The 57,671-nt window shown below is 47.2% G+C and carries 49 protein-coding genes, 1 tRNA gene, 3 rRNA genes, 1 pseudogene and 1 riboswitch (1 of these 55 only partly in view); of the genes and pseudogenes, 34 read left to right on the forward strand and 20 right to left on the reverse strand.

Annotated elements, in window-relative coordinates; genetic code table 11:
- Nucleotides 1–1,349, forward strand: the 3' portion of a protein-coding gene (locus tag JOE49_RS06240; protein WP_209940746.1) for a non-ribosomal peptide synthase/polyketide synthase. 22,378 nt of this gene lie to the left of the window's left edge; 1,349 of the gene's 23,727 nt are visible here — the last part of the coding sequence; its start codon lies off the left edge, out of view; it ends in the stop codon at nt 1,347–1,349.
- Between the two features lie 108 nt (nt 1,350–1,457).
- On the opposite strand, the gene JOE49_RS06245 is transcribed toward JOE49_RS06240, so the two are convergent.
- Nucleotides 1,458–2,492 (reverse strand): alpha/beta hydrolase, encoded by a 1,035-nt coding sequence (locus tag JOE49_RS06245; RefSeq protein ID WP_071559521.1) that lies wholly within the window; start codon nt 2,490–2,492, stop codon nt 1,458–1,460.
- A 610-nt stretch (nt 2,493–3,102) separates the two neighbouring features.
- Here JOE49_RS06245 and JOE49_RS06250 point away from each other — a divergent pair.
- From JOE49_RS06250 to JOE49_RS06310, 13 genes are all read left to right on the forward strand, one after another.
- Nucleotides 3,103–4,658: ribosomal RNA gene (locus JOE49_RS06250) — 16S ribosomal RNA — on the forward strand.
- 362 nt (nt 4,659–5,020) lie between these two features.
- Nucleotides 5,021–7,947 (forward strand): 23S ribosomal RNA (locus JOE49_RS06255).
- A 146-nt stretch (nt 7,948–8,093) separates the two neighbouring features.
- A 5S ribosomal RNA gene (gene rrf, locus JOE49_RS06260) occupies nt 8,094–8,210 on the forward strand.
- The 16S, 23S and 5S rRNA genes sit together here, the layout of an rRNA operon.
- Nucleotides 8,211–8,555: 345 nt before the next feature.
- On the forward strand, nt 8,556–10,013 hold the full coding sequence (guaB, locus tag JOE49_RS06265) for an IMP dehydrogenase (protein WP_013308172.1): 1,458 nt from the start codon (nt 8,556–8,558) through the stop codon (nt 10,011–10,013).
- 328 nt (nt 10,014–10,341) lie between these two features.
- On the forward strand, nt 10,342–11,730 hold the full coding sequence (locus JOE49_RS06270) for a D-alanyl-D-alanine carboxypeptidase family protein (RefSeq protein WP_071639034.1): 1,389 nt from the start codon (nt 10,342–10,344) through the stop codon (nt 11,728–11,730).
- Between the two features lie 130 nt (nt 11,731–11,860).
- Nucleotides 11,861–12,742: a pyridoxal 5'-phosphate synthase lyase subunit PdxS gene (pdxS, locus tag JOE49_RS06275; RefSeq protein WP_025720037.1), complete on the forward strand. Its 882-nt coding sequence runs from the start codon at nt 11,861–11,863 to the stop codon at nt 12,740–12,742.
- Between the two features lie 16 nt (nt 12,743–12,758).
- Nucleotides 12,759–13,325 carry a pyridoxal 5'-phosphate synthase glutaminase subunit PdxT gene (gene pdxT / locus JOE49_RS06280; protein ID WP_053324339.1) on the forward strand — a complete coding sequence of 189 codons (567 nt, stop codon included), beginning with the start codon at nt 12,759–12,761 and terminating at the stop codon, nt 13,323–13,325.
- 36 nt (nt 13,326–13,361) lie between these two features.
- Entirely contained in the window at nt 13,362–14,645 is a 1,284-nt protein-coding gene (gene serS / locus JOE49_RS06285; RefSeq protein ID WP_025720034.1) for a serine--tRNA ligase, read from the forward strand.
- A gap of 88 nt (nt 14,646–14,733) precedes the next feature.
- Nucleotides 14,734–14,822, forward strand: a tRNA-Ser gene (locus tag JOE49_RS06290).
- Nucleotides 14,823–14,966: 144 nt separating this feature from the next.
- Nucleotides 14,967–15,308 (forward strand): hypothetical protein, encoded by a 342-nt coding sequence (locus tag JOE49_RS06295; protein WP_013308177.1) that lies wholly within the window; start codon nt 14,967–14,969, stop codon nt 15,306–15,308.
- Nucleotides 15,309–15,336: 28 nt separating this feature from the next.
- Nucleotides 15,337–15,507, forward strand: a complete 171-nt coding sequence (locus JOE49_RS06300) for a hypothetical protein (RefSeq protein ID WP_209940747.1) — start codon at nt 15,337–15,339, stop codon at nt 15,505–15,507.
- A gap of 72 nt (nt 15,508–15,579) precedes the next feature.
- Entirely contained in the window at nt 15,580–15,735 is a 156-nt protein-coding gene (locus JOE49_RS06305) for a small acid-soluble spore protein P (protein ID WP_025720032.1), read from the forward strand.
- A gap of 198 nt (nt 15,736–15,933) precedes the next feature.
- Complete coding sequence (locus tag JOE49_RS06310; RefSeq protein ID WP_028542606.1) at nt 15,934–17,010, forward strand: hypothetical protein; 1,077 nt, start codon at nt 15,934–15,936, stop codon at nt 17,008–17,010.
- A 115-nt stretch (nt 17,011–17,125) separates the two neighbouring features.
- Here the strand turns inward: JOE49_RS06310 and JOE49_RS06315 are convergent, their stop codons facing one another.
- Both JOE49_RS06315 and tadA read right to left on the reverse strand, forming a co-directional pair.
- A complete protein-coding gene (locus JOE49_RS06315) occupies nt 17,126–17,692 on the reverse strand; it encodes a GNAT family N-acetyltransferase (protein ID WP_160788737.1) in 567 nt (188 codons plus the stop codon).
- Nucleotides 17,693–17,752: 60 nt separating this feature from the next.
- Nucleotides 17,753–18,253, reverse strand: a complete 501-nt coding sequence (gene tadA, locus JOE49_RS06320) for a tRNA adenosine(34) deaminase TadA (protein WP_053324343.1) — start codon at nt 18,251–18,253, stop codon at nt 17,753–17,755.
- A gap of 328 nt (nt 18,254–18,581) precedes the next feature.
- Between tadA and JOE49_RS06325 the strand changes: the two genes are divergently transcribed.
- Together JOE49_RS06325 and rluF are read left to right on the forward strand one after the other, a co-directional pair.
- On the forward strand, nt 18,582–20,858 hold the full coding sequence (locus tag JOE49_RS06325) for a PAS domain S-box protein (protein WP_160788738.1): 2,277 nt from the start codon (nt 18,582–18,584) through the stop codon (nt 20,856–20,858).
- 51 nt (nt 20,859–20,909) lie between these two features.
- Nucleotides 20,910–21,611, forward strand: coding sequence for a 23S rRNA pseudouridine(2604) synthase RluF (gene rluF / locus JOE49_RS06330; RefSeq protein ID WP_028542602.1), 702 nt, complete (start codon nt 20,910–20,912; stop codon nt 21,609–21,611).
- A 135-nt stretch (nt 21,612–21,746) separates the two neighbouring features.
- Here the strand turns inward: rluF and motB are convergent, their stop codons facing one another.
- Together motB and motA are read right to left on the reverse strand one after the other, a co-directional pair.
- Nucleotides 21,747–22,574, reverse strand: coding sequence for a flagellar motor protein MotB (gene motB, locus JOE49_RS06335; RefSeq protein WP_025723781.1), 828 nt, complete (start codon nt 22,572–22,574; stop codon nt 21,747–21,749).
- Nucleotides 22,567–23,361 carry a flagellar motor stator protein MotA gene (gene motA, locus JOE49_RS06340; protein ID WP_025723780.1) on the reverse strand — a complete coding sequence of 265 codons (795 nt, stop codon included), beginning with the start codon at nt 23,359–23,361 and terminating at the stop codon, nt 22,567–22,569. Before motA ends, motB begins: the two co-directional genes overlap by 8 nt.
- 187 nt (nt 23,362–23,548) lie before the next feature.
- Here motA and JOE49_RS06345 point away from each other — a divergent pair, with 187 nt between their 5' ends.
- Complete coding sequence (locus tag JOE49_RS06345) at nt 23,549–23,842, forward strand: hypothetical protein (protein WP_028542600.1); 294 nt, start codon at nt 23,549–23,551, stop codon at nt 23,840–23,842.
- 117 nt (nt 23,843–23,959) lie between these two features.
- Nucleotides 23,960–24,259, forward strand: coding sequence for a 4a-hydroxytetrahydrobiopterin dehydratase (locus JOE49_RS06350; protein WP_007428083.1), 300 nt, complete (start codon nt 23,960–23,962; stop codon nt 24,257–24,259).
- 78 nt (nt 24,260–24,337) lie between these two features.
- On the opposite strand, the gene JOE49_RS06355 is transcribed toward JOE49_RS06350, so the two are convergent.
- The 4 genes from JOE49_RS06355 to JOE49_RS06370 all read right to left on the reverse strand — a co-directional run bounded on the left by JOE49_RS06355 (nt 24,338) and on the right by JOE49_RS06370 (nt 28,919).
- Nucleotides 24,338–24,844: a GNAT family N-acetyltransferase gene (locus JOE49_RS06355; protein WP_068939352.1), complete on the reverse strand. Its 507-nt coding sequence runs from the start codon at nt 24,842–24,844 to the stop codon at nt 24,338–24,340.
- A 303-nt stretch (nt 24,845–25,147) separates the two neighbouring features.
- Nucleotides 25,148–25,648 carry a C40 family peptidase gene (locus JOE49_RS06360; protein WP_025723776.1) on the reverse strand — a complete coding sequence of 167 codons (501 nt, stop codon included), beginning with the start codon at nt 25,646–25,648 and terminating at the stop codon, nt 25,148–25,150.
- A gap of 5 nt (nt 25,649–25,653) precedes the next feature.
- A riboswitch (cyclic di-AMP (ydaO/yuaA leader) is annotated at nt 25,654–25,791 on the reverse strand.
- Nucleotides 25,792–26,067: 276 nt separating this feature from the next.
- On the reverse strand, nt 26,068–26,895 hold the full coding sequence (locus JOE49_RS06365) for a hypothetical protein (protein ID WP_160788739.1): 828 nt from the start codon (nt 26,893–26,895) through the stop codon (nt 26,068–26,070).
- A gap of 11 nt (nt 26,896–26,906) precedes the next feature.
- The gene (locus JOE49_RS06370; RefSeq protein WP_209940748.1) at nt 26,907–28,919 is read right to left on the reverse strand and encodes a M1 family metallopeptidase; all 2,013 of its coding nucleotides are present in this window, start codon (nt 28,917–28,919) and stop codon (nt 26,907–26,909) included.
- Between the two features lie 124 nt (nt 28,920–29,043).
- On the opposite strand from JOE49_RS06370, the gene JOE49_RS06375 reads away from it, so the two are divergent.
- From JOE49_RS06375 to JOE49_RS06385, 3 genes and pseudogenes are all read left to right on the forward strand, one after another.
- Nucleotides 29,044–29,550 carry a YwhD family protein gene (locus tag JOE49_RS06375; RefSeq protein ID WP_028542596.1) on the forward strand — a complete coding sequence of 169 codons (507 nt, stop codon included), beginning with the start codon at nt 29,044–29,046 and terminating at the stop codon, nt 29,548–29,550.
- A gap of 170 nt (nt 29,551–29,720) precedes the next feature.
- Nucleotides 29,721–29,876: pseudogene (locus tag JOE49_RS06380) on the forward strand (NAD(P)H-dependent oxidoreductase); the annotation flags it as partial.
- Between the two features lie 352 nt (nt 29,877–30,228).
- On the forward strand, nt 30,229–30,735 hold the full coding sequence (locus JOE49_RS06385) for a PTS sugar transporter subunit IIA (RefSeq protein WP_025723771.1): 507 nt from the start codon (nt 30,229–30,231) through the stop codon (nt 30,733–30,735).
- 99 nt (nt 30,736–30,834) lie between these two features.
- Here the strand turns inward: JOE49_RS06385 and JOE49_RS06390 are convergent, their stop codons facing one another.
- Nucleotides 30,835–31,584: an MBL fold metallo-hydrolase gene (locus JOE49_RS06390; protein ID WP_160788741.1), complete on the reverse strand. Its 750-nt coding sequence runs from the start codon at nt 31,582–31,584 to the stop codon at nt 30,835–30,837.
- A 141-nt stretch (nt 31,585–31,725) separates the two neighbouring features.
- Between JOE49_RS06390 and JOE49_RS06395 the strand changes: the two genes are divergently transcribed.
- Both JOE49_RS06395 and JOE49_RS06400 read left to right on the forward strand, forming a co-directional pair.
- Complete coding sequence (locus tag JOE49_RS06395) at nt 31,726–32,271, forward strand: histidine phosphatase family protein (protein ID WP_069290786.1); 546 nt, start codon at nt 31,726–31,728, stop codon at nt 32,269–32,271.
- Nucleotides 32,272–32,328: 57 nt separating this feature from the next.
- A complete protein-coding gene (locus tag JOE49_RS06400) occupies nt 32,329–32,682 on the forward strand; it encodes a YunG family protein (protein WP_209943549.1) in 354 nt (117 codons plus the stop codon).
- A 315-nt stretch (nt 32,683–32,997) separates the two neighbouring features.
- On the opposite strand, the gene JOE49_RS06405 is transcribed toward JOE49_RS06400, so the two are convergent.
- Together JOE49_RS06405 and JOE49_RS06410 are read right to left on the reverse strand one after the other, a co-directional pair.
- Nucleotides 32,998–33,810 (reverse strand): pentapeptide repeat-containing protein, encoded by an 813-nt coding sequence (locus tag JOE49_RS06405; protein WP_209940749.1) that lies wholly within the window; start codon nt 33,808–33,810, stop codon nt 32,998–33,000.
- A 118-nt stretch (nt 33,811–33,928) separates the two neighbouring features.
- Nucleotides 33,929–34,321, reverse strand: a complete 393-nt coding sequence (locus JOE49_RS06410; RefSeq protein WP_160788742.1) for a VOC family protein — start codon at nt 34,319–34,321, stop codon at nt 33,929–33,931.
- A gap of 124 nt (nt 34,322–34,445) precedes the next feature.
- On the opposite strand from JOE49_RS06410, the gene JOE49_RS06415 reads away from it, so the two are divergent.
- Together JOE49_RS06415 and JOE49_RS06420 are read left to right on the forward strand one after the other, a co-directional pair.
- Nucleotides 34,446–35,495, forward strand: coding sequence for a hypothetical protein (locus tag JOE49_RS06415; RefSeq protein ID WP_160788743.1), 1,050 nt, complete (start codon nt 34,446–34,448; stop codon nt 35,493–35,495).
- Nucleotides 35,496–35,630: 135 nt separating this feature from the next.
- On the forward strand, nt 35,631–36,092 hold the full coding sequence (locus JOE49_RS06420) for a transporter (RefSeq protein ID WP_209940750.1): 462 nt from the start codon (nt 35,631–35,633) through the stop codon (nt 36,090–36,092).
- Between the two features lie 146 nt (nt 36,093–36,238).
- Here the strand turns inward: JOE49_RS06420 and JOE49_RS06425 are convergent, their stop codons facing one another.
- On the reverse strand, nt 36,239–38,296 hold the full coding sequence (locus JOE49_RS06425; RefSeq protein ID WP_209943550.1) for a transglycosylase domain-containing protein: 2,058 nt from the start codon (nt 38,294–38,296) through the stop codon (nt 36,239–36,241).
- Between the two features lie 282 nt (nt 38,297–38,578).
- On the opposite strand from JOE49_RS06425, the gene speE reads away from it, so the two are divergent.
- On the forward strand, nt 38,579–39,406 hold the full coding sequence (gene speE, locus JOE49_RS06430) for a polyamine aminopropyltransferase (protein ID WP_053324352.1): 828 nt from the start codon (nt 38,579–38,581) through the stop codon (nt 39,404–39,406).
- 268 nt (nt 39,407–39,674) lie between these two features.
- Nucleotides 39,675–40,967 (forward strand): MFS transporter, encoded by a 1,293-nt coding sequence (locus JOE49_RS06435; protein ID WP_209940751.1) that lies wholly within the window; start codon nt 39,675–39,677, stop codon nt 40,965–40,967.
- Nucleotides 40,968–41,181: 214 nt separating this feature from the next.
- Here the strand turns inward: JOE49_RS06435 and JOE49_RS06440 are convergent, their stop codons facing one another.
- The 4 genes from JOE49_RS06440 to JOE49_RS06455 all read right to left on the reverse strand — a co-directional run bounded on the left by JOE49_RS06440 (nt 41,182) and on the right by JOE49_RS06455 (nt 45,792).
- The gene (locus JOE49_RS06440; RefSeq protein WP_209940752.1) at nt 41,182–41,763 is read right to left on the reverse strand and encodes an LOG family protein; all 582 of its coding nucleotides are present in this window, start codon (nt 41,761–41,763) and stop codon (nt 41,182–41,184) included.
- A gap of 13 nt (nt 41,764–41,776) precedes the next feature.
- The gene (locus tag JOE49_RS06445) at nt 41,777–42,091 is read right to left on the reverse strand and encodes a MazG nucleotide pyrophosphohydrolase domain-containing protein (RefSeq protein ID WP_076295925.1); all 315 of its coding nucleotides are present in this window, start codon (nt 42,089–42,091) and stop codon (nt 41,777–41,779) included.
- A 210-nt stretch (nt 42,092–42,301) separates the two neighbouring features.
- Nucleotides 42,302–44,041 carry an ABC transporter ATP-binding protein gene (locus JOE49_RS06450; RefSeq protein ID WP_160788746.1) on the reverse strand — a complete coding sequence of 580 codons (1,740 nt, stop codon included), beginning with the start codon at nt 44,039–44,041 and terminating at the stop codon, nt 42,302–42,304.
- The gene (locus JOE49_RS06455) at nt 44,038–45,792 is read right to left on the reverse strand and encodes an ABC transporter ATP-binding protein (protein WP_209940753.1); all 1,755 of its coding nucleotides are present in this window, start codon (nt 45,790–45,792) and stop codon (nt 44,038–44,040) included. The genes JOE49_RS06450 and JOE49_RS06455 overlap by 4 nt, the downstream gene beginning before the upstream one ends.
- Before the next feature lie 153 nt (nt 45,793–45,945).
- On the opposite strand from JOE49_RS06455, the gene JOE49_RS06460 reads away from it, so the two are divergent.
- From JOE49_RS06460 to argS, 3 genes are all read left to right on the forward strand, one after another.
- Nucleotides 45,946–46,836, forward strand: coding sequence for a LysR family transcriptional regulator (locus JOE49_RS06460; protein ID WP_209940754.1), 891 nt, complete (start codon nt 45,946–45,948; stop codon nt 46,834–46,836).
- Nucleotides 46,837–46,928: 92 nt separating this feature from the next.
- The gene (locus JOE49_RS06465; protein WP_013308207.1) at nt 46,929–47,363 is read left to right on the forward strand and encodes a YwiB family protein; all 435 of its coding nucleotides are present in this window, start codon (nt 46,929–46,931) and stop codon (nt 47,361–47,363) included.
- Between the two features lie 2 nt (nt 47,364–47,365).
- Nucleotides 47,366–49,045, forward strand: coding sequence for an arginine--tRNA ligase (gene argS, locus JOE49_RS06470; protein WP_028542578.1), 1,680 nt, complete (start codon nt 47,366–47,368; stop codon nt 49,043–49,045).
- 111 nt (nt 49,046–49,156) lie between these two features.
- On the opposite strand, the gene JOE49_RS06475 is transcribed toward argS, so the two are convergent.
- Nucleotides 49,157–50,017, reverse strand: coding sequence for a hypothetical protein (locus JOE49_RS06475; RefSeq protein ID WP_209940755.1), 861 nt, complete (start codon nt 50,015–50,017; stop codon nt 49,157–49,159).
- Nucleotides 50,018–50,143: 126 nt separating this feature from the next.
- Nucleotides 50,144–51,037, reverse strand: a complete 894-nt coding sequence (locus JOE49_RS06480) for a LysR family transcriptional regulator (RefSeq protein WP_076295928.1) — start codon at nt 51,035–51,037, stop codon at nt 50,144–50,146.
- A 202-nt stretch (nt 51,038–51,239) separates the two neighbouring features.
- Between JOE49_RS06480 and JOE49_RS06485 the strand changes: the two genes are divergently transcribed.
- Genes JOE49_RS06485 through JOE49_RS06500 form a run of 4 tightly spaced genes read left to right on the forward strand, consistent with a single transcriptional unit; the run spans nt 51,240 to nt 56,386 of the window.
- A complete protein-coding gene (locus JOE49_RS06485; RefSeq protein WP_209940756.1) occupies nt 51,240–52,238 on the forward strand; it encodes an ABC transporter ATP-binding protein in 999 nt (332 codons plus the stop codon).
- Between the two features lie 20 nt (nt 52,239–52,258).
- On the forward strand, nt 52,259–53,329 hold the full coding sequence (locus JOE49_RS06490) for an ABC transporter substrate-binding protein (protein ID WP_209940757.1): 1,071 nt from the start codon (nt 52,259–52,261) through the stop codon (nt 53,327–53,329).
- Nucleotides 53,330–53,333: 4 nt separating this feature from the next.
- A complete protein-coding gene (locus JOE49_RS06495; protein ID WP_209940758.1) occupies nt 53,334–55,004 on the forward strand; it encodes an ABC transporter permease in 1,671 nt (556 codons plus the stop codon).
- Nucleotides 55,001–56,386: an MBL fold metallo-hydrolase gene (locus tag JOE49_RS06500; RefSeq protein ID WP_209940759.1), complete on the forward strand. Its 1,386-nt coding sequence runs from the start codon at nt 55,001–55,003 to the stop codon at nt 56,384–56,386. Before JOE49_RS06495 ends, JOE49_RS06500 begins: the two co-directional genes overlap by 4 nt.
- Before the next feature lie 14 nt (nt 56,387–56,400).
- On the opposite strand, the gene JOE49_RS06505 is transcribed toward JOE49_RS06500, so the two are convergent.
- A complete protein-coding gene (locus tag JOE49_RS06505; protein WP_209940760.1) occupies nt 56,401–57,561 on the reverse strand; it encodes a S8 family peptidase in 1,161 nt (386 codons plus the stop codon).
- Between the last annotated feature and the right edge of the window lie 110 nt (nt 57,562–57,671).

Genomic DNA, 57,671 nt, shown 5'->3' on the forward strand with positions numbered 1-57,671 from the left:
CAGACGGGAATATTGAGTATTTGGGGCGGATCGATCACCAGGTAAAAATCCGCGGTTACCGCATTGAACTGGGAGAAGTGGAGGCACAAATTCTGAAGGTGCCATCGGTGCAGGAAGCGGTTGTTCTAGCACTGGCTGACTCCACCGGAAGTACTCAACTTTGTGCATACTTTGTGGCCGAAGAGGGGCTTGCAGCGGGCGTACTACGCGAGGCACTGGCCAGCGAGCTGCCAAGCTACATGATTCCGACTGCTTTCGTACAGTTGGCACAAATGCCGCTGAATCCGAATGGCAAATTGGATCGCAAAGCGCTACCGGCACCGGAAACACTTCTGCGGAGCACAGCGGAGTATATCGCGCCGCGTACGCAGACAGAAGTAGAGCTCGCTCAGATTTGGTCCGAAGTGCTCGGCGTACAGGAAATCGGGATCAGGGATCATTTCTTCGAACTTGGGGGCCATTCCCTGAAAGTATTGGGCTTGATCCAAAGGATCTCGTCCGGTATGGGCGTCCAGCTCCCACTCCAAGTCGTGTTTAATCTGCCGACTGTGGAAGAAATGGCGCATGAAATTTCCAAGCTGCAGGCAACAACTGCTGCTAATGAAGAGGAAATGGAAATTATCCGCTTCCCAGGGAAAGGAACGCTCAAAGTGTTTTGCTTCCCTCCACGGGTAGGCCACTCTCTGGGGTACTATGAGATGGCCAAGGAGCTGGAAGGGCTTTGCGAGGTGTACGGGATGGAATTTATCGGCGATCGTTTCCAGGGTCAAGATATGCTGGATCGATACATCGATGCCATCGTGGATATTCAAGCAGAGGGCCCATATGTATTCCTGGGATACTCACTTGGAGGAAATCTCGCCTTCGAGGTAGCGAAAGCCATGGAAAGCCGAGGTCACCATGTTAGCGACCTTATTATGGTAGATGCTATGAGAAAGATGTCCAAGGATGAATCGACACCGGAGGAGCTTGAAGAGATTGTCGAGATGGTACTGGACAGCATTAGGGACCAGTACAAAGCATTCCTCGCCGATCCAGTGGACAGGGAGCGAGTCATGGACAAAATGTTGGTTTACTCCGTCTACCGCGATGAGCTTATTAACTCAGGTGAAGTTCATGCGAATATCCATGCTCTAATTGCAGAGGATGATAGTATTGGTCCGGATACATCATTAGATAAATTGTTATGGCAACAGGCGACACTTGGCCAATACAAAGAATACGAAGTCATCGGAACGCATGATGTGCTGCTTGATTCCGGTTTTATTGGGGAAAATGCTAAAGTACTGAGACAGATACTTGGCAAGGTCACAGAGGCCTCATCTAAAAACAAGCCCATTTTGTCCTAAGCTCAATCAAGCATAATAAGTGTTAGGCAGCAAAGACGCCCGAATTCCTTTATATAGAAGGAACTCGGGCGTCTTTTATTTTTTTATGCTGTTTAACATATAAAGTCCCTAATCATCTGTGTATGCTTTAGACATGGTTGACTGAAAGTGTCTTGTGTCGGTGATGAGTTCACGGATGACTTGGATGACAAGCTCCGGTTGATCATGGATGATCATATGCTCGCTCTTCTTGGCAACAATAAATTTGCTGTTTGTAGAGATGTTAAGCATCTCGCGCTGTCCCATTTGCCAGCTTTGTTCGATCTGATCATTTCCGCGTTTACTAATACCGAACTGAGTCAAATCTTGTTGAATGCCCCGGGCAATTACACGTACAGGGAGGTTACCCAGATGCTGTCCCCGTATGGCATCTTCGGTAGTGCTTGCTAGATCACCCTCCTCCGCAACAGATCGAAAGTATTTAGAGGAAGCGACAATATTCACAAAAGATTTTCTATCTTGATATTCGACCCGACCCGTTAGCATTAAATTGGGGAACAGGCGAAAAGCCCCTGACTTTTCTAGGAGAATGGATATTAACGGGGAGGGATTGACCTTAGGCCGTTCCTTGGCATAGATCTCATTTGTCCGGCGAGCGTCATTTTCAGGCCTGGCATCCACCAGAACCAATCCTGCCACTTCGTCTTTGTATGTCTGCGCGTACAGTCTTGAGTACATCCCTCCAAGGGAATGGCCTACCAGAATATAAGGAGCTTGGATGTCTGCGTTTTTTAAGGCGACATGAAGCTCTCGAACGATGTTTTCCCCGGTTCGTGGAGTAGCAGCCTCCTCGCTCCAGGCATAGCCTGCCCGGTCATAGGATACAACAGTGGCGAATGATGACAGTTTTTCGGGAATATCTCTCCATGACAGGCTACTTTCCCCGCTCCCTGATTCAAGCAATATTGTTGGAGAGCCGTTACCGAGTTTACGAATATGGAGTCGATAACCCCCGGCATCGACCAATTCCCCCGGAGGTGGGTATTGTGATTTATCCTTTTTGGATGCAATCCACTCATACACAAATCCTGAGATCACGAAAAGCAGTAAGCAAGAGATGATAAGAAACACAATTCTCGTCCATGTTCGCCTTCGTTGCTTCATTAGTAAATCTACTCCTCTATACAGTTATAATTAATCATTACCTAAAGTTGCGTGAAACAAAGCTGCTATCGCATGGTTTGTTGCTAGCTCCTTATCTTTTTTACCCATCCTTTCTTTGTCAAATCATCAATATTAAAGAAAAAGCAGAATATGCACTTGAGTTGTAATGAGCAACACGCGTATTCGAGATCATTGAATGGATCTCACGTCGTTCTTGGATGCAGATAACTAAGTCCATTTAGCAAAAGTACAGAGTACACAGGATGTCATTACAACAATAATGATAGTAAAAACAATTTATTAAAAAACGGTTGCATTTAAATATGGGGAGTGGTATACTCTAATTCCGGCCAAGAAATACAATATTGCGAGCGAGTGTTACAAAAAAAGATTTAAAAAAAGTGCTTGCAAAGTTGGTTCGGAGATGATATGATATAAGAGTTGATGAAGCGATAAACTGAATCGACCGAAAAAGAATGTTTGATCTTTGAAAACTGAACAACGAGTGAGTAAAACGATTTTGCTTGCAAAATCAAACAAGAGATATTTTTATCTCGTCAGTTTCAAAATGAGCTTATCGCTCTTTCTATAAACCAGCTTCGGTTGGTCTTTAATGGAGAGTTTGATCCTGGCTCAGGACGAACGCTGGCGGCGTGCCTAATACATGCAAGTCGAGCGGGGTTATGTAGAAGCTTGCTTCTACATAACCTAGCGGCGGACGGGTGAGTAACACGTAGGCAACCTGCCCACAAGACAGGGATAACTACCGGAAACGGTAGCTAATACCCGATACATCCTTTTCCTGCATGGGAGAAGGAGGAAAGACGGAGCAATCTGTCACTTGTGGATGGGCCTGCGGCGCATTAGCTAGTTGGTGGGGTAAAGGCCTACCAAGGCGACGATGCGTAGCCGACCTGAGAGGGTGATCGGCCACACTGGGACTGAGACACGGCCCAGACTCCTACGGGAGGCAGCAGTAGGGAATCTTCCGCAATGGGCGAAAGCCTGACGGAGCAACGCCGCGTGAGTGATGAAGGTTTTCGGATCGTAAAGCTCTGTTGCCAGGGAAGAACGTCTTGTAGAGTAACTGCTACAAGAGTGACGGTACCTGAGAAGAAAGCCCCGGCTAACTACGTGCCAGCAGCCGCGGTAATACGTAGGGGGCAAGCGTTGTCCGGAATTATTGGGCGTAAAGCGCGCGCAGGCGGCTCTTTAAGTCTGGTGTTTAATCCCGAGGCTCAACTTCGGGTCGCACTGGAAACTGGGGAGCTTGAGTGCAGAAGAGGAGAGTGGAATTCCACGTGTAGCGGTGAAATGCGTAGATATGTGGAGGAACACCAGTGGCGAAGGCGACTCTCTGGGCTGTAACTGACGCTGAGGCGCGAAAGCGTGGGGAGCAAACAGGATTAGATACCCTGGTAGTCCACGCCGTAAACGATGAATGCTAGGTGTTAGGGGTTTCGATACCCTTGGTGCCGAAGTTAACACATTAAGCATTCCGCCTGGGGAGTACGGTCGCAAGACTGAAACTCAAAGGAATTGACGGGGACCCGCACAAGCAGTGGAGTATGTGGTTTAATTCGAAGCAACGCGAAGAACCTTACCAGGTCTTGACATCCCTCTGATCGGTCTAGAGATAGACCTTTCCTTCGGGACAGAGGAGACAGGTGGTGCATGGTTGTCGTCAGCTCGTGTCGTGAGATGTTGGGTTAAGTCCCGCAACGAGCGCAACCCTTATGCTTAGTTGCCAGCAGGTCAAGCTGGGCACTCTAAGCAGACTGCCGGTGACAAACCGGAGGAAGGTGGGGATGACGTCAAATCATCATGCCCCTTATGACCTGGGCTACACACGTACTACAATGGCCGGTACAACGGGAAGCGAAATCGCGAGGTGGAGCCAATCCTAGAAAAGCCGGTCTCAGTTCGGATTGTAGGCTGCAACTCGCCTACATGAAGTCGGAATTGCTAGTAATCGCGGATCAGCATGCCGCGGTGAATACGTTCCCGGGTCTTGTACACACCGCCCGTCACACCACGAGAGTTTACAACACCCGAAGTCGGTGGGGTAACCCGCAAGGGAGCCAGCCGCCGAAGGTGGGGTAGATGATTGGGGTGAAGTCGTAACAAGGTAGCCGTATCGGAAGGTGCGGCTGGATCACCTCCTTTCTATGGAGAATCGTTTCCTGCAACGGAAACATTCAAATATGAAGCGTAAGCTTCAAAACTCAGGTTTAGGCCTGTTACTCACTCGTTGCTCAGTTTTGAGAGCTCAAACTCTCAAGCTTCGACGAATGTTTCATTCACACATCCGTGTGGAACCGAAATATTCATCGGGTTTCGCTTCGATGAAGCGAATTGCACCTTGAAAACTGGATACCGAAACGAAATTGCGTTTTAGAATATTCCTTTAAGCTGATCTTGTGTAAACAAGTGAAATAAAGGTAGCAGGTAAGGAAAGATCTTTTGCCTTTGGCAAAAATCATTCTTTATCGAACATCGACATTTTCTTTCTTTGAAAGAAAAGTCTAGGTTAAGCTACAAAGAGCACACGGAGGATGCCTAGGCGCCAGGAGCCGACGAAGGACGTGGCGAACAACGATAAGGCCTCGGGGAGCTGTAAGCAAGCTTTGATCCGGGGATGTCCGAATGGGGAAACCCGGCTGTCTTCATCGACAGTCACTTTCTGCTGAATACATAGGCAGAATAGAGGCAGACCAGGGGAACTGAAACATCTAAGTACCCTGAGGAAGAGAAAACAATAGTGATTCCGTCAGTAGCGGCGAGCGAACGCGGATTAGCCCAAACCAAGGAGCTTGCTCCTTGGGGTTGTGGGACGTCTCACATGGAGTTACAAAGGAACCGGTTAGATGAAGAGGTCTGGAAAGGCCCGCCAGAGAAGGTAAAAGCCCTGTAGTTCAAAACTTGTTCTCTCCGAGACGGATCCCGAGTAGTGCGGGGCACGTGAAACCCCGTATGAATCCGGCAGGACCATCTGCCAAGGCTAAATACTCCCTGGCGACCGATAGTGAAGCAGTACCGTGAGGGAAAGGTGAAAAGCACCCCGGAAGGGGAGTGAAATAGATCCTGAAACCGTGTGCTTACAAGAAGTCAGAGCCCTATTTATGGGTGATGGCGTGCCTTTTGTAGAATGAACCGGCGAGTTACGTTCCCGTGCAAGGTTAAGGTGAAGAGCTGAAGCCGCAGCGAAAGCGAGTCTGAATAGGGCGAATGAGTACGTGGACGTAGACCCGAAACCGGGTGATCTACCCCTGTCCAGGGTGAAGGTGCGGTAACACGCACTGGAGGCCCGAACCCACGCATGTTGAAAAATGCGGGGATGAGGTGGGGGTAGCGGAGAAATTCCAATCGAACCCGGAGATAGCTGGTTCTCCCCGAAATAGCTTTAGGGCTAGCCTCGGAAAGAAGAATCGTGGAGGTAGAGCACTGATTGGGTGCGGGGCCCGCAAGGGTTACCAAGCTCAGTCAAACTCCGAATGCCATAGATTTAGTTCCGGGAGTCAGACAGTGAGTGCTAAGATCCATTGTCGAAAGGGAAACAGCCCAGACCATCAGCTAAGGTCCCCAAGTGTGTGTTAAGTGGGAAAGGATGTGGAGTTGCACAGACAACCAGGATGTTGGCTTAGAAGCAGCCACCATTGAAAGAGTGCGTAATAGCTCACTGGTCGAGTGACTCTGCGCCGAAAATGTAACGGGGCTAAACACACCACCGAAGCTATGGCTTGATGCTTGCATCAGGGGTAGGGGAGCGTTGAATGCGGGTTGAAGGTGTACCGTAAGGAGCGCTGGACTGCATTCAAGTGAGAATGCCGGTATGAGTAACGAAAAGATCTGTGAGAATCAGATCCGCCGAAAGCCTAAGGGTTCCTGAGGAAGGTTCGTCCGCTCAGGGTAAGTCGGGACCTAAGGCGAGGCCGATAGGCGTAGTCGAAGGACAACAGGTCGAAATTCCTGTACCACCGTAATCCGTTATGAGCGATGGGGTGACGCAGTAGGGTAGTGACGCGGACTGATGGATGTCCGTCTAAGCAGTGAGGCTGGTGTGTAGGCAAATCCGCACATCGTAAGGCTGGGCTGTGATGGGGAGCGAAAATTATAGTAGCGAAGGTCATGATCTCAGACTGCCAAGAAAAGCCTCTAGCCAGGAGAAGGTGCCCGTACCGCAAACCGACACAGGTAGGCGAGAAGAGAATTCTAAGGCGCGCGGAAGAACTCTCGTTAAGGAACTCGGCAAAATGACCCCGTAACTTCGGGAGAAGGGGTGCCTCGGTAGGGTGAATAGCCCGAGGGGGCCGCAGTGAAAAGGCCCAAGCGACTGTTTAGCAAAAACACAGGTCTGTGCGAAGCCGCAAGGCGAAGTATACGGGCTGACGCCTGCCCGGTGCTGGAAGGTTAAGGGGAGTGGTAAGCCCTTCGGGGCGAAGCTATGAACCGAAGCCCCAGTAAACGGCGGCCGTAACTATAACGGTCCTAAGGTAGCGAAATTCCTTGTCAGGTAAATTCTGACCCGCACGAATGGCGTAACGACTTGGGCGCTGTCTCAACGAGAGATCCGGTGAAATTTTAATACCTGTGAAGATGCAGGTTACCCGCGACAAGACGGAAAGACCCCATGGAGCTTTACTGCAGCTTGATATTGAATTTGGGTACGATCTGTACAGGATAGGTGGGAGCCGTTGAATCTTGAGCGCCAGCTTGAGAGGAGGCATCCTTGGGATACCACCCTGATCGTATCTAGGTTCTAACTTGGTACCGTGATCCGGTGCGAGGACAGTGTCAGGTGGGCAGTTTGACTGGGGCGGTCGCCTCCTAAAGAGTAACGGAGGCGCCCCAAGGTTCCCTCAGAATGGTTGGAAATCATTCGAAGAGTGCAAAGGCAGAAGGGAGCTTGACTGCGAGACCTACAAGTCGAGCAGGGACGAAAGTCGGGCTTAGTGATCCGGTGGTACCGCATGGAAGGGCCATCGCTCAACGGATAAAAGCTACCCTGGGGATAACAGGCTTATCTCCCCCAAGAGTCCACATCGACGGGGAGGTTTGGCACCTCGATGTCGGCTCATCGCATCCTGGGGCTGAAGTAGGTCCCAAGGGTTGGGCTGTTCGCCCATTAAAGCGGTACGCGAGCTGGGTTCAGAACGTCGTGAGACAGTTCGGTCCCTATCTGTCGTGGGCGTAGGAAATTTGAGAGGAGCTGTCCTTAGTACGAGAGGACCGGGATGGACGTACCGCTGGTGTACCAGTTGTTCCGCCAGGAGCACCGCTGGGTAGCTATGTACGGAAGGGATAAGCGCTGAAAGCATCTAAGCGTGAAGCCCCCCTCAAGATGAGATTTCCCAATTAGTAAGACCCCTTGAAGACGACGAGGTAGATAGGTTGGGGGTGGAAGTGCAGTAATGCATGGAGCTGACCAATACTAATCGGTCGAGGGCTTATCCTAAGAATAAAACGCAAATAAGTTTCGGATCCAGTTTTCAGGGTGTAAGTTTTGTATTGTATAAGCTCAAGTAGCTTATATGAAACAAGCAAACACACAGCATTTGGCGATGCTGATTCCTGTTAAAGAATTTACAATGTAAATTCATGTTTGGTGGCGATAGCGGAGGGGTTCCACACGTACCCATCCCGAACACGACCGTTAAGCCCTCCAGCGCCGATGGTACTTGGACCGCAGGGTCCTGGGAGAGTAGGACGTCGCCAAGCAACAAGTAAAGAGAACCATGATCTCAATGAGATCATGGTTCTCTTTGGTATATTACGGTACAAACCACTTATATAATTGCTTCCATGCTGCGACTCAAAGAGGAGATATGCTCTTGTAAATAGTTATTACCTTTGGAAACGCTTATTTTTAAAGGTTGTCCTTCGTAGGAGTACAGTTGTTTGTACAGGGAAATACTAAAGGTTAGGGCTATTGATGAAGGCTTGACACCCCTATACCGCTTTGCTAAGATTGCAATAATATATTTTCAGAGAGCCTTGATTTGTCCATGTCGGACAGACAACAAGACCAATACAGACTAAACAATTTGAAGGAGGATCATCTTGGTGTGGGAAGATAAATTCGGTAAGGAAGGCCTTACCTTTGACGATGTTTTGCTGGTACCTCGCAAGTCGGTGGTTCTGCCCAAAGAAGTAAGCGTAGCGACTCGTTTGAGTGATAACGTAAAGCTGAATATTCCTTTGATGAGTGCTGGTATGGATACTGTTACTGAGGCAGTGTTGGCAATCGCGATGGCTCGTGAGGGCGGTATCGGTATTATTCATAAAAATATGTCGATTGAACAGCAAGCGGTGGAGGTGGATCGGGTTAAACGTTCGGAGAGCGGTGTTATCACCAATCCATTCTCATTGACTCCGGATCATTTGGTATCCGATGCTGAAGCAGTTATGGGTAAATACCGTATTTCTGGTGTACCTGTTGTAAACGAAGAAAACAAACTGGTGGGTATTATTACTAACCGCGATCTTCGCTTTATTCACGATTTTAACCTTAAAATCAGTGAAGTCATGACGAAGGAAGAACTGGTAACTGCACCTGTAGGTACGACTTTACAGGAAGCGGAAGTCATTTTGCAAAAGCATAAAATTGAAAAGCTCCCTTTGGTCGATGATGAAAATTATCTCAAAGGCCTTATCACCATTAAAGATATTGAGAAAGCTATTCAATTTCCGAACGCAGCGAAAGATGCACAAGGCCGTCTTCTGGTCGGTGCGGCTGTCGGCATTTCCAAAGATACATTTGATCGGACTGAAGCACTTGTAAAAGCTGGTGTGGATATGATTGTTGTGGACTCTGCTCACGGGCATCATATTAACATTATTGAAGCAGTCCGCAAGCTGCGTGAAGCTTATCCTGATCTGACGATTGTAGCAGGTAATGTAGCTACTGGTGACGGAACGCGCGAATTGATTGAAGCTGGAGCATCGGTCGTAAAAGTCGGTATTGGTCCAGGCTCCATCTGTACAACACGCGTAATCGCAGGGATTGGTGTTCCACAAGTAACAGCAATTTATGATTGTGCAACAGTAGCACGTGAATATAATATTCCGATTATTGCAGACGGCGGTATTAAATACTCCGGTGAAATTACAAAGGCCATTGCGGCAGGGGCTTCTGCGGTAATGCTGGGAAGTCTTTTTGCAGGTACGGAAGAAAGCCCAGGCGAATCTGAAATTTATCAAGGACGCCGCTTCAAAGTATATCGTGGCATGGGTTCTATGGCTGCGATGAAGCAAGGTAGTAAAGATCGTTATTTCCAAGATGACGACAAGAAATTGGTACCGGAAGGCATCGAAGGACGTGTTGCTTATAAAGGGCCACTTTCCGACACTGTTCATCAGCTGTTGGGCGGTCTTCGTTCTGGTATGGGTTATTGCGGTACAGCTAATATTGAGGAGCTTCGTAACGATACAAGCTTTATCCGTATTACAGGTGCTGGTCTGCGTGAGAGTCATCCGCATGATGTGCAAATTACGAAAGAAGCACCAAACTACTCTCTATAAAGTTCGGCTGTAGTAGACTTGACGACAGGCAGAGCGTATTTCGCTCTGCCTGTCTTTTTTTAGAGATACCCCTGTGATAGAATAGACAAGTGTCCGCCTTTATGACGAAATAAGTGATGAATTAGGGCACGTAGGTCTTTTGGACGATTCCTACCAGTGAAGAAGATTCGAGCAGGAAATGCTCATGACAGGATACAACTAAGAAAACGAAATAAAACTGGATTTTATAACATTAAAACATTAATTACATTGGCCAAGTAGAGGCTGTAACCACCGTCTCGTTATACATAGCGGATCGGGTTGAGGTACGAGAGGAGTTTGTATTCATTTGAAAGCGAACAATTTAAAGCAAAATACAAAACGCAGCATGATTAAAAAGAGTGTGACTGCAGTCATGGTGCTTAATATGATGTATATGTCGGCATTGCCTGTTGTAGGCAATTTCGATCCGAGCGTGGCTACTTTTGCAGCTGGAGCGGCAACACAGGCAACCAATATTACGGGGACAGGTTCTATTAACCCCCCTAGTCTGGCACTACGTTCCGCCATTTTGATCGAGCCTTCCACTGGGCAAGTATTGCTGTCTATGAATCCAGATGAGCCACTTCCACCAGCAAGTATGACTAAAATGATGACAGAGTACATCGTGGCTGAACAGGTTAAGCAAGGTAAACTTAAGTGGACGGATAAGGTTACGGTTAACGAGAATGCTTCTAAGAGCATTGGATCACGTATTTTTTTGGCTCAAGGGGATCAACATACGGTAGAAGAGCTTTATATTGCAATGGCGGTAGGTTCTGCTAATGATGCAACAGTAGCCCTTGCTGAACGCGTATCCGGAACTGAGCAGGACTTTGTAAAACTAATGAATGAAACAGCTCAGAAAATGGGCATGAAAAATACGTATTTTATCAACTCGACTGGTTTGGACCGTGGTGATATGCCGAAGGGCTTCCAGCCGGATACAGACCGGGAAACTGTGATGACAGCGAGAGATGCAGCTACTCTGGCTGGTTACATCATTAAAGATCATCCGGATTACACGCGATTCACCACAATTCAATCTTACAAATTCCGTCCTACCGACAAGGCGCCGATTATTAACTATAACTGGATGCTAGAAGCAAACAAAAATATTACTAACTTTAGAAAGTTTGCTTACCCAGGTTTAGACGGGATGAAAACAGGCCATACGGCTAATGCTGGCAACTGTTTTACAGGAACCGCTGAACGCAACGGAGTGCGTCTCATCAGTGTAGTTATGGGAGCTGATTCAGATGCACACCGTTTTACAGAGACAGCTAAAGTACTGAACTATGGTTTTGATAACTTTGAAGTGAAGCAGGTTGTTGCTCCAAAGACGGTGGTTAAGGGTGTTGAGAATGTGCCTGTGACCAAAGGTACGGAAACAGAAGTACCGATCGTCACCAAGGATGCAGTAAGCTTTATTGTACCTAAGGGCGCGAGCAATCCTAAGGTAACCTTTACAACGAACATTACACCAGCAAGCTCTCTGGTGGCACCTTTGAAGCAAGGGGCCAAAGTCGGAACAATTACGTACACGTACAAGACAGACGGTGTGGATAAAGGGCAGACAAAAACCGTTGATCTGGTTACTACGACGGCAGTAGAAGAGGGCGGCTGGTTCCGAATGCTTTTCCGGGCAATCGGTGATTTCTTCGGAGATCTGTTCCAAGGAATTAAGAACCTCTTCTAAAAAAGCAAGCTAGGCGACCTACCTTGTTTTTCATTACTTATTTTGCAGCTTGAAATGATTGTGTATTTGGCATTCGTGCGGTAAAATATTAAGTTAGAATCTAAACGTAACCCTTACAGGAGGCAACGACATGGAAACGGGAACTTCGCGTGTAAAAAGAGGTATGGCAGAGATGCAAAAAGGCGGCGTAATCATGGATGTCATGAACGCTGAGCAGGCTAAAATTGCAGAGGCAGCAGGAGCTACAGCTGTAATGGCTCTTGAACGGGTGCCTTCGGATATCCGTGCAGCTGGTGGGGTTGCTCGTATGGCTGATCCAACGATTGTGGAAGAAGTTATGAAGGTTGTTTCTATTCCTGTTATGGCTAAGGCTCGCATCGGTCACTTTGTAGAGGCAAAGGTACTGGAATCTCTCGGTGTTGACTATCTCGATGAGAGCGAAGTGCTGACACCTGCGGATGAAGTTTTCCATATTGATAAGCGGGAGTTCACCGTTCCATTTGTTTGTGGAGCCAAGGATCTGGGAGAAGCGCTGCGTCGTATTGGTGAGGGTGCATCTATGATCCGTACGAAGGGCGAACCGGGAACTGGGAATATTGTTGAGGCCGTTCGGCATATGCGTTTTATCAATGGTCAAATTCGCAAGGTGCAAAACTTGTCGAAGGACGAGCTGTATGCAGAAGCGAAAAACCTCGGAGTTGCTTATGAACTGCTGTTGGAAGTGCATGAGCTTGGCAAGCTGCCTGTGGTCAACTTTGCAGCGGGTGGTGTAGCGACACCTGCCGATGCCGCGTTAATGATGCATTTAGGCGCTGATGGCGTCTTTGTAGGTTCTGGTATTTTCAAATCGGATAGCCCTGAGAAGTTTGCACGTGCAATCGTGGAAGCGACCACTCATTATACGGATTACAAGCTAATCGCAGAAGTCTCCAAGAATTTGGGAACTCCTATGAAAGGCATTGAAATTTCCAAACTGGCACCGCATGAGCGCATGCAGGATCGTGGTTGGTAAGAAAGAAGGGACCGGCATGAAAATAGGTGTATTGTCGCTGCAAGGCGCTGTAGCTGAACATATACGAAGCGTTGAACGTGCGGGTGCGGAAGGTATAGCGGTGAAGAAGATCGAACAGCTCGATGAGCTGTCCGGTCTTATCATTCCCGGTGGTGAAAGTACCACTATCGGTAAGCTAATGCGCAAGTATAATTTTATAGAGGCTGTACGTCAGTTTTCCAATCAAGGCAAGCCTGTATTCGGTACTTGCGCGGGATTGATTGTACTGGCTAAAACGATTCAAGGACAGGAAGAAGCACATTTGGGACTCATGGATATTACAGTATCGCGTAATGCATTTGGTCGCCAAAGAGAAAGCTTTGAAACAGACTTGAACATTAAAGGGATTGAGGAACCGGTTCGTGCTGTATTTATACGCGCGCCATTAATACAGTCTGTTGGAACGGGAGTAGATGTGCTGTCTGAGTATAACGGCGAGATCGTGGCAGCCCGTCAGGGTCATTTGCTGGCTTCATCCTTCCATCCGGAGTTAACAGACGATTATCGGTTACATCAGTATTTTGTGGATATGGTCCGCGAATAGGGGAAAGTCAGGTTTGTAGTGTAGGAGGGATTACCTGTGTTAGATATAAAGATTTTACGTAATGAGCTTGGTCGGGTTGAGAAAGCTTTGCAGAACAGGGGGAAATCTCTGGATCTGATTAATGGTTTTACAGATCTGGATGTAAGCCGTCGTGAGTTACTACAAGAAAGCGAAGGACTCAAAAATCGTCGGAACGTGGTATCCGGTGAAGTAGCCAAGTTGAAGAAGAATAAGGAAAATGCGGATGATCTGATTGCAGAAATGCGTCAAGTCTCCGATCGTATTAAAGAATTAGATGAGCAAGTACGCGAACTGGAAGTACAGATCGACGAACTGGTGATGTCTATTCCGAATATTCCTAATGAAACAGTACCTGTAGGTGCATCGGAAGAGGATAATGTAGAAATCCGTCGCTGGTCGGAGCCACGCGAGTTTTCTTTTACACCTAAAGCGCATTGGGAATTGGCTCAGGATCTAGATATTCTTGATTTTGAGGCAGCAGCCAAGGTAACGGGTTCTCGTTTTACGTTCTACAAAGGACTGGGAGCAAGATTAGAGCGTGCGCTGATTAACTTTATGATGGATCTGCACAGCAGTGAGCATGGTTATGAAGAAATGCTTCCTCCATACATTGTAAATCGGGATAGCTTGTACGGAACGGGTCAACTTCCGAAGTTTGAAGAAGATTTGTTTAAGCTGCGTGATACTGAGTATTATCTCATTCCTACGGCTGAAGTTCCGGTAACGAACTACCACCGTGAAGAGATTATGAATGCGGAGCAGCTTCCAAAATATTATGTAGCATACAGCTCTTGCTTTCGCTCGGAGGCAGGATCAGCAGGACGTGATACACGTGGCCTGATCCGTCAGCATCAGTTCAATAAGGTAGAGATGCTTAAGCTAGTTCACCCGGATACCTCCTATGAGGAATTGGAGAAAATGACGAATAATGCTGAGCGTGTTTTACAGCTGCTCGGACTTCCATATCGTGTGCTGGCACTTTGCACTGGAGATATGGGTTTTACGTCTGCCAAAACGTACGATCTGGAAGTATGGTTGCCTGAGAGTGGCATGTACCGCGAGATTTCTTCTTGTTCAAACACAGAAGACTTCCAAGCGCGTCGTGCAAACATTCGTTTCCGTCCAGATTCGAAGGCGAAGCCTGAATTTGTACATACGCTGAACGGTTCAGGATTGGCTGTGGGGCGGACTGTGGCTGCTATTTTGGAGAACTATCAGCAAGAGGACGGAAGCATCGTGATCCCAGAAGTGCTGCGTTCATATATGCGAGGCATTGAGGTTATTGCTCCTAAGCAGTAAGTGTTGCATTCTTAGAAATCCTGTGGTAAAATAATTTTGTTGCGCCTGAGTATGTTAAAAGGGAAGCAGCTTTATCCATTTACCACCTGGAGAGGTACCGAAGCGGTCATAACGGGGCGGTCTTGAAAACCGTTAGAGTGCAAGCTCACATGGGTTCGAATCCCATCCTCTCCGCCATATTTTAAATAAACCAAGTCATTCAAATACGATAGCTGATACATTGGCCTTTATAAGCTAATGATCAGGAATCGTGGAGAATGGCTTTTTTGTTGTATAAAAAGCTCGTTTTTTTCACACGTTATCAGATGTGGAGGTGCTGGCATGAATCGAGAAATGACAGTAGACCAGCAAAAGCTGGTAGAGGCCTGGCAGGAACAACTGCCGATTCTTTTGAATTCAGGGGACAAATCACAGGTACAGGCAGATGAAGCCAATAACCGGGCTATACGAATCCACATCGAGGTTGAAGGCCGACAAATGTACTCCTTTGATTTTGCATGTACTTATGTAGACTCCCGGGAAGTACAGGTTAGCTTAGTCGATGTAGAGCGGGACGGACAGTCTGTGGATGAACGAACAGATATCATTCAGCAGTTAGTGTCCGATTATACTCGGCATATTCACCAATGTGCCCAAACATTACAGTCGTTGACGCATTCGTAGGTCATGAAGGAATGAGGAGGAAGGCTACATGACAAAAGCCAAAGACGGACTGGATAAAAACCTGTCTAACATTGTTGATGATTTGGAGCAACGTCCAGTTAATAGTCATCAGGCACAGCAAGTGCAGCAGGATCGTAATGATCGCCGTCATCAGGATTCACTAAATCACGATAAAACGGAAGATCTACACCATCTATAGTCCTATTTTTAATGGTAATAAACGGATTCGTTGATGTACCAAAAATATAGACTGAGAATGGAGGATGCATAAATGAGCAAGCCTAAAGCCATTCCTGTTCCCGAAGCACAGGATTCTGGTGGAAGTAACGAAAAGCGTGAGCGTAGTCATCAGCAGGAGCCGTTATCCGGTTCCAAGAAGGTGAAACAGCGGAATCACGTGGATCACCATAATAGAGAAGGCTCATAAGCAGGCAGACCTTTCTCCTAAAATATATTGCATAGTGTAAGACACCCTGGTTAGAGAGCCAGGGTGTCTTTGTGCTTATTGTAAGAAAATTTTCCAATAAGTGTTTCGCCGTTTGAGAATATGAGTTAAAATAGAGGGTGTGTATTTTTTTTGTTAGCATAAAAAAGGGGTTAATTACGAGAGGAGAGAATCTACACAATGAGTAAAAAGTTATCCGTCTTGGTACTCACTATGGTGTTACTTTTGACGGTAGCCCTGGTAGGTTGTAGCAAGAAGTTAGAACCGAAGGAAGCTGTTACGACCGGTACAGCTAATGCAATGAAATTGAATTCTTATGAATCCAAAAGTCAATTCACGATTAAGGAACTGACCATTACATCCGCTTCTGTTCCAAGTGAGCAAAGTGCAATGGTAACTAGCATGCTGAAAAATGCTGATATTACGCTGGATGGTGTATACCAAAAAGAACCTTTCCAATCTGAAATGACGCTCGGCATTCATTTGAAAGGTGATCTTTCCACCAGCTTCACGATTCCAATGGTAATGACTAAAGATAAACTGTACGTTAAAATTCCTAATATTCCATTTTACCCGCTTCCACAGGATGTTGTAGGTAAATTCCTGATCATTGATCCACAAGAACTGGCTAAACAATCAGGACAAGAATTTAATCCTGCAGCCATGGATCAGGAAAAATCGCAGAAATTTGCGAATGAAGTGATTGCTGCTATTATGAACGAGTATGATCAAGCTACGTACTTCTTTGATATTGATCCTAAAGACGCTAAATTGCCACAAGGCGTTGAAGCTAAACAAGTAGTTCAGTTCAAAATAACGAACGACAATGTGAAGCAAGCGACCAATACATTTATCACTAAGGCGCTTCCTAAAGTCCTTGATGTGATGTCTAAAGATGAATATGCTGGCATGCTTCAAGTGAAGAAGGAAGAGCTGGCTGAAGCGAAGAAAGAACTGCAATCCAACACCAGCGAAGTTAGCAAAAAGCTGGATGAGTTGAAAAACTATTTGACGGTGAAACAATTTGACATTAACACAGCTTTGAACAAGGATAACATTCCTGTGTATCAAGACCTGAATGCGAATGTAGAGATGAATGATCCGGCTACAAAAGACAATGTGAAATTGTCCGTAACAGGCTACACGCAATACAGCAAAATCAATGCTAAAGCAGCATTTAAAGTGGGTATTCCAACAGGTGATCAAGTCCTGACTATGGAACAACTGCAACAAAAAATGCAAACTGTTGCTCCTTAATTATGGGATGACATGATTGCAAAACATCATTTTTTTCGTATATGATGTAAGAAAACCGCTCGGCATAAGCCGGGCGGTTTTTTGTTTACTGTTAATGTTGTCCCTGTGCAGTCATTTAGCTCTGCCACACGTCATCCTCAGCCAAAAGTCCAAACATCTGGTGATCCTGCCATACGCCCTGAATCTGTATAAGCTTGCGAGCAATGCCTTCTGGCTGGAAGCCGCATTTTTTTAATACACGTTGTGAGGGATCATTATGCAAAAGGGTACCCGCTTGGAGACGATGTAGAGATAAGGCACGAAAGGCATATTGTATGATCAACTTTAAGGCAGCGGTCATATGCCCTTTACCCTGTTCATGATGATCCATCATGTAGCCGATATCAGCGAATTGTCCAACTCCACGTACTAGATTGGAAATAGAGATATAACCGATGAGCCGTTCTTCCTTTAAGAGAAAGATACCGAACACGTAACCTCGATCCTCTTCGGCCTGACGCAATTTCTGACGGATATAATCCTGCTGTTTCTCTAATGTGAAAAATGAATCCTCGTAAAGCGGCTCATAAGGCGCATGGGAATCCCTATTACGGTGCCTAAGGGCGAGAAGGGCTTCGCTATCCGCCAAGCTAAATGGCCGTAAAAAGATACCTTGAGGCGTATTATACAAGCTCATAGGCATGGGTTGGTCTCCTTCCATGGGGAATTAGCAATGAGATGAAGTGTTTTGGACTTTTCCCCCTCAGGATGAGGATGGGGGAGGAGATAATCTGGCTGCCGCTCTTTTTTGCCGGAGATGCCGAAAAAAGCTCGTTAGCAGCGAGGCGCATTCCTCCTGCAGTACACCACTAGTTACTTCTGTACAGTGATTAAACCGAGGCTCCTGTAATAAATTCATCAGCGTGCCTGCGCAGCCTGCCTTGGGATCTGTAGTTCCGTATATCAAATGGGGAACCCGTGATTGAACAATGGCTCCGGCGCACATTGGACACGGCTCCAGAGTGACATACAGCCTACAATCCAGCAGGCGCCAAGCGCCTAAGTGCTCACTGGCCTGACGAATGGCAACCATCTCTGCATGTGCGGTTGGGTCAGCATCCGTCTCGCGCAAATTGTAGCCGCGACCGATGATTTCATTATCTTTTACGATGACAGCCCCAATGGGGACTTCACCTAACGTTTCTGCCTTATATGCTTCCTGAATGGCTTCTTTCATCCAATAGGCGTGATCCATGGTGGTCACTGGGAAAATGCTCCTTTCAAACGCGGAATTATCCAACGAACAAATATTCCGTTGTTAACATGATGTGAATAAAATTGTGGATAACATGGCACTTGTCCACAGGTTTATCCACAGTTTATAATAAAATCTGTGTATTTGTGGACTACCTGTGGATGATTATCTTATTATATTGTAGGCAAACGCCCGTCTATTGACAATACTGTACACAAGGTGTGTATTTATGTATATCCGGTAAATGTAAATGCTGGTATCAGAGGCGCTATTACGGTATCATTGAGTTAGCAATTGCCAGTAATCGCCAGCATACGGCAAGAGGTGAGAAATCAGTGTGTCGATAAAAATCAGAATAACGATCATTTTGTCGGGGTCCGTCTTGTTTATCCTGTTGTTAAACATCGCACTCAATTATTACACGACCCACGAAAATCTAAGAAGTGACAGTGAAACTAAAATGGTTCTGACCGCTAAAATTATCGGAGGAGCTATCGAACAAACCCAACATAGCTGGGAGGCCGTTGACAAACAGCTCGGATATAATCTGTGGCTTTCTGCCACGTTGGCTGCCAATCAGCTCGATCCTGACATCCGAAATATTCAGCAGGAACAGCTTCAACAGATAGCCACACTCCACAGGGATATTAATATTTCTTTGATGATTCGAGACGGGCAGGGGTATAAGGTTGTCAAATCCTCCGATCCTAAAGAAGTAACGCCATCCGATCCATTGACCGGGCATTGGAAAAATGCAGTTGACCAATTATATGAGCATGGACAGGCTGCAATGGCGCAAGGTCAGAAACTGAATCATTTTTGGACCGGATCATTTGACTACACGGGTTCAGACTCCTCACATATTAATAAATGGGGATTTTATTATGACCAAAAACGTAACTACTTAATTCGAATTTCCTTTCAGGATACTTCAGTACAAAATTTCATAACCATCCTGAGTCCCGATGAGATCGTAAAGCAAACCCAACAAGTGGATTATCGCATCATGGAGATTACAGGAATTAACCCTGCAACCTTTGGTGGCGCTACGATGGACAAGAACGGGAACGACTGGAAATACTATTACATGTACAACAAACCGATCCAATTCGGCACGTATCAACTAACGAGAGTGCAGGAGGATCGTTTGGCCGTGTCCAGGGCTATCATCTCGGGGGAGAGTATTGTACAAGACTGCTATATTAAAGGCGAACGGGTTCTCGTCAGTTACATACCTTTTTATCCGGCTAACCGTGATGCCTATGTTATCCGTATTGTTATGAATTATGATACGATCACTTCTGTTATTTCCAAGCAATTGATTAGTTTAATTGCCATTTCTATTGTCCTTTTAGAGGTTGTGATCATTGGAAGCTATGTGCTTGCCAGTCTGTTTGTCCGTCCAATTCAGTCGATTCTGGGCAAAGTGAACGAGATGGCTGATGGTCATTTTGATACACGGCTAGAAATCAAGGGTGGTCATGAGCTTGCACAGTTGGGTGAGCGCATCAATGCGATGGCCTACAATTTGGGGGTGTATACGAGAAGACTCGAACAAATGTATGAAGAGAACCGTTCTGTAAAGGAGCATCTGGAATCGGTTATTAATCAGACAGCAGATGCGATTCATGTGACTGATGAAGAGGATCGTGTCGTTCGGGTCAATCATGCCTTCGAAGCTTTGTACGGCTGGACCAAGAAAGAGTTGGTTGGTCGTAAGCTGGAGTTTGTACCTCCGCAGCAACAGGAGGAGTATGAATTTCAGAAGAAGAGCCTGCTTCAGGGAGAGAGCATCGTATCAAGTGAGTCCCTTAGAATGCGTAAGGATGGAAGTACGGTAGAGATTAGTATGAGCACGTCTCCTATTCTGGATGAAGAAGGCCAGATTTTGGGGTTTATCTGCGTGTCGCGTGATATCACGGGTCGCAACCGGATGGAGGAGCTGTTGCGCAGATCAGAGAAACTGACAACCGTCGGACAACTAGCGGCAGGCGTAGCGCATGAGATTCGTAATCCGCTAACCACGCTACGTGGTTTTCTCCAACTACAGCAGCAAAATCAAGTGTTGAATATGAAACACAACGATATTATGATGTCTGAGCTGGATCGCATTAATTTGATCGTAAGCGAGTTTTTAATTCTGGCGAAGCCACAGGCGGTGCATTTTCAGAAAAAAGATGTTCGCTATATTGTGAGCGATGTGATTTCTTTACTAGATAGTCAGGCGCATCTGCTGGGCATTGTATTCAATCTTCAGGTCACGGACGAGCCTGCCCTGGTATACGCCGAAGAAAATCAGTTAAAACAGGTATTCATTAATTTACTTAAAAATAGCATGGAGGCTATGAGTAAAGGTGGTATCATCACGATTCATTTGTTCTTGGAGGGAGAAAGCGTTAAAATCTTCATACGGGACCAGGGAACGGGTATTCCTGCAGAAATGCTGTCCAAGCTAGGAGAACCTTTTTTCACAAACAAAGAAACAGGGACAGGACTAGGACTTATGGTCAGCCAGCGTATTATACAGAGTCATAAAGGCACACTGGATATTGAAAGCACAGAGGGAGAGGGAACGACAGCCCTGGTGCAGCTTCCGATTGCCAAGCCGGAGTAACGGGCAGGGGCGCAGGAGGAAGTGTGTTAGTAGAAATGGAGGGTACACAGGTTGCGCATTAACAAGTTTATCAGCGAAACCGGTTTTTGCTCGCGCCGGGAGGCGGACAAGCTGGTAGAGAGCGGCAGCGTGACGATTAACGGCGAAGTGGCCGTGCTGGGTAGTCAAGCGGAGGAAGGCGATGATGTTCGCGTGAACGGCAAGCCACTGCGCGAGAAGTCCGATCACGTCTATATTGCATTGAACAAGCCGGTGGGCATTACAAGTACAACGGAGAGCCACATTAGAGGCAATGTTGTTGATTTTGTGGGGCACCCGCAGCGGATATTCCCGATTGGACGCCTGGATAAGGATTCGGAAGGTCTCATTTTACTTACCAATGATGGAGACATTGTGAATAAGATTTTACGGGCAGAAGGCAAGCATGAGAAAGAATATATCGTAACAGTGGATCGCCCTGTCATACCATCTTTTGTGCAGGGCATGTCCAGTGGGGTGAAAATACTCGGCCAGCGAACGCTACCTTGTGAGGTGACGCGTGTATCTGAGTATGTATTCCGTATTATCCTGACTGAAGGGAAAAATCGTCAGATCCGGCGTATGTGTGCTGCCTTCGGTTATGAAGTAAAAAAACTGCAACGGCTGCGAATCATGAATATTCGGTTGGGGTCCCTTCAGAAAGGTGCCTGGCGTGATCTGACAGAGGCTGAGAAGCAGGAGCTTGGCCAGATGCTCGATTATACGCTTAGCTAATGCCAGAGGAGTTTCGTATAGCCTACAGCGTATGATCGTGTACCTGACAGGGCCAGAAGTACAGGAAGCATAAACAAAGAGGCACCAGCTGCATAAAAATGCGGCGGTGCCTTTGTTCATATAACATATGCATAATCAACCTTCACTCGAGCTTGAGGTAGGACTGATGACTTGTGTCCCGTTCTGATATTTGCGGAGAACAGATATTTCAACACGACGGTTTTTGGAGCGTCCTTGACCATCTTGATTGCTTGCCAATGGACGATACTCGCCATAACCGATGGATACAAACTTGGTTGGATCGAGATCTGGATTGAGCAACAAGATACGCAAGAAATTCAGAGAGCGCTTGGCGCTCAAATCAAAGTTGGACGGGAACTGGCTGTTGGAGATCGGTACATTATCCGTGTGACCCGATACGATAACATCATAGCCAGGGAACTGCTGAAGCATACTAGAAATAGACTTGGCCAGCTTTCTTGCTTCCGGCTTTACTTCGGCCTGCCCGGATGAAAACAAGGCATTATCACTAATGGTGATCATCAGCTGTGATTGGTTCAGCTTGGTATTCAGCAACGGGGTCAGGCCGTTATTTTGAATGTATTGATCCATTTGTTTTTTAAGTTTTTTTAAATCTTCTTCTTCCCGCTGGGCCAACTGTTTTTGCAGTTCAGAGGTAGAAGTAGCCTTCGATTTTAAGGGTTGTGATACTTGTTCTTTATTTTTGCCCATATCCATGGATTGTGACGACGGATTCGCGGCCGAGTGATCCAGCACGCCAGTGCCGCCACTAAAAGCTGCACTCAGGGATTGAGCCATAGTTTCAAATTTTTTGGCGTCGAGCGAGCTCATACCGAATAAGACAATGAAAAGAGCCAACAGAAGGGTCATTAAGTCGGAATATGGCAACAGCCAGCTTTCGTCAGCATGCTCTTCATGCGGTTCATGTCTCTTTTTACTCACTGGAATCGCCATCCTTCTGGGTCATCGTAGCCCGTTCGGTCGGAGTCAGGAAGATCGTCAGTTTCTGACTGATGGCAATCGTCGATATCCCCGATTGAATGGAAAGCAGACCTTCGACCATCATTAATTTAAGCTCCACTTCTTTTTTGGATAACCGTTTGAGCTTGTTGGACATCGGATGCCACAGGACATAACCTGTAAAAATACCGAGCAACGTCGCAATGAAGGCTGCTGCAATGGCATGAGAAAGCTTTTCCATGTCACTAAGGTCGGCCAGAGCGGCGATCAGACCTACAACCGCACCGAGTACCCCGAGCGTTGGAGCGTACATACCAGCTTGAGAGAAGATCAGCGCGCCAGAGCGATGTCGGTCCTCGGTAGCATTGATATCCTCCATCAGAACGTCCCGTACGAATTCCTGATCATTTCCGTCAATAATCATTCGCATGCCGCCACGCATAAAGGGATCGTCGATTTCCTCTACCTTAGATTCCAAGGCGAGCAGACCTTCACGACGGGTAATGGATGCCCACTCGGTAAACGTACCGATGAGCTCTTTGCGGTCTAACAGTTTTTGTTCGGTGAAAATAACCTTGAACAGCTTCGGAATCCGTTTGATTTCTGCCATCGGGAAGGCCATAAATATACTCGCTGCCGTTCCGACGAAAATAATCATGTAAGCAGCGGGATTATTGACCAGATTGACGACCGGAGCGCCTTTTAAGATCATCCCGACGACCAGTGACACAATCCCGAGCACAAGTCCGATAATGGTTGAAATTTGCATGATACACCTCATCCATGAGAATAGATTTTGAATCCTTTCATGCCGCCGGGGTCGTCCTTGCCCCAAGCGCGTCATTACAAGACGGATTATAGTATTTATCGACAAAACTCTCTTTTTTGTTAAGTGCGAATTTCCGGTATAATAAGGTGATTATGTATTGAATGGCGGAACCATTGGAGGAAATGGCATGGGAGTAAAGCATGGGCGTGAGTATGAACAAATTTTGAACGATTTGACAGAGGCTGTGGGACGCATCCCAGACAGCTACGAATTTTTCGAGATGGAAGCAGAAGATTGGGACAGGCTGGACCCGGCGGGACGCCAGGAAGTCAATGAAGCTTTGGCAGAAGACTTATTTTATGCACTGGGTACAGAGCCCATAATCACTGTAGGCAGTGGCGTTGTGATCTATGAGCCGGAGCAGCATCGTATCTATGTACTCATTGGAGACGAGGAGCTGACGTCAGTCCCATTGATTTGAGGTCCGTCTTATGGATTTATCAACGGGGCCGTGGTAATATGTACACCAATATATCGTAGTTTTGGCCGTATTTAAGCGGTCGAAAGGCTTCCGTATAAACGGGGAGGAGTTCGTAACATGCCTTTTACACAAGAAGAGATTGAAGCACATCTGGAGAAACTGGAGGGCTGGGAACTGGAGGAAGGACGTTGGATCGTTCGGAAATATAATTTTTCCAGTTTTATGAAAGGGATTGCATTCGTGGATGAAGTTGCCGCTATATCTGAAGCATTCAATCATCATCCATTTATTACGATTGATTACAAGACCGTGACTCTGCGTTTGACCTCTTGGGACGACGGCGGTATTATGGCCGTGGATATTAAGGAAGCCCAACAATATAATGAAGCTTTTGAAAAAATGCGCAGCAGTCATTGAGCTTGTAATGATCTGTCGTATGATGATAAAAGCGCCTTCGCTATACAACATCGCGGTTGTATGCCGAAGGCGCTTTTATCATAGAACCTGGGTTTGGTGCTCGGGACGATATACCATACAAAAAAACGGTTTTTTGCCATCGGGAGTCTGGCGTTCATAGGTATCTGTAAGCTCAAATCCAGCCGCCTTGTAAGCCCGGATAGCGCGCCCATTCCAAGTGAGTACCTCTAGATCAATTTCATTCTTCGGGTTGCGTCGTTGGGCTTCCTCTGCAATGGCACGGACAAAATCAGAGCCTTTGCCATGTCCGCATCTTTCAGGATGCATTCCAAGACCTAGCCGGGTCACACCGATCATAGGAAAATATTGAGCAAATCCCGTCAGCTTATTCTCTTCATCCAGTACGGCAACATATTGCTCTTGGCGAAGCGTGGGACTTCCAAATTCGACTTCAAGCGCCTTCATTTGTTCCCAGGGGAGCCAACCGTATATATTATAAGGTGGATCATAGCGCCACTCACAGATTGCAGCCGCTTGATGCTCGTCCATCGGTACGATCCGATAGTTGGATATTGAGGCCGGCATGTGTTCTATCCTCCTTTTACAGGTACTTCAATCATTAACAACAGATTGTAGACAAGTTGCAGGGGAATGGCAAGCGTGTTTATTTCATACTCAAGTCGGGTATACATTCAATAAGAAGGATTTACTGCTCATATGCTCCCCCAGCGCTGACGGTAAAACCGACGATGTTCGCTAAAATTGAAACCTTTTGAGGCTTCAGTTCGTCAGTAATGATAATAATTGCTGATGTTGTGGACATAAAAAGCCGCAATTTGATTCCGGCCAGAATCAAATTGCGGCTAAGGTTAGCTTGCTGTGCGTTAGTTATTCTACGTTGTCGTCATCAGGAATTTCTGAAGCTACAGAATGGTAAGCGTCTGTGCTCATAATTCTTTTTGCACCGACATAGCGGTTAGCGTAATAATTTTCGTTCAGTGAGCTAACTACTACACCACGTGAAGTCGAGGAGTGGGCAAATTTCCCTTCACCTACGAAGATACCTACATGAGAAATGCCTCTTCCTGTGGTGTTGAAGAACACCAGGTCTCCAGGTCTCATTTCATCGCGGGATACAGAAGATCCCATTTTGAATTGTGATCCGGATTGATGCGGAAGTTTAATTCCCAGTTTGTTGAATACATACATTGTGAAGCCGGAGCAATCGAATCCCTCGAGTGTAGTGCCTCCGCTTCTGTAGCTCGTTCCTTTGGCATCTTGAATGACCTGGTCCATCTTAGAGTCTGCATATGCACTGCCGCCACCGAATGTAAAAGATGTAAAGGCAATGGCAAGACCCATAGCTGCGATCGTTAGCTTCTTCTTCAAAAAAAATATACCCCTTCCAATGCCTGCGAGGTTAGCTTAAGGATTCGGTAGAAGGTTCCCCTATGACCACTCTGTTGCGAGATCAATTCACCCAAACTGGTTCCCCCGCTTCCTAGGTGCCAGGAATTAGGCTTAACTTAAGATGTGCACCTTGGAGAGCAGTATTCACAATAACGTTATTTTTGAGATAAAGGTTACAATAAAGATTACAAAGTTGTTACTATCAGTTCACTGCGATTATTGTAACAAAGACGGCTGGCTTTGGCAAATGTTTCATTGCAAAAAGTTACAAAAAAAATCTGCTCCTAATGTCCCAGGAACAGATCTTGTTAACAGTATTCAGTTATGTGTCGTTTGCGCGGATATGAATCAAGATTTTTCGACAGACGGAAATGAAGTAAAAAACATAAAGGCAGGGCTTAGCTTCTACTGGAGATATCGGTATGCCATAGTCTGTACTGCGAACTGATATGCCACAGCCTGACCAGACTAGTAACAAAATGATACGATTGCTGGAGAATGAGCGCCAGCATACCAGTCCAAATCATCGCTATGGTGCCAAATAGACCGAAGACCAGCAGCACACAAGCACCGAGCAAAAGAGATATACCGACAGCTGGGAGGAGCTGGCGAAAGAAGGCGAGCAGGGACGATAGTATGGCGTGACCACCGACAGTCCCCAGTTGCATATACAGGATGCACTGCCGAATGAACCATCCGTAAGCCATCCACCCCATGGCATAGGGCAACAAATGAAGCAGGTAAGAGGGAGATTGAAGCGTTCCTGCTACAATAGGGTAGAGTCTCGGTACTACCCAAAAGGCGGGAAGCAGCAGCAGTCCCAACTCGATGGTGTAATACAACAACGACGACATGCCATGGCGTTTCATACCCTTGAAAAAGGACAGGCTTTGCGGTTCAGTCGCATCGGTATGCAGGCTTTGATATATTCCGGCTCTAATGAAGGGAGTGATCAGTATGCGTAGTACAGTCGCCCCTAGTAGTATCCACAAATACACATGTACTTCCCGGCTGTCCATCAGAGCAATCTGGCTCTCCATCCAAAACAAGGTCTGTCCCAGCTCGTTTTGACCCTGATCAGGATAACGGAGCAGTAGCGGGATAACGGCAGACTGCACCAGCCGATAGAGAAACACCCCCCACAGTAGTCGATACAGAAATAAAATGATAACGATATAGAATCGTATGCGCACCAGCGCCCAGCCCTCTTTTATAACAGTCCGCATCTATAGACACCTCACCATGACAGACTTCCAAGCAGTGTTTCTAACAGCTTGGTTACACTTACATTCCAACGGGTTTGTTGCTTTTCGTCCAATTCGGCTTTTAGGCTATTGTTAATGTGCTTGTTCTCCAGTGCAATGGTATATAGAGGATCAAGGGTTACATAGGAAACGGGAGAAGTACTTTTGATCCGAAAAGTTGTGCTTTTGCCCGCGCCGTCCCAAGCCTTGAATATCGTGGTACCATCCTTGAAGGTAAATTGGACAGGGATCTTGGGATAATCCGCCCCTTTTTTGCTGACCGTCACGACTGCTTCATATCCATTCTCCAGCTTTTGGTTCGTGATATGATCCACCGAAAAGTCCGCCATCTGGCCGTCATATACATACTGTTCAAAATAGTGGCTCCATGAGCGTCCGGTGGCTCTCTCCACGATACGTTGAAAATCCTGGGAGGATGGATGCTTGAATCGGTACGTCTGGACGTAGGTCCGCATAATCCGATCCATTTTTTTCATACCCACCTGACGTTCAATGCCCCGTAGTACCAGCTTGCCTCGAGAGTAGGCGTTTTGCGCGTACTCAGCAGCCGAGCCGTACTTCCATGACTCGCGGTTTAGCGGCTGTGGGGAGGCTATCTGTCCCGATTGTAATGGCAAGTTGGGGGTAAGCCCATATTCTTGCTCCATAAGCCGCTCCTCTGCATAGGAGGTGAAGCCTTCATCCAGCCACGGCTCCTCAAATTCGTTATTGGCTACCATTCCGTAGAAATATTGATGTCCAATCTCATGAACTAATGTTCGTTCCAGACTATAGCCAGGATTTAGATTACCCGCAGCAGCGGCTGTGATGAGTGTCGGATACTCCATACCGCCGGCTCCATTGCCTGATTTGGGTGGAACCACGATGGATAGGGTGGAATATGGATAAGGCCCGTACCATTTGCTGTAGTACGAAAGAGCGGCCTTCGCTGCGCTCATATAGCGCCCTTTGAGCTCCTTGTGCGACGGGTCAAGGTAGAGCTTGATTTTGACACCAGGGACTTCAGCAGAAGAAAAGGGTTCTTCTACGGTTACAAAGTTGGGTGAAGCGGACCAGGCAAAATCGTGTACATCATCGGCATAAAATTGATATATTTTTTGGCCGTTCTGTCGGACGGCACCACGGGTGGGAAATCCGGTCGCTGCTACGATATGAGTTTCAGGCACCCGAATCCGTACGCTGTAAATTCCAAAATCGGCATAAAACTCGGAGTTACCATGATACTGGTGGAGGTTCCAGCCCTCTTCGGCGCGTCCACGCTGCCCTGCAGTCTCGTAGACGCTGAGCTTCGGGAACCACTGTCCTGCCATTACAAAATCATCTGTCGCACCCATACGAGCGAAGATGGCGGGCAGTTTTACCTCAAACTTCATATATAATGTGATTTCTTCGCCACCTCGTACCGGCTTGGGTAGACGCACCTTCATGAGCGAACGGTCGCCTGCGTTACCGTCATCTGGCTGCACATATTGGATGCGGTGCATGAGAGATAAACCGTCTTCTGTTTTTAGTTCAGTCAGCGTCATGGAGCCAAAGCCGTCTTTGGGCATGGTGTCTTCGCGCAGCTTTCCACCGGATTCCTTCATAAAGGTGGTTTCCATGGAAGAGAAGGCATTCGGGTATAGATGAAGATACAGATCATTCACGGTTTTCTTGCCCGGATGCCTCCAGGTCAGTGTCTCAGTGCCTCGCAAAACCTGTCCTTTTTCCAGAGACACATCAATGTGGTACTCTACCACCCGTTTGCTGAGGATTTCTGTAGCGGGCTGTGGAGGGTTCTTGGGCAGGTCAGGCAGGATGTTTGCCCCTAGAGGCTTGCCCATATTTGGGGCAAGCGCAGACTCAGACAGAGAGCCGTATAGTGGTTGGCCTATGGACTGCGGGTCGGATTGCGATTGGGGCTGCCAGGCAAACCATAACGTCCCTGCGAGGAGACCGAGGGCTAGTGTAGACAATAAAACGATTTTAGTGCGTGCTGGGGTCATACAATGGATACCTCCCGTTGACAAGCATCTACAGCATGTATATGTTTGCTTTCAGGAGATTATTAGTTAAAATATTTATAGTGTAGAATGAGTGTGAAGACGGAAAATGGAGGTCTAGTGACGCATGAGTGAAAATCAGCCGGACGGCAAAAAACAGATTGCACTGAACATTGTCAGTGGCAAGAGTAAACATAAGGGTTTCGGCGCAGGCTCAATCGACCTGAACAGTATGTCCCCGGTCATCATTGACCGAGGAGAAGCGAAAATTGATATCGGTGCCATGCATGCCAAAAGTAAAGTAGAACGTGGTATCAAGTTCTCTACGAATAAAGAGGATGTACCGAATGGACGGCAGGTATGGCTCGTATGGGTAGCCGTGGATCGTACGCCCGAAGGACGTATGTACGGCGGCGCCACCGCCTGCGAGATGCTGATTGACGACGAAGCCAAACGCGGCTGGAAAATCCTCGCCGATCACGTCAACCGTATGGATTACGCGCTCAAGCGTCGTTTCATGCTGGATGATCTCGGCAGCGAAGATAGAGCAGCGCTTAAAAGCCTGCTAATTTCGCATAACGAGGAATGGTGGGACGCTTCGCCTGAGGAATTGAAGCAGGCGCTGGAAGGATAGGCCCAGCGTTAACGCAGTAAAAAAAGCAGCCACTTCTGTGGGCTGCTTTTTTTATTTATCTGAGTTGACACTAACCTTTTAGTAAGTAGTTGTCCTGAAAGTGCATACTTACATATTTGTAGCGCTCACTTTATACTCAAAAATAAATAATACTTAAGGAGGACAATTCTTTGAAAACTCTTGTTATCGTTACACATCCAAGCATCGAGGCATCTGTCATAAATAGGCGATGGGTAGAAGAACTCAAAAAATATCCAGAAAAGTATACTATCCACGAATTGCATAAGGTTTACCCTGACGGGAACATTGATGTGGAAAAAGAGCAAGCCAGTGTCTTTTAGGACCACGCCAGACGGAACACAGGGTTCACTCATAAATTACACTCTCCTTTAGGTAAGTATATAATATGAATGTGCATACTTTACAACTGATCATTATGCAATTTTAGTGAAAGGGTGTAAAGTATGCTCGCTATAAAATGTTTCTGTATCTTTAAATGGAGTGATTCTAGAAACGGAGAGAAGCATCTTGACATCCTGGAAAGGCATTCACTATAATTCAGATAGAAATCGCTTCCACTCCTCTTTTTATTCATTTTGTGGAACCGGTTCCTTGAAAAATGTAGTTAAGTCCTACTCACTGTTTATGAATGTAATCTCTAAATAAGGTGGCATCGTTATGTTTAAATGGTTGAAAAAGAAGGCGGCTCCTCGTATTGAAGAATTCGACATGGTAGCACCAATCAAAGGAAAAGTGGTTTCCCTTGAAGAGGTTCCAGATCCTGCGTTCTCTACGAAGGCTATGGGGGAAGGCATCGCTATTCATCCGACTGAAGGTAAAGTGACTGCTCCTTTTACGGGTAAAGTCGTCCACGTGATGGAGAAAAGTAAGCATGCTCTGATCATTGAGCATGAATCTGGTGTACAAATTTTGATACATGTCGGGATTAATACAGTTTCCCTCAAAGGACAAGGGTTTAACCCTCACGTTCAAACAGGAGATAACATTAAAGCAGGGCAATTACTGATGGAGTTTGATCTAGACGCGATTCAACAGGGGGGATTGCCTGTAATTACTCCGGTAATCGTTCCAGACGGGCAAGAGATGATCAGTCATGTGGAGATCTTGGAAGGAACATCTGCCTCTTCAGAAGTACCCGTATTAAGAGTCCACTTAAAAGCCTAGTTCTCATTCAGAAAAGACTAACCAGGAATTCCTGGTTAGTCTTTTCTTTAGATGATTCTCTGATCGGTCAAGGATCGGGCATGATCATGTGATCAAAAGCTAGGATTCACATATTTCAGATATCCGCTGATTACAATTGCCTTCGTACAGCCCTCCATGAAAGCAGATCACTTTTTTAATATCATAAGGCAGCAGGTTTTTAAGAGATTCTTTGGCCATATTGAAATCACAGCAGTATTGCGGGTCTGGAGCCAATAATTTGCTGCTTACTACGCGTAGAGCATCTCCTGCAATCAGGGTTTGACTGGATTTATGATAGAAACTTAGGTGTCCTGGTGTATGTCCAGCAGTATCTATAACTACGATCCCCCCACAGAAGGGTAATTCCTCTCCGGCAACGATGGTGGAGTTTACAATAGCCTTTGGGGGATTTTCAAGTGTACGCCGGAATGCATGTCTCCATTCTACCGGAACGGATTCGGGCATGGAGCTTACAGCTTGGTCTATTGCTTCTGGAGTCAGCTTTATAAGCTGTTTTTCTCCTTGTATATAAGGCCTTTCGATAGAACTGGCTAATACTTGAACTGGGGATGAGGAAGCCCGGATTATATCTGCTAAACTGCCGATATGATCAAGATCCTGGTGTGTTATTAATATGGAGGTAAGTTTATGGATTGCTAATCCGGTGCCTAGAATAGCCTCATGTAAAAGTGAGAGTTGCCCGGGGTAAGCCGTATCAACTAAAATTATGTTATCTTCGTCCCACATTAAAGTGGGGTGAATACTCTCTATACTTCCCATGATGTTAGCAGAAACCTGGAGTATGTGTATTCCCTTGTCTAATTGCATCGAATCCCTCCCATAAGAGTTGATGTAATACAAAGGAATCGTATCATGAAATCTAAATATGTAAACCTATATTATATCATAAAAATAATTTTTTGTAAATATGTAGAATTTTAAATTTGTGTGACAGTTAGGAGTGATGACGTGAAGAAAATTTATTTTGTCAGACATGCCCAAGCAACAGGACAGGAACCAGATGCCCGACTTACCGATGAGGGTACCCGACAAGCTGAGCAGTTGGTTGATTTTATGGAGAATGTAGGTGTGGAATATATTGTGTCCAGCCCGTGGAAACGGGCCGTGCGAACCATTCAGCCCTTGGCTGAACGGAAACAGTTGCAGGTGTATACTGATGTACGTCTCCAAGAACGGGTACTTAGCCATGAGCATTTGGATCATTGGCTGGACGTGCTGGAACAGACCTATCTGGACGAGGACTTGAAACTGGAGGGAGGGGAATCATCCCGTGAAGCAGTAGATCGAGGAATCCAGCTTGTTCAGGAGCTTATAGAGCGGGCCGAAAAAACGGTTATCATTGTAACTCATGGAGCTTTACTATCTCTTCTCATTCGACATTACGATCCGCAGTTTGGGTTTGAGGACTGGAAAAAGCTTTCGAATCCCGACGTGTATTTGCTAGAACTGAAAGAAGCAGAAGCCAAGATTCACAGAGTGTGGAATACGGGTTGAAATAAATAAAGCACGTTCACCATAAGTGCAGAATGGAATCGAAAGGGGAGGCGCATGTTGAATGCAAACCGTTTTTTAGAATTAGAAAAGGCGTTGTTTCAAGCTTGGTCTTTGGAGTCTAGCTCTAAATGGACAGCAAATAATCCTGCGGCTGGACAATGTGGTGTCACAGCGCTTGTCGTTCAGGACAGGCTTGGCGGCGATATTTTGAGGACATGGCTGGATAGTGGCTGGCATTATTACAACCGCATTGGTGAGGACATTATAGATTTTACGAGGTCGCAATTTTTAATCCCTCCACAGTATCAGGATGTATACTCCAACCGGGAGGAGGCTTTTTCGGACACCAATGCAGGGCAGTATGCAGCCTTAAGTCAGAGATTAAAGGAATTTCTAAACAAAGAAGAATAAGGGGATTTAAATCTGGATGCAGTCATAAAGACGTGATTTTTGAACCTGATCCAATGGAAGGTACTTTTTGTTGCCAAATATACGTTAAAGAGCTGAGTAATCAGTAAAATTTTTGAAGATAAAAGCTGTATTTACGTTATAAAATGAGCTATACTGAGGTAAGAATAGTAAAGGAGTCGTGCGCTAACACGACTCCAGTATACAACCACTGCTTAAAGAGCAGTCGGCAGTAGGGTCCAACAATAGACCGTTACCTTGGATCGGGGCGGTCTATTTCTTTTTCATGTAGGTAAGCAATGTTTCTTTAGAAAAAAACTAATGCAGCCAATGGCCGGGAATGCTTAGAGAAGGGGGCAGTTTGGTTTTACAATTGCCCTTAGCCGAATTTAATTGCGCTTGTGTAAGGAAAATACTTCCTTCCAGATTAGCTCCACTTAAATCAGCGTCTCTAAAATCCGCACCGATAAGGTCGGTCATTCTCATATCGGCTTCTCGGAGGTCAGCAGCAATAAGTAAAACTCCTCTCAAATTGGCACCCCTAAGATTGGCGCCTCTCAAATTTGCCCCGATAAGATCTCTACTCCTGATTTTTTTACTATATTTATTGCGCTCTAAGTTTTTCTTACCTTTTTCTCGTACTAACTCACTTGTTTGTAAAAGTAAATCATTGACTAACGCCCTATGGGTTGGTACATGAAGAACTATGAGGGATTTTGGATCTTGATTCGTAAGCTGCTCGATTTTCGCCATAGTTTTTTGTAAGTCTGTATAGATGGGGTGAGTTTCTTTTAAGTTAAGGGCTTCATTTAGGTAATAAAGCATTTCATGAAGCTGTTGCATGATGGGAAATATACTGAACATTTCCTCAGCTATTGCCGGGTCGTCTCGCCAGCTTTTTCCGTTGTATGTAACTTGGGAAATTTTTTGACCTGCTCCAAAGCAATCATATACCGTACAGCCTCGCAAGCCGTTGTTTCTTAGATTCTTATGAATATCACAACGATAATCCGCATTTAGGTTTTGACAAGGAGTTCCTCCATCCTTATTAAAAGCAAAATCAGCTGATTTTGCATAGGGTAAGGCTACACAGCATAAACCAAAACATTGTTCACAATTTGCACTATACAATAAACACACATCCTTTTACTGGCACCTATTAAATGTAATATTACCAAAAAAAGATGGAGCATGGTCTATTGTTTTTTCATAGACTTCTAGAGTCTGCTGGATCGTTTAGAGAAGAAATTTAGTCTTTTGCCAGGTTCAATTGCCATGAGACTCCGTATTTATCTTCAACCCACCCAAATTGTTGGCTTACGGGAGAGGCTTCAAGGGGCATTAGAACTCGGCCTTCCTGAGATAGCTGGTCAAACACGCTATGGATTTCTTCTTCCGAATCACAAGTGACGAATAGCGATAGAGCTGGGGTAAAAGGGTGTTTGTTGTGATGATTTTGGTCTATAGCCATAAAAGTCTGCCCTTTGAGGTTGAATACGGCATGTAACACGGTCCCATCTTCCTGATGAAAAATGCTCATAATACCAGACGGCTTAAATACAGAGGTATAATATTGCATGGCTTCTTCTGCTTGACCTGAGAACATGAAAAATGTTGTAATTTTTGGACTGGAATCTTGCATGAGATCAACTCCCTAGACTGGATCGTAGATGATAACATCTTTCCTCTTTTTTAATAGAAATATTCAACAGTGGAGAAGTGCTTCATAAAGAAAGGTATGCAAACATGGGAAAGGGGAAAACAGGATGATGGACGCGACAGCAAGGCTTATTGATATGTTCAGCTCAGGCAAGAAGCTGGACGCCACCATCATTTCCGCTTATACGGATGTGGTTGTCCAATATGGGACCATGGAGGATGCTTGGGAGTTATACAGGCTTTTTGTAGAAGATCCCCATCATTATATCCGGGGGTTACTCCTCCAGCCGATCATGAGATGCGGGGATGTTACTTTGGCGCAGGATATGTACGAGCGTTACGTTCAAAATCAGGCATCCCCAGAACATATACCTGACGGTGTGCTGTATGTGCTAGGTTATTTGGGTTATGTGGAGGCTGCTGCTGATCTTGTCGCTTTGGTGAATGGGCCATATGGAGTTGCGTCTGTGGATGCCTGTTTGGGACTGGTACATCTTCCATGCGAACCGTATCGTGAACAACTAGCGGCTGAATTGGAAAAAGTGTTGGATCAAAATTTGTTTAATGAATTCTTACCTCTGTTAAGCTTTAAATGCACGACTGAAGATATGATTCCGCGATTGGTACATTGGGGAGAGCAACATGCTTCCGTAGACTGTAATGCAGGAATTATTGCTGGAATAGCATTGTTTGGAGAAGGGCAGAAGGATACGATTCGCTCTATCCTGTGGAATCCGTTTTGGGAGGCTCATGGAACGGCTACAGGCAGTTGTGTGTGGTCTTATTTTGCTATGCAGCATGTAGGGCTAACCTTTAGGGAGCTCGTTCAGGATATAAAAAGCTACGATGCATCCAAAGAAGATGTACAGGCATTGGAATATCGTTTGGACGTGCTATATGAGATGTTGGAACTCAAGCTAAGCTATACAGCCCGACCGATCCGGTTCGCTCGCAGCAATGAGGAATCATTTGGTCAGCTATATAGCGATTTGTTTAGCTGGTCTAACGAACATCACGATGACTCTATTATAGGCTGGATGAATGAACAGTTGGGGGTTGAGCACCGACTGCTGGAACGGTATTATGAGCTAAGGAAACGAGTCGAGATTAAAATGGTGCATGAAATTGAGCTGGAGCATGTTCAGAAAGGGAGTTAATCGTAACAGGAAATAAGAATTTTTGATGTAAAAGGACGAAATAGCGGAGTTTGGCGGCGATATGGGGATTCGCCCAGTCCGCGGGCTGATGTCCCGCATAGGATACATCAGCCTAGAACACAAGGAGTGAAACACATGTCTTTACTGCCACAAGTTCCTTTCGGAACGCAACCGGGTACTCCGGGTCCATTCACGCCGTCAGGTCCTTCGATTCCACAATTTCCTGATATGCAGGATTCCTTCCCATCTCCGATAGGTCCGCCACCAGGCCCAGGGCCATTTTCGCCACAGCCGTTCTCACCGCCGCAGGGGCCATTCGGTCCGCAAGGTGGGCAGCAAACTCAAGCACCAACTTCCCCACCACCGCAATTTACGCCACCGAAACCGCTGGTTTCGGCGTATGCGGTTGACCCTGGAGCCATTTTCGGTTGTTTGTTCCGCAACACGTTTGTATGGCTGACGAACGGAGAGCGTTTCTGGATGTATCCTGTCTTTGTAGGCAGGACATCCGTAGCGGGTTTTCGGTGGAGTGGTCGTTTTTGGTTTTATTATGGTGTAGACACTAACCGTATTGAGTCGTTTAGCTGTTATTGGTAATCGCGCAGCTTTAGGGAAGAGCGGGGCTTAACGGGATGATGGCTGATGGCACTGGCAAGAGAGGTAAATAGGTAAATGAGGTAAGTGAAGCGAAAATAAAAAGACTGAGAGAGCGCCCATCGCGTTCCCCCAGTCTTTTTTTGCTATTAATCCATCCACCAACGCTTAAAATTGCCCCACCACGATTTCTTTTCGGCTTGTCGCTCCGCTTGGTCAGTTGGCGTTGCTGCTGGTGGGGTATCTTGCCCCGACAGCGTCTCCTTTGGCTCCGTGCCGCTGACGAATACCTCCAGCCGCTTGTCCGGGCTGTCCGGTGCAGCCAGCTTGCCGCTGGCCGGATCAATATAAGCGCTGACTACGCCGTCAGGGATAGGGAAGATTTTGGGCGGCACATTCTCCAGCGCTTTCTCCGTATATTGCGCAAAAATCGGAGCCGCCCGTCGGGCATCCTGTGTGCTGATGGCCTTGCCCTTGTCGTAGCCGACCCAGACAGCGGTGGACAGCTCGGGGGTAAAGCCGACCATCCACGCATCGGTGTTGGTCGTGCCGCTCTTGCCGGCAACCGGGCGTTTGATCAGCTTCGCGACCCTGTTGCCAGTGCCGCCTTCTTCGAACACGCCTTCCATGAGGCGTGTGAGGACGTAGGCGGAGGCGGGCTTCACCACCTGCACGGGCGCGGCTTGGGGCGCTTCGTACAGCGACCGCCCGGCCGCATCGGTGATGCGCAGCACTGCCACCGGAGCCACCTTTTGCCCGCCGCTGCCGATGACCGAGAAGGCCGAGGCCATCTCGAACGGGCTGACGGGCGACACGCCCAGCGCCAGCGAAGGTACGGGCTTGAGCTCGCTTGTAATGCCCATTTTGCTGGCGAGGTCCATGACCTTATCCGTTCCCACCTTCAAAATGGTGCTAACGGCATAGATATTATCGGACGCCGCAATTGCGCGCCGAAGATCTATTTCACCCAAATATTTGTCTCCAAAATTTTTGGGCTTATAGGTCTTGCGATTGTTATCGTAGTGGAACAACGTCGGTCGGCTTTCGAACTTGGACGTACTCGTCAATTCGCCGGAATCCAGCGCGCTCAGATACATAATCGGCTTGAAAGCGGAGCCTGGCTGCCGGGTTGTGGCCAGCGCATGATTATATTGATTCCCGACATAGTTCGTTCCACCGACCATGGCCTTGACATGTCCGTTGCGCGGGTCCATGGAGATTAACGCGGTTTCCAGTCCGTTGCTGCTCTTCATGCCCTCGTTTACAGCCGCCTCGGCTGCTTGCTGCATGTGCATGTCCAGCGTGGTATAAATGCTCAGGCCACCATGCTCAAGCACCCCTTCGCTAATCCCAAGCTGATGAGTCGCCAGTTGGCGGACGTAATCGCGGAACCAGGGAGCGGCTTCCACTGTCCGGCGCTGGCTCTCGGGCCGCAGGGCCAGCATTTCCTCATAGGCCTTGGTGGCTTCGGCCGGAGTAATTTTGCCGGTGAGCGCCATGGAGTCCAGTACAATTTTCTGCCGATCCTTTGCATTTTTCATATGATTATACGGTGAATAGTAGGTCGGTCCTTTCGGAATACCTGCTAACAGGGCGCTTTCGGCCAAATCCAGATCCTTTGCGGATTTACCGAAATACATTTGCGAAGCTGCTTCAATGCCATAGGCGCCATGACCATAGTAAATTTCGTTCAAATACATTTGCAGCAGCTCATTCTTGGTGTACTTCATTTCAAGCTGTGCGGTATAGATGGCCTCCTTGGCCTTGCGAGTCCATGTTTTCTCATGAGATAAGTACAGATTCCGTGCAAGCTGCTGAGTCAGCGTGCTGGCCCCTTGCGACATATCCCAGCGGGTCAGATTAACGATTACCGCCCGGCCCAGACCTTTGAAATCAAAGCCAAAATGATCGTAAAACTTCCGATCTTCCACAGCCAGGGTAGCTGCAATCAAATCGGGTGAAATGTGATCAAGCTGGACCGGAATGGATTCTTTGCCTCCAGCAGAGAAAGTGGCGATGACTTGCCCCTGACTATCTAGCAGACGTGAATTCCGATCCGTATCCGCGAGCGGAAGGCTGGTCGTGTACAAATAGGCTAGCAGGATGCAGGCGGCGATGACCGTCAGAATAGTGAGAGACATCAGTCCTTGAAAGCATCGAAGCCAAAGCGGTTTACGCTTGGGGGATCGCCCGGTCGTATCGGTCATCATGCCACCTCCTTCCATAGTTGATGTTCTCAGTATAGTCAATCCGAAAGCGTCTATTCATCAGATACACACACGTGTCTATTTTAAACAAGATTAAATCTCCAAATTGCTTTTGCAGTCCATTCAGGTATCACTTATAATGCAAAAAGTGTGAAATTCCAATGCGTTTGGTACAATAAATATAGCAAACTCGGCGTTTGCGTGTTGCTGATATAAGGAAAGTCAACGTTTATGCTACCGGATTGCCGGACACATACTTTGATCAGAAAGAAGGTTGGAATGATGGACTTGTGGTTTACGGAGAAGCAGACTCCCTCTTTCGGCATTACAGCAAAAATCAAACAAACCTACGTCTCTGAGAAAACAGATTTTCAGGATCTGGCTATGATCGAGACTGAGGAATTCGGCAATATGCTTGTTCTGGATGGCATGGTGATGACAACGGTTAAGGATGAATTTGTGTATCACGAAATGGTAGCACATCCGGCCTTGAATACACATCCGAATCCGAAAAAAGTTTTGGTTGTGGGCGGTGGCGATGGCGGCGTTATTCGTGAGGTTATCAAGCACCCTGAAGTGGAGAAGGCTGTATTGGTTGAGATCGACGGTAAGGTGATTGAATATTCCAAAAAATATTTGCCTGAAATCGCAGGAAAGCTGGACGAGCCTAATGTAGAAGTGCTGGTCAATGACGGGTACATGCACATTATTGAACACAAAAATGAATACGACGTCATTATGGTCGATTCGACGGAGCCGGTAGGTCCGGCAGCCCCGCTGTTTGAGCGCGGGTTTTACCAAGGTATTTTTGAAGCGTTGAAGGAAGACGGCATTTTCGTTGCGCAAACGGATAATCCTTGGTTCAAGGCAGACCTGATTCAGAAGGTCAACAAAGATGTGAAGGAAATTTTCCCGATTGTGCGTGTGTATGGTGCGAACATTCCGACCTATCCGAGCGGTCTTTGGACATTCACGTTGGGTAGTAAGAAGTATGATCCGCTCGAAGTAGACGAGACCCGAATTCCAGAGATGGACACCCGATATTACAGTCCGCGTCTACACAAAGCGGCGTTTGTATTACCTAAATTTGTGGAAGATTTAACGAAGTAAACATTTTAAGAAGCGCCTTAGTGGTCTTTATTGCCTGTTTTTGGGTGAGAAAGAGCGCTATAGGCGCTTTTTTGTGTTGGATAAGATTTGGAAAAGGCTATGAAAGCATACTGGACACCGGATTTCCTTTTAAGATAAAAGAAGGAAATTTAAGGGTGTACGTAGAATATACAAAAAACCAGACAATTAACAGATTTGTAATATCAACAAGGAGGTTTGGTTATGGAAATACATAAATTGGCGATGTACCAAAGAGGGGGAAAATTTTTTGATCAGACGCTCTTTTTATTACCTGTGGGGGTCTCAGACGATCTCCAACGTAGCAGATATCATCTACATGTTGAGTGTAGTGGTATTGGTGTTCAGTTCAAGTAATTCCTTAATGACGACTATTCTAATCCCGTTGTTCCGATTGTCTGCCCAAGTGCTTAGTGGGCTCGTTGCACCGATCGTCCTCGGCCGATTTCGGCTGACGCGCGTGTTGCTATTTTCCCAGTTTGGGCAGTTTGTCATTTTTACGCTGCTGCTGCTTTATTTGTGGATCGTACCGGAGCAGAGGTCGTTTCTATTTATTTTTGTGATGGTGTTTGGTATGTCTTTTCTGGATGGCTGGACAAATCCTGCGCGTAATGCGCTTGTACCCCGTTTGGCTACGGGTGAAGGGCTAATGCGGGCCAACGGCATGGTAGCGGTCAGTGATCAGGTGGTCAGGTGTGCAGGCTGGGCGTTGAGCGGAATTATTGTGGCTTGGCTGGGTTCCCTGAATACGCTTGTGATCGCATCCGGTTGTTATCTCGTAGCTGTAACTGTCACGTCCTTCGTCCGCGATCCACTGGATCAGAAGGAATTAAGTCTTGAAGCTTCGGATTCCTCAACAAATCTAGTAGAACCTGCAAAGGGAAAGGAAAAAGGCTCCCATTGGAAAGAGCTTGGGGAAGGCTGGAAAATCATTTGGCACAACCGTCGTATTCGTTCTCTGATGATCGTCGATAGTGTGGATAGTATTGGGGGAGTCTCCTGGCTCGGCGTATTTATTTTGGCGTACGTCAGTCAAGTGCTGCATCGGGATGCAAGCTGGTGGGGCTTTATGAATGCGTCCTTTTTCTCGGGCACGATCTTGGGTGGATTGATTGTCGTTGGCTTGGTGAAGCGATTGCAAAAGAACAGCTTTTTGTACATGCTCGGAGCGTTGCTGGTGTATGTACTGATTACAATTGTATTTGCGCTGAATACAATCCCCGTTGCTGCGCTTATTCTGTTTGCTGTATCAGGCTTACCTGTTCAAATGGCTGGGATTATTCGCCGCACCTTGCTGCAAACCAGTGCACCGGCAGCCCAGCTGCCCAAAGTGATGGCGGGAATTGATGTGCTTACAAATCTCGCTTTCGGTCTGTCCTTGTTATTTATGGGCTGGTATGCAGACCGTTTCGGTATGGTACAGGTGTATTTGTTGGCCGCGGCTATGACGACCATTGCTATCTTGATCGGCTGGTTGTATCGCAGGGATTTTCAGGAAAGTGAGCAAATGGACCATCCAACCGCTACGGGCGCTGGGATTTAAAATTGGGGTTCTCGTTAGGCGTGACATCATTCATTGGATGACTACATAATTAAATGCAGTTGTAAAAGTGAACGTGACGATTGGGGAGAATAAAAGCCTGCAATTCTCCTCAATTTTACAGGAACACCACTGGAATAACGTTGACGGTGGTGTTCCTTTTATAACTATTAAATTAATTGGTATATCTGTTGAGCAGTATGTGCCATTCCTAATATCAGGTCCGTTTGCTCGAGAGGTATGTTTTGACGGCAGGAGGAGTGTAATTTGTAAATTGCCGTAGGATTCCTTGCGGAGTAGTATCCGTAATTACCATCGCACGATATTTTTCCTGCATAAATTGTTCCTCAGCCATACGATCAAACAAGGAAATAAGAGGATCGTAATAATGGTTAATGTTTAAAAGACCGCATGGCTTTTCATGCAAGCCTAATTGCGCCCATGTGAAGATTTCAAAGTATTCTTCCATTGTACCTGGGCCACCTGGTAAAACAATGAATCCGTCCGCAATCTCTGCCATTTTAGATTTTCGTTCGTGCATGGAATCAACAATGATTAATTCGCTCAGGCCATTATGTGCAATTTCACGGCTTTGCAAAAAGTGAGGGAGCACACCGATGACGCGACCTCCTGCATGAAGTGCAGCGTCAGCCACTGCACCCATTAAACCAACACTTGCTCCTCCATAAACCAGGCTTATTTCCTGTTCGGCAAGTGCTTTGCCCAGAGCAACAGCGTGCTCTCGATAAATTTCTGACGCTCCATTACTGGAACCGCAAAAAACAGCAATGCTTTTCATATGAGATTCTCCTTTATGTATATCTTTTTGCAAGTTTTTGCTGGTGTGTTCGAAATATATCCTCCAAGGTGATGTCATACTTGTTGGCGATCACGATGAGATTACCCAGTACGTCTCCAAGTTCTTCAGTTAAATGGTCCTTGTTCTCCTCGAATGAACCATCGATCTCGTCAGGCCGGTCTCTGCCGATCTCCAGGGCGCGAATAGCTCTCGCAACCTCCCCGGTTTCCTCTGCCAGGAAACCAATTCGGACGAAGATATCCAAATCCGACCAGTGTCTCTCCTGATAATATTGCTTGACCCACTTTTGAAATTCATTAATATCCATATTCAGCCTCCCAACTGAAACCCATGCATAGGTGTTGGCTATACACAAACCATAAGGTTTAGATGAAACGGAAACATTTGTTCGTGTTGTATTATATAATATAAGGGGGGGATTTATCAAAGAAAAATTTAAAAAGCCGTTTGCTTAAAAAGCAACCGACTTTTTAAAAGAACGTTGACCTTAATGATGCGACCGTATCCGGTCAGTCTTTTAAGCCGTAGTGAACTGGCTGTTATAGAGCGAGGCATAATGGCCGCCGCTTGCAAGCAGTCCCTCATGGGTACCGCTTTCGACGACATCGCCGTTTTTCATGTATAAAATCAAATCCGCTTCGCGGATGGTCGATAGTCTGTGGGCGATCACAAAGCTGGTGCGTCCAGCAATCATTTTCATAAATGCTTTTTGGATACGCGCTTCTGTCAGGGTGTCTATGCTGCTGGTCGCTTCATCCAGGATCAGCATAGGTGGATCGACCAGGATCACCCTCGCGATGGTAAGCAGCTGTTTTTGGCCTTGCGATAGGCTGTCGCCTGACCCGCTGATGACCGTATCGTAGCCATGAGGCAGTCGTTTGATGAAGCTATGCGCATTGGCAGCTGTTGCAGCCGCGATGACTTCTTCGTCTGTAGCCTCCGGCTTCCCGTAAGCGATATTGTCCCGAATGGTCCCGCTGAACAGCCAAGTATCTTGAAGTACCATACCAAAGTTAGTCCGCAGGCTGTCCCGGCTCATGTCGTTGATATTCACCCCGTCGATGGATATCGAGCCGCTGTCCACATCGTAAAACCGCATGAGCAGATTGACGAGTGTGGTTTTACCAGCTCCGGTCTGCCCGACAATGGCCACACGAGTGCCTGGCTTAACCTCCAGACTAAAGTTCGTAATGAGCGTACGTTCCGGGTTATAGGAGAATTTGACATGATCAAAAAGAATCGTGCCTTTGCTGCGCTCCAGCTGTACGGCGTTCGATTTTTCCGACTGCTCAGGCGGTGAGTCTAAAATCGAAAATATGCGCTGAGCAGAAGCCGTAGCTGCCTGGAACTGGGTCAGCACACCCGTAATTTCATTAAAAGGCTTGGCGAACAAATTGGTATAAATCAGAAAGCTCGACAATCCGCCTATCGAGATCCCACCCAAAATAATGGAGATACAGCCAATCATGGCGGTGACTGAAAAAGTCATGTTGTTCACCAATCGGGTAGAGGGGTTGGACAATGATCCGTAAAACTGCGATTTCACCCCGGCTTGATACAATTGTTCGTTTCTGGCGGAAAATTCCTCAAGCGAGCGGTTTTCATAATGAAAAGCGGTAACTACCCGTTGTCCGCCGATCATTTCTTCCACATAACCGTTCAGGCTTCCTAAAATTTTGGCCTGTTCGCGGAACATACGCTGCGATCTTGTGGTAATGAACCGTGCTACGCCATATGTGATCGGGGCAGACACCAATACGACCAACGTCATGATCGGACTGATATACAGCATGAGTGCAATGGAGCCTATAATCGTAATAATCCCGGTAATCAATGTGGAAAAGCCTTGCAGTAATCCATCCGACACAGCATCCATATCGTTCACAAAACGACTAATGCTGTCTCCTTGTGGATGAGTGTCATGAAAGCTTAACGGAAGGATATTAAAATGATCAAATAACTCCCGCCGCATATCATTTACGGTCTGAAAAGCAATACGGTTCGTCAAATACGTGAGCAGCCAGCTAAACAGACTACCTACAACATATACAATGCCTAATCCAGCTAGAATCTGTGCAATACCTTTAAAATCCACTGATCCCTTATCCACCATGTGGTCGATAGCTTGACCAATCATGTAGGGTCCGATCAGACTGGCAAGCACGCTGAGAATCGCACTGACGATGACCCAACATGTTGTTGTTTTATATTGACCCACATAGGTTAACAATCTTCTCCAGGTTTCCTTGCCACTCATTGGTCTACCTCCTGCGTTGAGAGCTGGGAATGATTAATTTCTTGATATACTTCTGAGCTGCTCATCAACTGTTCATGTGTGCCGATACCGACAATCCGTCCCTCATCAAACACAATGATTTTATCAGCATGCTGTACGCTGCTTACTCGTTGCGAGACCAGCAGGACGGTCATGCTGGTGCTATTTTCCCGTAACGATTTACGGAGGGCGGCGTCGGTTGCAAAATCAAGTGCGCTTGAGGAGTCATCCAAAATGAGAATTTGCGGATTGCCGACAATAGCTCGGGCAATGGTAAGTCGCTGCTTTTGTCCTCCTGACAAATTAAGCCCCCCTCGGGTGATCGGAGCATCGAATTTCTCCGGCAGGTTGGAAATGAACTCATCCGCTTGCGCGATTGCTGTGGCTTGAGCGACTTCCTCGTCGGTGGCGTGTTCATGCCCCCAACGGATATTATCCGCTATAGTACCAGTGAACAGTAGCGCCTTCTGAGGGACAATTCCGATTTTCTGCCGCAATTGCTCGAGCTTATATTGCCGAACGTCGATGCCATCAACCTGCACACGACCCTCTACCGCATCATAGAAGCGGGGAATAAGATTCACAAAGGTGGATTTCCCAGAACCTGTTCCTCCGATGATGCCGACCGTTTCACCGGGATAGATGTTTACCACTACATCGCTAAGTGCCAGTTGCCCTGTCGTATTGTATCCAAAGGAAACATGATCAAAAGAGATGGCTGGTACAGCGCCATGCTCAGTTGTTCCCTCCCTGTCTATAGGTGTAGAAGTAGCAGCAGTGTCGGAAATCGAAGCTTGCGTGTCTAGGACCTCCTGAATCCGCGCTGCTGAAGTGGCAGCCTTGGTGAACAAAATAATTAAATTGGTCACCACAATCAGAGCCAGTAAAATTTGCGTAATGTAATTAATAAAGGCAATAATCTCCCCTTGTGTAAGAGATCCATATTGGATATGGATGCCGCCGATCCACAGGATTGCAATAATAGCTCCGTTTACCACCAGCAAGGTGGCAGGGCTTAGCAAAGCAGAAATACGTCCGACACGAATAGCGGTCTGAGTCAGGTCATCTGAGGCGGCATTGAACTTTACTCGTTCAGCTCCTCTTTTGGCAAATGCACGTATGACCCGTACACCTGTAAGATTTTCGCTAAGTACCAGAGCGATTTTATCGAGTTTTTTCTGGTATAGCCGGTACAGTGGAGAAGCCTTCGTAATGACTACATACAGAATCAAAGCCAGAATCGGTGTAGCCGCCAACAGCACCAAAGCAAGGCGGAAGTCCAGAATCATGGACATGATAATCGCCCCGATACAAATAAAAGGAGCACGAATGACCAAACGAATCAACATCGCTACAGCTGTTTGCAGCTGATTGACATCATTCGTAATCCGGTTGATGAGCGAGGGTGTACCGAATTTATCGAGATCAGCATAAGAAAACGAAGAAATATGCTTAAACATCGTATTGCGCAGCGTAGTTCCGAATCCTTGAGAGGCACGAGCTGCGTAAAACTGACACACTAATGAACTGCCAAAGCCCAGTATAGTCATGAGTAACATCAAAAGACCCATCTGCCAAACATAGTGGGTGTCTCCTTTACCTACGCCATGATTGATCATTAAAGCGACCATAGTAGGCAGCAATAGTTCCAAGATGGCCTCAATTAGTTTAAACAGAGGCCCAAGAATCGTTTCCTTTTTATAGGGTTTCAAAAAAACAGCAAATTTCAGCAAATAAACCATCACCTAACCTAAATAATGTATATAGCCTCATGCCGCAATAGCATAACTGAATTTGATTATGGCACATCCCCAACCATATGAATAATATTTAATATATATTAGAGGTATAGGTTTTACATATATCAGTACCGGAGGTCCATAAGGATGGAATTGAGACATCTCAAGTATTTTTTGGCGATCGCAGAGGCCGGACAGATTACAGCGGCAGCCAAAAAGCTGCAAATCGCGCAGCCTCCTTTAAGTCAGCAGCTCATGCAGCTAGAGGAAGAGCTTGGTGTAAAGCTCGTGCATCGAGGCTCACGAAGTATCCAGTTGACGGAGGCCGGCATCATTTTACAGAACAGGGCCAAGCAGATCTTGGAGCTGACAGATGCCACAACAAGAGAAATAAACGATTTTGCCTTGGGGATGAAGGGGACGCTCACCATTGGAACGGTCTCCTCCTCTGGGGCAACGCTGATGAAAGACAGGCTTTCCGAATTTCATAAAACCTATGCGGGTGTAAAATTTGAAATTCATGAGGGAAATACGTTCATGATTCTCGATCTTTTGAACAAAGGAATTGTAGAGGTCGGTATCGTCAGAACCCCTTTTAATACTACCGATTTAGGGTGTAGATATGCGTCCACTGAGCCGATGATAGCAGTGATGACAGAAGAATATGACTGGAACCCCGAACAGAAGACCATTTCATTGTCTGAGTTGAAGAACAGGCCGCTCATCGTATATCGCCGCTTTGAACAATTGATCCACGACACTTGTATGAAGTATGGCTTTGAGCCGAATTTCTTTTGTAAAAACGATGATGCTCGCACCACGCTTCACTGGGCTAATGAAGGGCTGGGGATCGGTATGATTTCGCGGTCTGCGTTGTCACTCGGAAGCAATAACCAATTAATCGTTAAGGAAATTATGTGTGAGGAATTGCATACGCGTGTGGCGGCTGTCTGGCTGAAGGATAAATACATGTCTTCTCTAGCCTCTCGATTCATCGAAAGTTTTAGCCAAGCCTCCGATGGAGCTGACTTAAGGTAGCTGAATTTTTTGGATGAAAGCATCTTTTTGTAAAAACTCATTTGAATTGCAATCGGGAACTGGATATAGTAGTACAGTAGGATAGCAATAGAATGGAGTTTGAATACATGCCACATAATGCAAAGGTCCGAATCCGTCTTCATAGTCACCATGACGGAGAAGATGTGGTACAGGAACTTCCCGGAGAAGCGATCGTGCGTGGGAAGCATCTATATATAAGGTACGATGAGCCGCAAGAAAGTCCTGAGGGCGGTACGACACGGAACACAGTCAAAATCGGACCGGATGAGCTAAAGCTGATTCGTCACGGTGAGGTACAATCAGAGCAGTCGTTTGCGCTGGGACGCAGGTTGCCTGGATTTTACCGCTCGCCTTATTTAAACCTGAACATGTCTGCGCATACGCAGAAGCTCGATATTCGGATGGATGGATTCACCGGACATGTGAGCTGGACCTATGATCTGTACGTATTTGAGGATTTCTCGGGGCATTTTGCCATCAGTTTGCATATACAGGAGGAGCAATAATCATGACAAGCAATCCACTGGAACTTATTAATCAAAAGGTGACCTCAGCAATTGAGGCGGCGGTGCTGGCTACCGGAATCGTGAGCCGCGAAGAGCTGCCGACCATTACGCTGGAGGTACCGAAGGACAAGTCACACGGTGATTTGGCCACCAACGCCGCGATGCAGCTCACCCGCATTGCGAAGAAGAACCCACGGCAAATCGCTGAAGATTTGATCGCGAATATGGATTTAGCTTCTGCTTCTATTGAAAGTGCGGAAATCGCTGGACCGGGCTTTATTAACTTCCGCCTGAACAAGAGCTACCTTTATGCTGTTATTGGACAGGTGCAGGAGCAGGGGGCAGATTACGGGCGTATACAGGAAGGTGCGGGCAAAAAGGTGCAAATCGAGTTTGTTAGCGCCAATCCGACGGGTAGCCTTCACTTAGGCCATGCACGTGGTGCAGCCGTAGGGGATGCTCTTTGCAACGTGCTTGATTTTGCTGGATACAAAGTAACTCGTGAATACTACATTAATGATGCGGGTAACCAGATTTACAACATGAGCCGTTCTATTGAAGCGCGTTATTTGCAGGAGCTGGGACAGCCTGCGGAGATGCCCGAGGATGGTTACCATGGTGAGGATATCATCGGGTTTGCCAAGGAACTGGTGGCCGAAAAGGGAGATTCTCTGTTGTCTATGGAACCGGGAGATCGCGCTGCTTATTTCCGTGACTACGGTCTGGAAAAGGAACTGAACAAGATCAAGCGCGATCTGGAGCTGTTCCGTGTACCTTTTGACTCCTGGTTTAGCGAAACGTCGTTGTATGAAAACGGTGAAGTGCTTAAAGCGCTGAATGAGCTGCGTGACCGTGAGGAGATCTACGAGAAGGACGGAGCTACATGGCTGAATACGACCAAGTACGGCGACGATAAAGACCGCGTCTTGATCAAAAATGACGGTACATACACGTACCTGACCCCGGATATTGCTTACCATCGCGATAAATATGCTCGTGGGTATGACACGATCATCAACATTTGGGGAGCGGATCACCACGGTTACATTCCACGGATGAAGGCAGCAATGGAAGCACTGGGCAATGATCCAGACAAGCTTAAAGTGCTGATTGCCCAAATGGTCAGCTTGTTCCAAAATGGGGAAAAAGTAAAAATGTCCAAACGTACCGGCAAGGCCGTGACGATGGAAGATCTGATGGAAGAAGTGGGTGTAGACGCGATCCGTTACTTCTTCACTATGCGCAGCATGGATTCGCACCTGGATTTTGACATGGATTTGGCGATTTCCACTTCCAATGAGAATCCAGTATTCTACGTACAATATGCGCACGCACGTGCATGCAGCGTATATCGTCAAGCCGAAGAGCAAGGTATTGCTGTGCTACCGTTGGCAGAAGTTGACTTGTCCAAGCTGACGGCCGAGCATGAATACGATCTGCTCCGCAAAATCGGCGAGCTGCCGGAAGAAGTATCGGTGGCGGCTGCAAACTTTGCACCACACCGTATGATTCGCTATGTCTATGAGCTGGCTTCATTGTTCCACAGCTACTATAAGGCAGAGCGCGTCATCACAGAGGATGCTGCTCAAACGCAGGCACGCTTGGCATTGTTTGGTGCGGTGCGCACGACCATTGCCAACGTACTGAAGCTGGTGGGCGTGTCTGCACCGGAACGTATGTAAGCAAACAACTTTAACATCATGACCTTGTAGTCATATAAATAATAATAAAAGGAACCGTTCGTATCACCCTCAACAGGGTGGCCCCTCGGTTCCTTTTTATGTTGGATTAGCTTAGTAGCGTTCCAGTACCAAATTCGTTTTCAGGGAATCCGCGGGAACCAGCCATCCTTTGGATTGCAGCAGGTTCATCAGCTTGGTGCGGTTGCTGGCGGCAACACTGTAATCCGAGGTTTTGAAGGAGATTTCGATAATATTTTCTATACCTGATCCGTTTGCGCTGCGAATAGGCCATACTTCAACGTCGGCATCCAATCCCTGAAAGCTACCCTCGTATTTACTGACCTGTACAGGACCGCGTACTCTGGAGTTTGCCAAGGTTTGTTTACCCCAATTGCTGTTTTTCCAGTTTTGCAGCTTGCCCGGAAGATTATCCTGCAATTGCTTTAATGCTTGATCTGGGGAAGGCAGAGCCAATCCTTTGGAGGCGTTTGTTTTCTTATCATTGGAAAAGCTTAGTGTTTGCTTGCTGTATCCCCAATCCACCTCAGCCTCATAATTATCATCAGATGCACTGAACCCTTCTTTATTCGCTTGGGTGAGCGCCGCGTCGATATTTCCATTTGTGACCGTATAGCGCTTTTTGTAGGTTAATTCATAATTCTTTTTGTCCTCTTTTTTACGAAATCTCACGTTCCAGCCCTCGTCATTTAATTGCAATGAATTTGTATCAAAATACTCGACGCTTAATCTTTGTGCATCGTTGCTAATTTGAAACTCGTTCACGATGCCACTTTTTAATGAGCCATCCGCATTGAGGACCTGAGCCGTATCCAGTAGTAGCTTCACCTCATAGCTTGGTGTGGCATTGGCGGCAGCTTGTACCGGTTCTGCTCCTTTCCATCCTGTTACGAGCAGCACTGCACTCAGAGTTACTACTGACATCAATTTAGTGATACGAAGGCCTGTTTTCATTTCATCCTCTCCTGTTCGTCCGAATAGGTTACACGCTACACTTTACGGGTGTATTGTCAGTCGTATGTCAAAGCAAGAGGGGACTCCGGTTAAAAAATTACATAATTTCTATATGACAGGTAAGATTTAATCTTGGTTCCATGACAAATATTCGGTGAATCTGTGAATGAGCGCCGAGCGATGCCGGTCTTTGTTGCTGACCATATAGATGTACCGCTCAACAGACTGCCCCGGAATAGGTCTTACAACCAGTAAGCCCCGCTCAACCTCTGATTGAACGGCAATGCGAGAGACAAAGGAGATGTGTTCTCCCAGCATAACCGCCTGTTTAATGGCTTCTAGTGAATCCAGCTCCAGATAGGAAGGAAGTCGCCGACTCCCACGCTCCAGCCATTTGTCGGTCACATGGCGTGTGCTGGATTCCTTGCCATGTAATACGAAGGAGGAAGAAGCGATAAGCTCGGGTGTCAAATCGGTTTCGTTGGCGAGCGGATGAGTGGGTGAGCAGATGAGCATCAATTCATCTTCGCCCAAGGATTCGGAGAGTAGCGTTGGGGATTGAAACGGCTCTGCCGAAATGATGCCAAGGTCAATTTCGTGGCGAGCGAGCATGTCCTTGATCACGGGCGCTGTTTTCACGGACAAGGCGATGTGAATGCCCGGATGCTCACGGGCAAAGCGGTGCAGCACAGCAGGAAGCAGGTAGGTAGCGGGTACATAGCTTGCGCCAATACGTATACTTCCACGCTGGAGCGTATCGAATTCGCGGACGACTCGCTCAGCTTCAGCAGCCAGTGCATTAATTTTAGTGGCATAGTGCAGCAGCGCATTTCCAGCATCCGTCAGGATGATTTTTCCCATACGTGTGTCAAACAGCTTTACTCCGAATTCACGCTCCAGATTTTTCATATGAAAAGTAACGGTGGGTTGCTTTAGGCCAAGAAGCTCGGCGACCGTGGTAATTTTATGGTGCTTATTCAGCAGCTCTACAATATGTAACTTTAGAAGACTTAAGTTCACTTAGAATGCCTCGCTTTCAGGTTAATCGAACAATCATGCCTACTTCTTTGGGGAGCAGCATCAATCCCCTCTATATAGATTAAATCTATGAGTGTTAACACAATTCATTGAAATAATTAATTTTGTTTTAACTTTCCAATAATACAGGTTGCGAATTCAAGTTTTACACTGGGGTCAGTCAGAAGAACAGGCAGGTAATGCGATGAATCAGGATCTATATATTCACGGATTAAGTAAAACCTTCAGCCAAATAACCGCGCTGCATGAGACGAATCTGGTAGTACGACGGGGCAAATTCACAACACTGCTCGGACCGTCCGGCTGTGGGAAAACAACGCTCTTGCGCTTGATTGCTGGTCTGGAGACACCGGATACCGGCACAATCACGATGGGAGAGGAAATTCTTTTTTCGTCAGAACGCAAAAAGGATATTCCCGCCCATCTCCGCCACTTTGGCATGGTCTTTCAGGATTTCGCGTTATGGCCGCATATGACAGTGTTTGAAAATGTGGCCTTCGGCCTGCGTGCGGGCAAGCGAGGGAAAGGGTTCGCCAGCGTACGAGACAAGGAACTGCGGATCGTGGTGCTGGAGGCGCTCGATATGGTCAGATTGTCAGGGATGGAGGATCGGTATCCTCATCAGCTGTCCGGTGGTCAGCAGCAGCGGGTTGCCTTTGCAAGAGCGGTTGCTATCCGGCCTCGACTTGTTTTGTTCGACGAGCCGCTCAGTGCGCTGGATGCGGTGCTACGGGAGGAGATGCGCATTGAGATGCTATCGCTTGTGCGCGATCTGGGGCTGACCGCCCTATATGTTACCCATGATCAGATCGAGGCCATGTCCATGTCTGATGAAGTAGTTGTTATGAAAAGTGGACATATTTTGCAGACCGGAACACCAGAGGTGATCTACGGTTGCCCAGCTCATCCAGAGGTGGCGAGGTTTATTGGCAAATCCAACTGGCTGGAGTCGGAACGGACACTATTCCGTCCTGAACATGTCCGTTGGGAACAGGAGCAAGCGGATCAGCATGCTTTTACAGTAGAGATCCTGCATGTCAGCTATGTCGGCGATCGTTATGAAATTCGTATACTAGCCGAGAACGGCGAGCAATGGACTGCATATCATTCCATCCGCTTGCCCATAGGTCAACAAATGCACATTTGGGTATCACCGCAACACATCCACCAACTTGAAGCATAGGGAAAAGGGGTAAATATAAGATGATGAATAGGCATGTTTTTCGTACAGGATGGAAAAAAGGGACGATGCTCGCATTAACATTGACTTTTGGACTCGCTGTGGCGGGTTGCGGAACAGCAACGCCATCCAAGGACGGGGCGCCAGCTAATGGATCAGCAGGACAAGCGGAGGCAGCATCCACCGATCAGAAGCTGGTGGTCTACAGCGCAGGCCCGGATGGACTGGCGAAAAAGCTGGTAGCAGGGTATGAGGCGCAGAGCGGAGTTAAGGTAGAGTTGTTCCAGGGAACGACAGGGAAAATTTTGGCCCGCATGGAAGCCGAGAAGACGAATCCGGTAGCGGACGTGGTTGTGCTGGCATCGCTTCCGTCTGTACAAGGCTTGAAAAAGGAAGGACTTACGCTGCCTTACCCGGATGCCAAGAACGCAGACAAGCTAAATCCAGACTGGTCCGATAAGGAGGGCAACTACTTCAGTACCAGTGCTTCTGCTCTGGGCATTGCGTATAACACGAAGCTGGTGAAAACACCACCAACTTCATGGGCTGATTTGGCGAAGCCTGAGTACAAGGACCAGGTTAATATTCCCGATCCATCCCTGTCCGGCTCAGCGTTGGATTTTATGACAGGCTATCTGAGCGCCAAGGGCGATGGAGGCTGGACGTTGTTCGAGCAGTACAAGGCTAACGGTGTTGCTATGGCTGGTGCCAATCAGGAAGCGCTGGACCCCGTGATTACCGGAGCTAAAGGTATAGTCGTCGCTGCGGTCGATTACATGACCTACAAGGCAAAAGCCAAAGGCGAGCCGATTGACATCGTCTATCCGACAGAGGGAACAGTCATCAGCCCACGTCCTGCCGCAATTCTCAAGTCAACGCAGCATGAGCAGAATGCGAAGGCATTCATTGACTATCTGTTGTCGGACGAGGCACAGAAACTAGTAGCAGATGCCTCCTTACTCCCGGGCCGCACGGATGTCAAAGCCGACAAGCGTGCCAACCTGGACCAGATTCCATTGTTGAAAACCAATTGGGAGTGGATGGGTGAGCACGGATCAGACGTGACGGAGAAGTTCACGCAAATGTTCAAGTAAGCCGATGGGAGGCTTATCCGTTAAACACATCAGAGTGTGGTGTCTGACGCTGGCTCTGATCGCGCTTCTTTTCCTGATTGTGATGCCGTTGCTGCAAATCTTTATCCAAAGTGTGTATGTTGATGAAAAATTTCAATGGGATGCGCCTTTTCGAACGTTAGCTGCTTCACCATTTGCGGGAGTGCTATTCAGCTCGATTTGGCTAGGCATCTGTGTGATTGCAGGAACGACGGTACTTGCGCTTCCGCTAGCATGGATCATGTCCAACACTCGTCTTGCACACTGGCGCTGGTTGGATGTCGTGTTGCTGATTCCGTTTATGACCCCGCCCTATATCGGTTCCATGGGCTGGATTCTGTTCATGCAAAAAAACGGATATCTGGAGCAGTTGTTCCCGGACCTGCATTTCTTAACGCCGTCCTTCTTCAGCCTTGGTGGCATGGTGATGATCATGAGCCTGCATCTGTTTCCATTCCTGTACCTGCTGCTGCGCGGGGCGCTGGTGAGGATTGGCGGGAGCCTGGAAGAGGCGGGTGCCGTAATGGGCGGCGGCTTTCTGTACAGATTCCGTCGAATCATTTTACCGCTGCTGCTTTCAGCTTACGGAATGGGCGCGTTGCTCATTTTCGTTAAAACGATTGCCGAGTTTGGCACCCCTGCTACCTTTGGGCGACGTATCGGGTATGAGGTCATGACTTCGGAAATTCACAAATATATTTCCAGCTGGCCCATAGATTTTGGCAAAGCGACGTCAATGGCCTCGGTGCTGTTAACCGCCTGCCTGCTCATGTGGTATGCGCAATCGGTGATCAACCGAAAGTTTACGTACAGGCTGGTAGGTGGTAAAGGTTCGCGTCCGTCCCGTCTTCGTATATCCGGCTGGACTACGGGGCTGAGTGTTGCATACATTCTATTGTTGCTCATTGCGTCCATTGGCATTCCTTATTTTTCAATTCTTTCAGCCTCGACGATGAAGCTGAGGGGAATTGGGCTCGCCTGGGATAATTTGACGCTCGACTCTTACAAGGAACTGCTGTCTTGGGGATCAGAGAGCATGGAGGCGCTCCTGAACAGCGTATTTCTCTCTTTGGGCGCTTCGACGCTTGCTGTGGTGCTGGGCACTTGGTTTGCGCTTGTCATTGGCGGCTCATGCACAAGAATCCAACGGACGGTTGATGCATTTAGCTTGCTTCCGAATACGGTGCCGGGAATTGTTATGGTGGTCGGCCTGATTTTGTGGTGGAACTCACCATGGATGCCGATCCCTTTCTATAACACATACGGCATGGTCATTCTGACGTATGTTATCTTGTTTGTTCCTTATACGGTGCAGTATGTCAAAAGCGCCTTTACGCAGGTGGACACTGGTCTTTTTCAGGCGGGACAGGTATTTGGCGGGCGACCGTCTTACATATTCCGCCGGATTGTGCTGCCGCTGATTGTACCGGGAATGCTCGCTGGTTGGATGATGACATTTACCATTGCTTCACGCGAGCTGGTAGGATCGTTGCTGATTTTGCCGCCATCCGTTCAGACGTCTGCAACCTACATATTTGCACAATTTGAGCAGGGACAGGTGTCACTTGGGATGGCGATGGCCGTCATATCGGTCGGAATGACCACACTGCTGCTGATCTTAATGGAAAGCTTAAACTCGCAAAGAAAGTGGAAATGATCATGACCAAGCTTAGGATTTGGGGAGGAGCGGGCGAACATGGCCGCTCCTGCTATGTTTTTGAAGGAACGCAGCATCGCGTCATGCTGGATTGTGGCGTGAAGAAGGAAGGAACCGGACAATATCCGATTTTTCCGCCGCAAAAGGCGGAGGGACTGACCACTGTATTGCTGTCTCATGCACATGAGGATCATTCCATGGCGCTCCCCTTACTGTACAAGTATGGATACCAGGGGGAGGTCTGGACGACCAAGGCCACCGCTGAGCAGCTAGGCTCCTATTTTCGCTCCTGGCATACTTATGTTGAATCGAGAGGAGCCGAATTGCCATACGACGTACAGGATATCCAATCCATTGCTTATCGCTATCTAGAAGATGAAGCGCCAGCAGGAGAATGGCTTGAGGCTTGTCCGGGTGTGAGAATCATGTGGGGGCGCAGTGGACATTTGGCTGGTGCAGTGTGGTATGCGGTAGAAATGGAAGGGAAGCGGTTGTTTTTTTCTGGAGATTACAGCCGCGAATCTGAGCTTCTTGCTGCCGATGCGCCAGACTTGGGTGTTGGGGAGGGGTTGCATGACCTGCCTGAATGGAAGTCAGAGCCCAATCTAGCGGACATATCCATTATGGACAATGCCTATGGCATGGATATAGACCCGCAGCCTGTTAAGCTGGAGCGGCTGAGGGTCGAGATGGAGCGGATATTATTGTCTGGTGGTCATGTGTTGTTGCCGGTGCCTGTCTTTGGCAGAGGACAGGACTTGATCGTATGGGCTAGCGAGCAATTCCCTGCACAGGCAATGATTGTAGAGCACGATATATGGCAGGGATTGAAACAGTTAAACCGCTGGAAAGAATGGCTGCGTCCAGAAGCTCCAGCGCGAATAAAACATGTGCTAAACAGTGACAGGGTCTTCGTGCCTCGTGATGCTGCTGAACGAGTGAGTCTGCTGGAACAGAACCCAACGGCTATTATCATAACAAGAGACGGCATGATGGATTCCCCACAGGCGCGCTGGTACTATCAGTTTCTATCGGATAACCGCAACATGGGGGAGGGTGAAGATAGCGGAGAAAGCATTAGCAACAGTGTTATATTGACCGGGCATGCTCCACATGGTTCTTTTGGCAAACATCTGTTGGAACGTGCAGATCAAAATGACAGCTGTGTAGCTCGGCATTTGATTTACAAGGTGCATCAGGGATTATCAGATGTGCGGCAAATGCTGAAGGAGCTGCCTAGCAAACAGGTTGTACTCGTTCATGCGCCAAAGCTGCAGACTGACCTGGTACGAGATGAGTTGATAAGAGCAGGAAATCGTGGGTGTGAAAGTCCTGCCAGAAAAGTTCATTCTTTGGAGCCGGGCGCTACACTAGAGGTTTAGCATCACATCATCATTTACTTCGTGCCCTCCTGCATCAATCGGAAGGCATCGACTTCGCCAAGTTTGGTGGAGATAGAGCTGCGTCCAGCGCTTTTACGCAGGCGTAGCGGTGTGGCGGTACGCTTAAGCAGCGCTTTGATTTCTCCAGGCTCCAGTTCCGGTCTCAGTGAAAGGAGAAGTGCGATGCTTCCGGTCACATGGGAAGTAGCCATAGAGGTACCGCTCATTTCGTGATGCTTGCCATGGATCCAGGAGGAGGTGATCTTTTCGCCCGGTGCGTACACATCTACAAATTGCCCTCGGTTGCTGAAAGGTGCGATGCGTCTGTATTTGTCAGTAGCCCCCACTGAAATCGTCTGGGGATAGCGGGCTGGATAGTCAATACTTCGGCGCTTGCCCTCATTTCCCGAGGACGCTACAATCACGATGCCGTTATGATATGCTTTATTCACCATATCAAGTAGTGCCTTGCTGCGCGACTTCATACCAAAGCTCATATTGATGATATCGACACGATTTAATACACACCAGTCGATACCAAGAATGATATCGGAGACGTAGGCAGCTCCATTATGATCAAATGCTTTTACGGGATGAATTAAAGCCCGTGGTGCTACGCCGACCATACCTTCGTCATAGTTGGACGCCGCGATAGTTCCAGCAATATGAGTACCATGGCCATTATCGTCATAGGGTAGCATGGTTCGGTTAAGCAAATTAATACCTCTGGCGAGAGAATGACGAAGATCAGGATGTTGAAAATCCGCTCCTGTGTCAATCACACCGATTCTGACCCGATTCCCTGTCGAGGAAGGCCAAGCCTTGTATGCACGTACCTGTTTGACTCCCCATGGCATGTAAAGGTTCTTTTCTGCTTTTGGTATATGAGCAGTTTCAGCGTGGACCTTCATGCGGGTATCTTCTTCAACGGTAACACCGTTGTGATATTTGCCTAGCCTGTCTCCCCCTGAAAGCGGAGCGATTAAAGCGCGGATTAGTCGAGCCGGTTGTACTTGCCGTAATCCCGCAAGCTCGGGTTTCAGCTTCCTGAGATAGGACAGGCATTCCCGGTATTGGTGAGGCTTATCGAACGTGATGATCTGTTTGTTCCGTCCACTGCCGGACGGCTCCGAAATACCCTCATGCAAACGCTGCAAAAAATCCGGATAGTCCATTTGAGACGGTCCCCCTCCGATGAGCCATGCTGAGGTATTGTATGAGCAAGCGTCAGCTGCGGCATGGGAAACCTGCCCCTTTTTTATGGAAATAGGCCTGCTTGTCGTGT

The sequence above is a fragment of the Paenibacillus sp. PvR133 genome, assembly GCF_017833155.1.
GTDB lineage: Bacteria > Bacillota > Bacilli > Paenibacillales > Paenibacillaceae > Paenibacillus > Paenibacillus polymyxa_B.

What these genes read in the sequence shown, in the direction of transcription:
- JOE49_RS06345 (WP_028542600.1), top strand. Translation starts at nt 23,549, where the DNA reads ATGGGAGTAAAGCATGGGCGTGAGTATGAACAAATTTTGAACGATTTG.
- JOE49_RS06385 (WP_025723771.1), top strand. Translation starts at nt 30,229, where the DNA reads ATGTTTAAATGGTTGAAAAAGAAGGCGGCTCCTCGTATTGAAGAATTC.
- JOE49_RS06500 (WP_209940759.1), top strand. Translation starts at nt 55,001, where the DNA reads ATGATCATGACCAAGCTTAGGATTTGGGGAGGAGCGGGCGAACATGGC.
- JOE49_RS06300 (WP_209940747.1), top strand. Translation starts at nt 15,337, where the DNA reads ATGACAAAAGCCAAAGACGGACTGGATAAAAACCTGTCTAACATTGTT.
- JOE49_RS06370 (WP_209940748.1), bottom strand. Translation starts at nt 28,919, where the DNA reads ATGACCCCAGCACGCACTAAAATCGTTTTATTGTCTACACTAGCCCTC.
- JOE49_RS06465 (WP_013308207.1), top strand. Translation starts at nt 46,929, where the DNA reads ATGGAGTTTGAATACATGCCACATAATGCAAAGGTCCGAATCCGTCTT.
- JOE49_RS06315 (WP_160788737.1), bottom strand. Translation starts at nt 17,692, where the DNA reads ATGCCTATGAGCTTGTATAATACGCCTCAAGGTATCTTTTTACGGCCA.
- JOE49_RS06365 (WP_160788739.1), bottom strand. Translation starts at nt 26,895, where the DNA reads ATGCGGACTGTTATAAAAGAGGGCTGGGCGCTGGTGCGCATACGATTC.
- JOE49_RS06440 (WP_209940752.1), bottom strand. Translation starts at nt 41,763, where the DNA reads ATGAAAAGCATTGCTGTTTTTTGCGGTTCCAGTAATGGAGCGTCAGAA.
- JOE49_RS06355 (WP_068939352.1), bottom strand. Translation starts at nt 24,844, where the DNA reads ATGCCGGCCTCAATATCCAACTATCGGATCGTACCGATGGACGAGCAT.
- JOE49_RS06505 (WP_209940760.1), bottom strand. Translation starts at nt 57,561, where the DNA reads ATGGACTATCCGGATTTTTTGCAGCGTTTGCATGAGGGTATTTCGGAG.
- argS (WP_028542578.1), top strand. Translation starts at nt 47,366, where the DNA reads ATGACAAGCAATCCACTGGAACTTATTAATCAAAAGGTGACCTCAGCA.
- JOE49_RS06450 (WP_160788746.1), bottom strand. Translation starts at nt 44,041, where the DNA reads ATGAGTGGCAAGGAAACCTGGAGAAGATTGTTAACCTATGTGGGTCAA.
- JOE49_RS06310 (WP_028542606.1), top strand. Translation starts at nt 15,934, where the DNA reads ATGAGTAAAAAGTTATCCGTCTTGGTACTCACTATGGTGTTACTTTTG.
- JOE49_RS06350 (WP_007428083.1), top strand. Translation starts at nt 23,960, where the DNA reads ATGCCTTTTACACAAGAAGAGATTGAAGCACATCTGGAGAAACTGGAG.
- motA (WP_025723780.1), bottom strand. Translation starts at nt 23,361, where the DNA reads ATGCAAATTTCAACCATTATCGGACTTGTGCTCGGGATTGTGTCACTG.
- JOE49_RS06245 (WP_071559521.1), bottom strand. Translation starts at nt 2,492, where the DNA reads ATGAAGCAACGAAGGCGAACATGGACGAGAATTGTGTTTCTTATCATC.
- JOE49_RS06415 (WP_160788743.1), top strand. Translation starts at nt 34,446, where the DNA reads ATGATGGACGCGACAGCAAGGCTTATTGATATGTTCAGCTCAGGCAAG.
- JOE49_RS06490 (WP_209940757.1), top strand. Translation starts at nt 52,259, where the DNA reads ATGATGAATAGGCATGTTTTTCGTACAGGATGGAAAAAAGGGACGATG.
- JOE49_RS06295 (WP_013308177.1), top strand. Translation starts at nt 14,967, where the DNA reads ATGAATCGAGAAATGACAGTAGACCAGCAAAAGCTGGTAGAGGCCTGG.
- JOE49_RS06475 (WP_209940755.1), bottom strand. Translation starts at nt 50,017, where the DNA reads ATGAAAACAGGCCTTCGTATCACTAAATTGATGTCAGTAGTAACTCTG.
- pdxS (WP_025720037.1), top strand. Translation starts at nt 11,861, where the DNA reads ATGGAAACGGGAACTTCGCGTGTAAAAAGAGGTATGGCAGAGATGCAA.
- JOE49_RS06460 (WP_209940754.1), top strand. Translation starts at nt 45,946, where the DNA reads ATGGAATTGAGACATCTCAAGTATTTTTTGGCGATCGCAGAGGCCGGA.
- pdxT (WP_053324339.1), top strand. Translation starts at nt 12,759, where the DNA reads ATGAAAATAGGTGTATTGTCGCTGCAAGGCGCTGTAGCTGAACATATA.
- JOE49_RS06495 (WP_209940758.1), top strand. Translation starts at nt 53,334, where the DNA reads ATGGGAGGCTTATCCGTTAAACACATCAGAGTGTGGTGTCTGACGCTG.
- JOE49_RS06305 (WP_025720032.1), top strand. Translation starts at nt 15,580, where the DNA reads ATGAGCAAGCCTAAAGCCATTCCTGTTCCCGAAGCACAGGATTCTGGT.
- JOE49_RS06485 (WP_209940756.1), top strand. Translation starts at nt 51,240, where the DNA reads ATGAATCAGGATCTATATATTCACGGATTAAGTAAAACCTTCAGCCAA.
- JOE49_RS06375 (WP_028542596.1), top strand. Translation starts at nt 29,044, where the DNA reads ATGAGTGAAAATCAGCCGGACGGCAAAAAACAGATTGCACTGAACATT.
- JOE49_RS06390 (WP_160788741.1), bottom strand. Translation starts at nt 31,584, where the DNA reads ATGCAATTAGACAAGGGAATACACATACTCCAGGTTTCTGCTAACATC.
- JOE49_RS06410 (WP_160788742.1), bottom strand. Translation starts at nt 34,321, where the DNA reads ATGCAAGATTCCAGTCCAAAAATTACAACATTTTTCATGTTCTCAGGT.
- JOE49_RS06420 (WP_209940750.1), top strand. Translation starts at nt 35,631, where the DNA reads ATGTCTTTACTGCCACAAGTTCCTTTCGGAACGCAACCGGGTACTCCG.
- speE (WP_053324352.1), top strand. Translation starts at nt 38,579, where the DNA reads ATGGACTTGTGGTTTACGGAGAAGCAGACTCCCTCTTTCGGCATTACA.
- JOE49_RS06425 (WP_209943550.1), bottom strand. Translation starts at nt 38,296, where the DNA reads ATGACCGATACGACCGGGCGATCCCCCAAGCGTAAACCGCTTTGGCTT.
- JOE49_RS06445 (WP_076295925.1), bottom strand. Translation starts at nt 42,091, where the DNA reads ATGGATATTAATGAATTTCAAAAGTGGGTCAAGCAATATTATCAGGAG.